This window comes from Pseudomonas sp. NFACC14 (assembly GCF_900106885.1).
Classification (GTDB): Bacteria; Pseudomonadota; Gammaproteobacteria; order Pseudomonadales; family Pseudomonadaceae; genus Aquipseudomonas; species Aquipseudomonas fluorescens_AA.
In genome coordinates this window covers 57672-106925 of record NZ_FNOA01000021.1, presented here as the reverse complement: position 1 = coordinate 106925, position 49254 = coordinate 57672, and the positions used below count along the sequence as shown (strand labels likewise).

The window sequence follows — 49254 nt, the reverse complement described above, 5'->3', positions numbered from 1 at the left end:
TGGCGTCCCCTAGGGGACTCGAACCCCTGTTACCGCCGTGAAAGGGCGGTGTCCTAGGCCACTAGACGAAGGGGACGCAAACCCTTCTATACAACTGATCAACGCTGAGTGTTGATCGCTTCAGAGCCGGTGTGGCCAGGCCTTGAAGTGTAAATTGGTGGAGCTAGACGGGATCGAACCGTCGACCTCTTGCATGCCATGCAAGCGCTCTCCCAGCTGAGCTATAGCCCCTCATCGCTGAGGACGGGGCGAATCTTAAGGGCGTATCGGAGGTCTGTCAAATTTATTTTCAACAAATTTGAAAATTTTTTGCCGGGATAACAATCACTTACCACCCTCCCCAGTAAAACTGGGACTTCGCCTGTTTCGTAGGAGCTGACGAGCGAAGCGAGGCTGCGATCTTTTGATCTTTCGCTTGAGATTCAATTAGCTGGGGAAAGATCGCAGCCTCGCTTCGCTCGTCAGCTCCTACAGGGCCATCAGGCGATCGCGCCCAACAGTTTTTCCCACTCCTTGTTCTCCTTCTTCGACACGCCACCGAGCAGATCGATAGCCTGGCGCAGGCGGAAACGGGTCAGGTCCGGCCCGAGAATCTCCATCGCATCGAGCACCGACACCGAGCTGGCCTGGCCGGTAATGGCGGCGAACATCAGCGGCATGGCATCGCGCAGTTTCAACTCCAAGGATTCGACCACGGCCTGGATGGTCGCGGTGATGCTGTCCTTCTCCCACTGACGCAGGCTTTCGAGCTTCCACAGGACCAGTTGCATCAACTGGCGTACCTGGTCGCCGGAGAGCTTCTTGGACTCGAACAGCTTCACGTCCGGCGTCACGCCACCGGCAAAGAAGAAGCCGGCCAGCGGGGCGATCTGGCTGAAGGTCTCTACCCTGCCCTGCACATGGGGCGCGATTTTCATCATGTACTCAGGGTTCAACGCCCATTTCTGCACACGCGCGGCGAACTCTTCCACCGGCAGGTCCCGCAGCCACTGGCCGTTGAGCCACGACAGTTTCTCGATGTCGAAGATCGGCCCGCCCAGGGAGACCCGCGACAGGTCGAAATGCTCGACCATTTCCTGCAGCGAGAACTTCTCGCGCTCGTCCGGCATCGACCAGCCCATGCGCCCCAGGTAGTTGAGCATCGCCTCGGGCATGAAGCCCATGCGCTCGTAGAACGTCACCGAGGTCGGGTTCTTGCGCTTGGACAGCTTGCTCTTGTCCGGGTTACGCAGCAGCGGCATGTAGCACAGCTGTGGTTGTTCCCAGCCGAAGTATTCATAGAGCAGGATCAGCTTCGGTGCCGACGGCAGCCACTCTTCACCGCGCAATACGTGGGTGATGCCCATCAGGTGATCATCGACCACGTTGGCCAGGAAGTACGTCGGCAGGCCGTCGGTCTTCATCAGCACTTGCATGTCCATGCGATCCCACGGGATCTCGACATCGCCACGCAGCATGTCCGGCACCACGCAGACGCCTTCGCTCGGCACTTTCATGCGGATCACATGGGGCTCGCCGGCTGCCAGGCGACGGGCGACTTCTTCCTTGGACAGCAGCAGCGCCCGACCGTCATAGCGCGGGGTTTCGCCGCGGGCCATTTGCTCGGCGCGCATCTGGTCCAGCTCTTCGGCGGTGCAGAAACACGGGAACGCATGCCCCATGTCCACCAACTGCTGGCAATACTGCTTGTAGATGTCGCCACGCTCGCTCTGGCGGTACGGACCGTGCGGGCCGCCGACATCCGGGCCTTCGCTCCAGTCGATCCCCAACCAGCGCAAGGCATCGAAGATCTGCTGCTCGGACTCGCGGGTCGAACGCAACTGGTCGGTGTCCTCGATCCGCAGGATGAACTCGCCGCCATGCTGCTTGGCAAAGCAATAGTTGAACAAAGCGATGTAGGCGGTGCCGACATGGGGATCGCCAGTGGGCGAAGGCGCGATGCGGGTGCGGACGGTGGTCATGGCATGTCTCGGAAAGAATATAAAAGCGAAGATCAAACAGGGGGCGAATGGTAACAGGCGATGGCGGGCGGGCTCCAGTGAGAGCGGGATTTGTGTGGCCAGCTGTCAAACCGAGTCGCGCCCATCGCGAGCAAGCTCGCTCCCACAGTTTGATCGAATCATCCAATGATCCCCTGTGGGAGCGAGCTTGCTCGCGATGAGGCCCTTAAGGTCGCCACACAACCTCAGACAGTTAGCAACCGCTCCCGCAACTTGCCAATCTCATCACGCAATTGCGCCGCCGCTTCGAACTCCAGGTCCCGGGCCAGCTGGTACATTTTCTCTTCCAGTTGCCGGATGCGCTTGGTGATTTCGCTCGGGGAGCGCAGTTCGGCCTCGTAGCGGGCGCTCTCTTCGGCCGCCTTGGCCATGCCCTTGCGTTTTTTACTGCGCGAGCCTGGCACGGTGGCGCCTTCCATGATGTCGGCGACGTCCTTGAACACGCCCTTGGGGGTAATGCCATTGGCCAGGTTGAAGGCGATCTGCTTGTCACGACGGCGCTCGGTCTCGCCGATGGCCCGCTCCATGGAGCCGGTGATGCGGTCAGCGTACAGAATCGCGCGGCCATTCAGGTTACGCGCCGCGCGACCGATGGTCTGGATCAACGAGCGTTCGGAGCGCAGGAAACCTTCCTTGTCGGCGTCGAGAATCGCCACCAGCGACACTTCCGGCATGTCCAGGCCTTCACGCAACAGGTTGATGCCCACCAGCACATCGAAGGTGCCCAGGCGCAGGTCGCGGATGATCTCGACCCGCTCGACCGTGTCGATGTCCGAGTGCAGGTAACGCACCCGCACGCCATGGTCGGCCAGGTAATCGGTGAGGTCTTCGGCCATGCGTTTGGTCAGCGTGGTGACCAGCACCCGCTCCTCCACCGCGACGCGCTTGCTGATTTCCGAGAGCAGGTCGTCCACCTGGGTCAGCGCCGGACGCACCTCGACTTGCGGGTCCACCAGCCCGGTCGGTCGCACCACCTGCTCGACCACCCGCCCGGCATGCTCGGCCTCGTAGTTGCCAGGGGTGGCCGAGACAAAAATCGTCTGCGGACTCACGCTTTCCCATTCGTCGAAGCGCATTGGCCGGTTATCCAGCGCCGAGGGCAGGCGGAAGCCGTATTCCACCAGGGTTTCCTTGCGCGAACGGTCGCCTTTGTACATGGCGCCGACCTGGGGCACGCTGACGTGGGATTCGTCGATCACCAGCAAGGCATCGGCCGGCAGATAGTCATACAAGGTCGGCGGCGGCGCACCCGCCGGACGGCCCGACAGGTAGCGCGAGTAGTTTTCGATGCCGTTGCAGTAGCCCAGCTCCAGGATCATCTCCAGGTCGAACCGGGTCCGTTGCTCCAGACGCTGGGCTTCCACCAGTTTGTTGTTCGAACGCAGGTACTCCAGGCGTTCCTGCAACTCGGCCTTGATCCCTTCGATGGCGTCCAGCAAAGTTTCCCGGGGCGTCACGTAGTGGCTCTTGGGGTAGAAGGTAAAGCGTGGCAACTTGCGGATCACTTCGCCGGTCAGCGGATCGAACGCCGAGAGACTCTCCACTTCATCGTCGAACAGCTCGATGCGGATCGCCTCCAGGTCCGATTCCGCCGGGTAGATGTCGATTACATCGCCCCGCACCCGGAACGTCGCCCGGGCAAAATCCATGTCGTTGCGGGTGTACTGCAAGTCCGCCAGGCGCCGCAGCAAGGCGCGCTGGTCGAGTTTGTCGCCACGATCCACGTGCAGCACCATTTTCAGGTAGGTTTCCGGGCTGCCCAAGCCATAGATGCACGAAACCGTGGTGACAATGATCGCGTCCTTGCGCTCGAGCAGCGCCTTGGTCGCCGACAGGCGCATCTGTTCGATGTGGTCGTTGATCGAGGCGTCTTTCTCGATGAAGGTGTCCGACGATGGCACGTAGGCCTCGGGCTGGTAGTAGTCGTAATAGGAAACGAAGTACTCCACGGCGTTGTTCGGGAAAAACGCCTTGAACTCACCGTACAACTGCGCCGCCAGGGTCTTGTTCGGCGCCAGGACCAGGGTCGGGCGCTGCACCTGGGCGATCACGTTGGCAATGCTGAAGGTCTTGCCCGAGCCGGTCACACCGAGCAACGTCTGGTGCGCCAGCCCGGCCTCGATGCCTTCGACCATCAGGCGGATGGCTTCCGGCTGATCGCCGGCGGGCTGGAAGCGGGTGACTAGCTGGAATTCAGACATGACATAACCTCTGGATTCACCCCTGTCGGCCAGCCGACAGGAACGAGAAAGACCGAAACGACGGGTGTCGCCCGAGGAAAAAGCTGGGATGCACACAATGTGGAGGTGAATGCCTTCGCTTTCAAGACGAACGTCCTACACGCCTTGAAGACTTTGACGCGGCCAGAAGACTAACGGTCGAAAAAAATCGAAAAAACTTAGCCTAAAAGCCGAATCGCCTGTCGCCGTGCCGGGTGATGGCCTCTATACTAGCTCCCCGTTTGTGCACCGCTCTAGTGCATTCGGCTGGAGCGTCACACGTCCCCTCATTCTCCATTCAGAGCCGCGCACTAATGAGCCTGTTTTCCGCTGTCGAATTGGCACCCCGCGACCCCATCCTGGGCCTCAACGAAGCTTTCAACGCCGACACCCGTACCAATAAGGTCAATCTGGGTGTGGGTGTTTACTGCAACGAGGAGGGGCGCATTCCACTCCTGCGCGCCGTGGTCGAGGCCGAGACGATTCGCGTGGCTCAGCACGTTTCCCGTGGCTACCTGCCAATCGACGGCATCGCCGCCTACGACCAGGCTGTGCAGACCCTGCTGTTCGGCAAGGATTCGCCGCTGATCGCCTCCGGTCGTGTCATCACCGCCCAGGCCGTGGGCGGCACTGGCGCACTGAAGATCGGTGCCGACTTCCTCAAGCAACTGCTGCCTGACGCGGTCGTGGCCATCAGCGACCCGAGCTGGGAGAACCACCGCGCCCTGTTCGAAACCGCCGGCTTCCCGGTGCAGAACTACCGCTACTACGATGCCGCCACCCACGACGTGAACCGCAGCGGCCTGCTGGAAGACCTCAACGCCCTGCCCGATCGCTCGATCGTTGTGCTGCACGCCTGCTGCCACAACCCGACCGGCGTGGACCTGACCCCGGAAGACTGGAAAAACGTGCTGGCCGTGGTCAAGGCCAAGAACCACGTACCGTTCCTGGACATGGCCTACCAAGGCTTTGGTGCCGGTATCGACGAAGATGCGGCGGCCGTGCGCCTGTTTGCCGAATCCGGGCTGACCTTCTTTGCCTCCAGCTCGTTCTCCAAGTCGTTCTCGCTGTACGGCGAGCGCGTCGGCGCCCTGTCGATCGTCAGCGAATCGAAAGAAGAAAGTGCCCGTGTGCTGTCCCAGGTCAAGCGCGTGATCCGCACCAACTACTCCAATCCGCCGACCCATGGCGCCAGCATCGTCGCCGCCGTGCTCAACAGCCCGGAGCTGCGGGCGCAGTGGGAAGCCGAACTGGCCGAAATGCGCCTGCGCATTCGCGGCATGCGCGACCAGATGGTCGACATGCTGGCCAAGGCCGCCCCGCAGCACGACTTCAGCTTCGTCGCCCGTCAGAGCGGGATGTTCTCCTACTCCGGCCTGACCGTTGAACAAGTGATGCGCCTGCGCAACGAGTTCGGCGTCTACGCGCTGGACACCGGCCGCATCTGCGTGGCCGCGCTGAACCAGAACAACATCGATGCGGTGACCAAGGCTATTGTCCAGGTGATCTGAAGGTCGTTGGGATGAAGAACGGGAAGCCATGGCTTCCCGTTTTTTTGAGTGCTCACACCGACCCGTGGCGAGGGAGCTTGCTCCCGCTGGGCTGCGAAGCAGCCCTAAAGCCCCTCACCTCGGTGTGTCAGATGGATGGGGGCTGACATTTTCCAGGGCCGCTGCGCTGCCCAGCGGGAGCAAGCTCCCTCGCCACAAAAGCACCAGATCGAAACTACAACTCCGTCGCCCGCAGGCTCGCCGCATCGTCATAGATGACATACAACGACTCGGCCACCTGGCTCTTGATGGCCTTGGTGCTTTCCAGCCCCAGGACAAACCCCTCGGCCTTGCCGCCGGCACGGTTCAATTCTTCGGCCGTGCTCGCCTGGGTGATGGCGTCGTACAGTTTCTCGGCGTGAGGCCCCACACCCTTGGGCAAACTGATCTGAGCGGTGCTCACAAGCACACCTCGGCGCAACGGGCTGTGTGAAGTGGTAACAGGTAGTTCATGGCGCGTACCTCAATGTCGGCGAATGGCCGGCAGCGCGTCCTGCCACTTCCGGACGACCATGGTAGCCCTCTCCCGTCCTTGCGGTAACTGCCAATCGCTGATTGACCGTCAATGGGCACCGGGAATGCGCCATCCGCCAATAGACACTTGACTTCTCTTTTCCAATCAGTAACATACGCGCCATTCCGCGATAGCTCAGTTGGTAGAGCAAGTGACTGTTAATCACTGGGTCCCTGGTTCGAGTCCAGGTCGTGGAGCCAGACAGCAACATCAAAAAGCCCCTGGATCGAAAGATCCAGGGGCTTTTTTTGTGGGCGAAAAACAGGTGGATGGCCATATAAGTCTGGCCGAGGTCGCTGTCGGAACAATAATCCGGCGCCAAAAAGGCAACATGGTCCGGATCCTGCTTTGTTTTTCCGACAACCCAAGCTGTCACGTGAGCGTCATGACAGGGCCGCAAACTGGCACTGTCCGCCAACAACAGCTTCAAAACAACAAGGACGAAGGTATGCCCACACAAAACCCCCATCGCATTGTCGGCCTGTGCACCTCCAGCAAGGTGTACAACGTACTGACCGAACTCAAGCAACTGGAAGGCCACCGCAGCGCCAAGTTTCTTTCCCTGCTGGCGGAAAACCTGGTCCGCAAGGGCCTGCTCAACGAGCAGGAAGTGGTGCACATGCTCGATCTGGTCGTCGATTGAGTGGCATCGATTCCTACTATTGAGCCAGTTGATTTTCCGTCCTTCCCCCTGAGCCGTAAGGTAACCCCATCGATTGATGGAGGTTTCCCATGCCCAAGGTTCAAATCATGTCTGTCATTGGCAGCGCCGTCCCCGCCCCACTGCGGGAACTCGGACTGCTGGCCTGCTGGTACCTGGTGCAGGACGGCGTGACCATCAGCGGCCCGCTGACTTCGCTGCCCGCCGCCCAGGCGCTGTCGCAACGCATCGGGCCCTACCTGCTGAGCGCCTAGGGCAACTGCACACGCGGCGTGCTTTCGACGAACAAGGCCCAACAGGACATGAACAGCGCGGCGATCAGCGGCCCGATCACGAAGCCGTTCAGCCCGAACACCGCCAGCCCACCCAGGGTCGAAACCAGCACCATGTAGTCGGGCATCTTCGTGTCCTTGCCCACCAGGATCGGCCGCAGGAAATTGTCCACCAGGCCAATCACGAACACCCCGAACAGCATCAATACCACGCCCTGCCAGATCGCCCCCGAGAGCAGGAAGTACACCGCCACCGGTGCCCAGACGAGGCCCGCCCCCACGGCCGGCAACAACGACAGGAATGCCATCAGCACCGCCCAGGGCAACACGGTCGGGATCCCCAGGATCCAGAAAATCAGCCCACCCAGCGCACCTTGGCTGATGGCGACCAGCAGGTTGCCTTTCACCGTGGCCCGTACCACCCGGTTGAACTTCAACTGCAGGCGGCGCTTTTGGTGTTCTGCCAAGGGAACGGCCATGCGCACCTTGCGCACCAGCTCCGCGCCATCGCGCAGAAAGAAGAACAGCAGATAGATCATCACGAAGAAGCTGACCAGGAACTGAAAGGTGCCCTGGCCAAAACTGAAGGCCTGGGTGGCGAAGAACTCGCTGCCCTGCATCGCGCTCTTGACGATCTTGTCGCGCAAACCGTTCAGATTGCCCAAGCCGAAGCGGTCCAGCAGGTGCTGGAAGTACGGTGGCAAGGCATCCTTGAAGCGGGCCAGGTAGTCGGCGATGTCCAGCTCGCCGCTTTCCAGGCTCTTGTACAGCGCCGCGCCTTCCTGGACCAACAACGTACTGATGATGATCACCGGCAAGATCGCGCAGACCACACAGACACTCAACGTGGCCAGCGAGGTGACATTGCGGTGCCAGCCGAACTTCACCTGCAGACGGCGCTGCATCGGCGCAAAGACGATACCCAGGATCACCGCCCAGAACACCGCGCCGTAAAACGGCAGCAGAATCCAGATGAAGGCGACCGTGACCAGCACCAGGAGCAACATCTGGGCTTTGTTTTGCAGCATCTTTCGATTCATCAGCTTTCCATGTCCAAAGGCGGGATACACATTAGTCCGCCAGGACTCGCCGGAGTGCCTTCACGTTTGCGCTGCGCATTGATCCAGATCAAAAAGACCCGGCCGGCCCTGGCGTACCCTCCCCGCTTTTTGCGACCTGACCCCACCATGACCTTCGCCGCCCCCGAACTGCTGGCGCCCGCCGGCACCCTGAAAAACATGCGCTATGCCTTCGCCTACGGTGCCGATGCGGTGTACGCCGGCCAGCCGCGCTACAGCCTGCGGGTGCGCAACAACGAATTCGACCACGCGAACCTGGCCTTGGGCATTGCCGAGGCCCAGGCCATGGGCAAGCGCTTCTACGTAGTGGTGAATATCGCGCCGCACAACGCCAAGCTGCGCACGTTCCTCAAGGACCTGGAGCCGGTGATCGCCATGGCGCCGGACGCGCTGATCATGTCCGACCCGGGGTTGATCATGCTGGTTCGCCGGCATTTTCCACAGATACCCATTCACCTGTCGGTACAGGCCAATACGGTGAACTGGGCGAGCGTCGAGTTCTGGCAGCAGCAGGGTTTGAGCCGGATCATCTTGTCCCGGGAATTGTCCCTGGAGGAAATCGCCGAGATCCGCGAGCAGGTGCCGGCCATGGAGCTGGAAGTGTTCGTCCACGGGGCGCTGTGCATGGCCTACTCCGGGCGCTGCCTGCTCTCGGGCTATATGAACAAGCGTGATGCCAACCAGGGCAGTTGCACCAATGCCTGTCGCTGGAAATACTCGGCGCAACCGGCGGTGGAAAACGCCGCGGGCGACATTGTGCAAAGCTATCAACCCGAACCGACCCTGGGCCTCGGCGCGCCCACCGACCAGGTGTTCCTGCTCCAGGAGGCGAACCGCCCCGAGGATTTGATGCCAGCCTTCGAGGACGAGCACGGCACCTACATCATGAATGCCAAGGACCTGCGGGCCGTGCAACACGTCGAGCGCCTGGCGCGCATGGGTGTGCATTCGTTGAAGATCGAAGGCCGGACCAAGTCGCACTTCTATTGCGCGCGCACCACCCAAGTGTATCGCCGGGCCATCGATGACGCGGTGGCCGGCCGGGAATTCGATCGCAGCCTGATGACCGACCTGGAGTCCCTGGCCCAGCGCGGCTACACCGAAGGTTTTCTGAGGCGCCACGTGCACGACGAGTACCAGAACTACCAGAACGGCAGCTCGGTGTCGGAGCGCCAGCAGTTCGTCGGCGAACTGACCGGCGAGCGGCGCGAACGCCTGGCCGAAGTACGGGTCAAGAACCGCTTCGGCCTGGGGGATCACATGGAACTGATGACCCCCAAGGGCAACTTTCACTTCGACCTGCATCAATTGCAGGACATCAACGGCAAAAGCATCGAGGTGGCACCGGGGGATGGACACGTGGTGTACCTGCCGATCCCGGACGCGGTGGACTTGCGGTTTGGGTTGTTGATGCGCGATGTGCGTGAGCCGTAGCACTGGCGCTGATCCAGGTACCGCAGAACAACTGTGGGAGCGAGCTTGCTCGCGATAGCGTCAGATCAGCCAATATTCATTTGACTGACACACCGCTATCGCGAGCAAGCTCGCTCCCACAGGGTTTTGTTGTGTTCGCGCCTGTTGATCCCGACAGGAACTGCCGAAGGCTGCGATCCTTCTTTCTCGATAAGACCCGGTTGCCCAGGTGAAAACATCTGGATCGAGAGCAAAAGATCGCAGCCTTCGGCAGCTCCTGCTGCGATGGGATCAGATCCGGAACTGCCCCACCAGTTTGCCCAGGCGCTGGCCCAGGTCAGCCAGGCTGCGGGAGGTCTGGGCGCCGAGCTGGGTTTCGTCGGCGACGCTGTCCACCGCCACGGCGATCTGATGCACGCTGCGGTTGATTTCCTCGGCCACGGCGGTCTGCTCTTCAGCCGCGCTGGCGATCTGCGCGTTCATCGAGTTGATGGTGCCGATTAACTGCGCCATGGTGTCCAGGGACGCCCCGGCTTCGTTGGCCTGCGCCGAGGTGCCGTCGCCCGCTTCGCTGGAGCGACGCATGGCCTCCACCGCGGCGTGGGTGCCCGATTGCAGGCGGTCGATCATGCCCTGGATTTCCTGGGTGCTCTGCTGGGTCCGGCTGGCCAGGGCCCGCACTTCATCGGCCACCACCGCGAACCCACGCCCTGCCTCGCCGGCACGCGCGGCCTCGATGGCGGCGTTGAGGGCCAGCAGGTTGGTCTGCTCGGCGATCGAACGAATCACCCCGAGCACACTGACGATCGAGGCCACGTCCTGCTGCAGGCTGTCCAGGGACACGCCGCTGCTGCGGATATCGTTCACCAACGCATGAATCTGCTGGATGCTACCGGCCACCACGCGCTTGGCGGACTGGCCTTCTTCATCGGTCTGCTGCGCCGCGACGGCGGCACCCTGGGCGCTGCGGGCGACTTCCTGGGCCGCCGAGGACATCTCGTTGATCGCCGTGGCGACCTGATCGGTTTCGTGGCGCTGGCGTTCCATGGCCTGCTCGGAGCGCTGGGCCTGCTCGGAGACTTGCGTCACCAGCCCGGTCAGTTGCGAGGTCATGTCGGTGATCTGCCGCACCAGGCCGTGGATCTTGTCGACGAAGCGGTTGAACGAACCGGCCAGTTGGCCGAGCTCGTCCTGGCTGGTGATGGTCAGCCGACGGGTCAGGTCGCCCTCGCCCGCGGCGATGTCATCGAGGTTGTCCTTCATCAGGTGCAGCGGCCGCAGGATCGCATTGGCCAGCAACAGGCCCACGACCGCGATCACCAGCAACACCACGGCGGCGATCCCGACAATGCTCAATATCACGCCTTGTACACGATCGTGGACCTTGGCTTCCACCAGGGCCACCTGGCCTTCGATGCCGTCCAGGTTGACCGAGCTGCCGACGGCCATGTCCCACTTGGACAGGTACTCGGTGTAGCCGAGCTTGGGCACCAGGTCCTGGCTGCCGGGCAGTGGCGAGCTGTATTCCAGATAATGCGTTCCGTCCTTGGCGACTTTCACCAGGTCGCGGTTGACGTAGACACCGTTCGGGTCGCGGTTGTCCTTGAAACTCTTGCCCACGCCATCGGGGCTGTTGGCCTTGAACAGACGAATGGTCTCGGAGTCGTAGCCGAAGAAATAGCCGTCCTTGCCGTAGCTGATATTCGACAGCAGCTTGATCGCCTGGGCGCGCGCTTCGTTATCGCCAGGCGCAGCGGCATCGTAGAGCGGCTTGATGGCGGTCAGGCCCACTGCCACATAGTTCTGCAGCGTGGCCTTGGCCTCGCTGAGCAGGCGTTCGCGGGTCTGCTGGACCTCTTTGCTAGCTTGCTCCTTCAAGATGAAGGCCGTGGTGAGGCTGATGATCACGGCGGACAGCAATACCGGCAGTATCGCAAGGGACAGGACTTTAGCCTTCAGGCTCAGGCGCATGCTGTTCACTCTTGTAGGTGTTATTGGCGTGGTTAGCTGTATTAACGGCACCGCACGGCAAAACTGTAGGACAAGGTGAGCGGTCCGTTGGCTGGGTCGCTGAACTCAAGGGCCTCATCGCGAGCAAGCTCGCTCCCACAGGGTTCGGCGGTGTCCACAATGCTTGTGTTCACACCGATCCACTGTGGGAGCGAGCCTGCTCGCGATTGAAGCGATTGGGTCTTGAGGCTACAACACCATCGCCGCCACCCAACCAAACGCCAGCAACGGCAGGTTGTAGTGGATGAAGGTCGGGACCACGGTGTCCCAGATGTGATGGTGCTGGCCGTCGATGTTCAGGCCGGAGGTCGGGCCCAGGGTCGAGTCCGAGGCTGGCGAGCCGGCATCGCCCAGGGCGCCGGCGGTGCCGACGATGCAGACGATCGCCAGCGGGCTGAAGCCCAGTTGCAGGCACAATGGCACGAAAATCGTCGCCAGGATCGGCACCGTGGAAAACGACGAGCCGATGCCCATGGTCACCAGCAATCCCACCAGCAGCATCAGCAGCGCGCCGACGCCCTTGTTGTGGCCGATCCAGGCTGCCGAGGTTTCCACCAGGCTCTGGACTTCACCGGTGGCTTTCATTACTTCGGCAAAGCCCGAGGCGGCGATCATGATGAAGCCGATCATCGCCATCATCTTCATGCCTTCGGTGAACAGGTCGTCAGTCTCACGCCAGCGCACCACACCCGATACCGAGAAAATCAGGAAGCCGACCAAGGCGCCAATGATCATCGAGTCGACCAGGAGCTGGATGGCGAACGCCGCGACAATCGCCAGTCCCGCTACCAGCAGGGTCATGGGGTTGTAGCGCACCGCCACTTGCTCGACCCGGGCGATCTTCTTCAGGTCGTAGACGCGTTTCTTGCGGTAGCTGAACAACGACAACAGCAGACCAAACACCATGCCCAACGCCGGAATGCCCATGGCATGGGTGACGTTGATACCACTGACATCTACGCCGCTGCGAGCGATGTTGGCCAGCAGGATTTCGTTGAGGAAGATATTGCCGAAGCCCACCGGCAGGAACATGTAGGGGGTGATCAGGCCGAAGGTCATGACGCAGGCGATCAAGCGGCGATCCAGTTGCAACTTGGTCAGCACATAGAGCAGCGGCGGCACCAGCAGCGGAATGAAAGCGATATGGATCGGCAGAATGTTCTGGGAGGCGACCGCGACCGTCCCCAGCAGGCCGATCAGCACCCATTTGACGCCCATGCCGCCAGCGGCGTCCTGGCGATCCACCAGGGCCAGGGCCTTGTCAGCCAGGGCGTGGGCCATGCCGGACTTGGCAATCGCCACGGCGAAAGCGCCGAGCAAGGCATAGGACAGCGCCACCGTCGCACCACCACCCAGGCCGGCATTGAACGCCTTGAGCGTCGCCTCGATCCCCAGGCCACCCGTCAGCCCCCCCACCAACGCGCCGATAATCAGCGCGATCACCACATGCACGCGGGACAGGCTGAGCACCAGCATGACGCCAACCGCGGCAATTACTGCATTTATCATCGTTACCTCAAAGCACAGCGATGGAAAGCCACCGGACAAAAAGGTCGCGACTTTGCAGCAAGCGGCGGCAAGCTGCAAGGGCCGTGGGGCGGGTTTTCAAGTCTCGCCATATTGACTACCACCACCGCCCCACCCTTGTGGGAGCGAGCTTGCTCGCGATAGCAATCTTTCGATAGCTATCCATGTGGCTGAACTGACGCCATCGCGAGCAAGCTCGCTCCCACAGGAGGGCGGCGCCATGCGATAGAGGTCAGCGCTTGGGCAGCTCGATCACGACCTTCAATCCACCCCACTCGCTGTCGTCCAACGCCAGCATCCCGCCCCAGGTGTCGACGATGTCCCGCACGATGCCCAGGCCCAGGCCGTGTCCATCGGTCTGTTCATCCAACCGCGTGCCGCGGCTGAACACCTGGTCGCGGCGATCCCTGGGGATGCCCGGGCCGTCGTCTTCCACGGCCAGACTGAATCCGTCGGCTGTCTCGGTCATGGTCAGGCGCACTTCGGCATCGGCCCATTTGCAGGCGTTGTCCAGCAGGTTGCCCAACAGTTCCAGCAAGTCTTCACGGTCCCAGGGCAGGTGCAGGCCTGGCGGGGCGACGTAGCTCAGATGCAGGTGTTCGCCGTGGATCATGTTCAGCGTGGCCAGCAACCCCGGCAGTTCGGCGTCGCAATCCAGGTGCGCGCCGGGCAAGGCATCGCCGGACAGGCGGGCGCGGTTGAGTTCGCGGTTCAGGCGCTGGCGGACCTGCTCCAGTTGATCGAGCAACAGTTTGCGCAGCTCGGGATACGGGTCGAGCTTCTCGTTCGACGCCAGGCTTTGCAGCACCGCCAGCGGGGTTTTCAAGGCGTGGCCGAGGTTGCCCAAGGCATTGCGCGAACGCTTGAGGCTGTCTTCGGTGTGGGCCAGCAGATGGTTGATCTGCGTCACCAGCGGTTCCAGTTCCCGTGGCACCTGTTCGTCGAGTTGCGAACGCTGCCCGCGCTGCAGCTGGGCAATCTGCTCCCTGGCGCGGTCCAGCGGACGCAAGGCTCGGCGCACGGTGATGCGTTGCAGCAACAGAATCAGCAACAGCCCCGCCAACCCGAGCCCGAGGCCGACCTGTTGCATCCGGCGGAAGCTGTCCCGCACGGGTGTGTAGTCCTGGGCCACGCTGATGGAAATCGCCTGGCCCAGCCTCCGATAATCGGTACGCAGCACCAGCAGCTTCTGGCCCTCTGGGCCCAGTTGCAGGTTGCTGTGCAGGCCGGGGTGGTCGAGCCGAGGCAATTCCTGGTCCCACAGGGAGCGGGAACGCCAGTGCACATCGGCAAAATCGATGCGGAAGTAATGCCCGGAAAACGGCCGCTGATAGGCCGGCGACAGGCGGCGTTCATCCAATTGCAAGCCCTGGGGGCCGCGCACCAGGGCCACCAGCAGGTTCTCGCTGTCGTTACGCAGCCCCGCTTCCAGGTAACGCTGCAGACCCAGTTCGAACAACCACAGGCTGGTTTGCGCCAGGACCAGGCCGACCACCACCATCACACCGATCAGGCCCAGGCTCAGGCGCCGCTGGATGGATCTCACTGCGCCTGCCCGCCGAACAGGTAACCCTGGCCGCGACGGGTTTCGATCACGCTACGTCCCAGCTTGCGCCGCAGGTGATTGACGTGGACTTCCAGCACATTGGAATCGCGCTCGGTCTCACCGTCGTACAGGTGTTCGGCGAGGTGGCTTTTGGAAAGGATCTGCTCGGGATGCAGCATGAAATAGCGCAACAGGCGAAATTCGGCGGCCGTGAGCTGGATGTCGGTGCCATCGCGCACCACGCATTGGCGACTCTCGTCCAGGTGCAATCCGGCAGCCTTGAGCGTCGGCTGGTTGACCTGGCCATGGGAGCGGCGCAGCAGCGCCTGGATCCGCAGATGCAGTTCTTCAGGATGAAAGGGTTTGGTCAGGTAATCGTCGGCCCCGGCCTTGAGACCCTCGATACGTTCGGCCCAGGACCCACGGGCGGTGAGGATCAGCACCGGCGTGGCCAGGCCGCCGGCGCGCCATTGGGCCAACACGTCGAGCCCCGGCACGCCCGGCAGGCCGAGGTCGAGGATGATCAGGTCGTAGGGCTCGCTGCTGCCCTGGTACACCGCGTCGCGACCATCGGCCAGCCAGTCGACGGCGTAACCCTGGCGTGCAAGCCCGGCCATCAGTTCATCGGCCAGGGGCACGTGATCTTCCACCAGAAGCAGGCGCATCAGTCTTCCTTATCTTTGAGTAAGCGGCCGGTTGTGGCCTCCAGGTCCAGTTCGCGCACAACGCCGTCGGTGTCCAGCAGCTCGACCTCATAAATATAGACGCCGTGTTTCTCCTCCAACTCGGCTTCCAGCAGTTTGGCGCCGGGGTGCAGGTCCAGCGCTTGTTGCAGCAGGTGCTCGAGCGGCAGGATCACGCCCTGCTGACGCAGTTGCAGGGCCTCGTCCTGATCCAGGTCCCGGGCCATGGCCAGCGAACAAAACGCCAGCAGCGCCAGCGCCCATCGACCATGAGCGCGTAGATTAAGCTTCATTACGTATCCTGATGATTCTTGAGTACCTCGCCATTGACGGCATCCAGTTCCAGGTCCCACTCGACGCCCTTGGCATCGCGCAGATCCACCTTGTAGAGGTACTTGCCGTACTCCTCCTCCAGCTCGGTGTCGGTTACGGTGGAACCGGGATGTTTGGCCAGGGCCTTGGCGTTGAGTTTTTCGAAGGACAGGATGGTACCAGCGTCTTGCAGTTTACGGGCTTCGTCCGCGTCCAGGTCTCGTGCGTGGACCAGGCTCGTACCAAGGGCCATGAGGGTCGCGATGAAAAAGGCAGTCAGGCGGTTCATGGGTTGTCTCCTTTTTTTATAATCTTTCACGGGGGCGACTGTATCGGGGTGAACTTAACTGAAACTGAATCGCCATCATGGAACCCACATCAATGTATGCAAATGCCTGTGGGAGCAAGCTCACTCCCACCGGGTTTTGTGTCGCTATAATCAGCCGCTTACCCGTATTCGAGACCGGTATGACCGCCATCCACATCAAGTTTCCCGCCCTCACCCTCAAGGCCGGCCCCCGTGCGTTCGGGCGAATTCGCCAGGCCGGCTTGAACGCCGCCGACGTCGGCATCCTGCCCGGCGCCGCCGGTGGCCCCAAGGCCCTGGGCATCCAAGGGCTGGACCTGGCGCTGTTCGGCGAATGGCTGCCCGCCGCGCCCCGGGAACGCTCGCTGATCGGGGCCTCGGTGGGTGCCTGGCGCTTCGCCAGCGCCTGCCTGCCGGACGCCGCCGAGGGGATCCGGCGCCTGGGTACCTTGTACAACGAACAAAGCTTCGCCAAAGGCGTGACCATGGCCGGTGTCAGCCAGAGCTCGCAGCGCATGCTCGATGACTTGCTCGACGGCCGCGACACCTCGATCCTCGATAACCCGCGGTACCGGCTCAATATCATGGTCGTCAAGAGCCACGGCCTGCTCGCCCAGGATCATCGCGGCCGGCTGGGCCTGGGGCTGTCGTCGGTGATCGCCGACAACCTGCGAGGCCGTGCCCGGCTGTCGCGGCATTTCGAACGGTTGATCATCCATGACCCGCGCCTGGCCCCGCCCCTGCACCCGTTGAATGACTTTCCGTCGCGTTTCGTTCCGTTGGCCGCCGGCAACCTGCGCCAGGCCCTGCTGGCGTCGGGCTCGATCCCGATGGTCATGGAGGGCGTGCGCGACCTGCCGGGCGCCGGTGCCGGCACCTACCGCGACGGCGGACTGCTGGACTACCACCTCGACCTGCCGTACAGCGGCGAGGACATCGTGCTCTACCCGCATTTCACCGACCGGGTCATTCCCGGCTGGTTCGACAAGGGCCTGCCGTGGCGTCGGGGCAACGTCGACCGTCTGCAGGACGTGCTGTTGCTGGCACCGTCCCGGGAATACCTGGCGCGCCTGCCCTACGGCAAACTGCCAGACCGCAACGACTTCAAGCGCTTCATGGGCGATGACCCGAGCCGCCGCAAATATTGGCGCACGGCGATGGACGAGAGTCGCCGGCTCGGTGACGAGTTCCTGGAGCTGACGGCCAACGGTGGCTTGGGCGAGCGTTTGCTGACCTTTTAGTCAGCACGGTCGCGCAACGCCGTTATCAAACTGATAAACTCCGCCGCCTGCCTCGCGACCGCTACCTTAAAGAGCCCGAACCTGTGGAAATCTTCAAAGAATTTACCTTCGAATCCGCCCACCGCCTGCCCCACGTGCCGGAGGGCCACAAGTGCGGCCGCCTTCATGGCCACTCGTTCAAGGTGGCGATCCACCTGAGCGGCGATATCGACCCGCACACCGGCTGGATTCGCGACTTCTCGGAGATCAAGGCGATCTTCAAGCCCCTCTACGAGCGCCTGGACCACAACTACCTCAACGACATCCCAGGTCTGGAAAACCCCACCAGCGAAGTGTTGGCCAAGTGGATCTGGAACGAGTTGAAGCCGTTGCTGCCTGAGCTCAGTGCCATCCGCATCCACGAGACCTGCACCAGCGGTTGCATCTACCACGGCGAATAAAAACCTGTGGGAGGCCACCTGTGGGAGCAAAGCTTGCTCGCGATGAAGATTACACAGTCTCTCTGGAACCGAGGCGCCTGCATCGCGGGCAAGCCTTGCTCCCACAAGACCTGGCTGCCCCACGGTGCTTTCCCTGACCTGCCTGCATTGGCCTATGATCCCCTGACCCCTTTCAGACAGAGGTTCGATCATGACCCACTGGCCATTGGATCAGCTATACGACTTCAACGGACACCCCATCCGCTACGCCATCCACGGCGATGGCCCGCCGTTGGTGTTTGTCCACGGCACGCCCTTTTCTTCCTACGTGTGGCACCGGATCGCCCCGCTGTTCTTCGCCACCCACCGGGTGCATTACTTCGACCTGCTGGGGTATGGCCAATCCGCGCAACCCGATGCCGACGTGTCCCTCGGCGTGCAGAACCTGCTGCTCGCACAATTGCTGGAGCATTGGCGCCTGGATTGCCCGGATGTGGTGGCCCATGACTTTGGCGGTGCCACGGCCCTGCGTACGCACCTGCTCAATGGCAAGGATTACCGCAGCCTGACCCTGATCGACCCCGTGGCGCTGTCGCCCTGGGGTTCGCCCTTTGTGCAGCATGTCCGCCAGCATGAAGCGGCCTTCAGCGGCCTGCCCGACTACATTCAGCGGGCCATCGTACCGACCTATGTCCGCGGCGCGGTCAAACGGGACATCCCGGACGCGGAACTGGCGCCCTACGTGCAGCCGTGGCTCGGCGAGCCGGGCCAGGCGGCGTTCTACCGGCAGATCGCGCAGATGGACGAGCGCTATACCCGCGAGGTCGAGGGCCTGTACCCAAGCGTGCGCTGCCCGACCCAGATCCTGTGGGGCGAGGATGACCAGTGGATCCCCATCGAGCGCGGCCGGGCCCTGCAACGGATGATCCCGGGGGCACAATTGCATCCCGTTCCGAACGCCGGGCACCTGGTCCAGGAAGACGCGCCGGAAGCCATCGTGGCGGCGGTGTTGCGGTTTCTGTCATTGTCCTCCTCGACCTGAAAAACACTGCACTCCCCCTGTGGGAGCGAGCTTGCTCGCGATGGCGGCAGCACATTCAACACTTAGGTGACAGACAGACCGCTATCGCGAGCAAGCTCGCTCCCACAGGGGATCTGCGTCGACAATGAAATCTGTGTTCCAACTTGAATCACTCGCGCACCGCTTTCGATCCTTGCGCCCACCCAATCCCCAGGATTGTCTATAAATAACCTCGCGATCACTCGTTTGGCACGGCCGCTGCACGCTTGCGACATCCCTCACCCGCAAGGACCGCCACATGACTCAGAACGATCCAGGCAATGACTATCCCCTGAGCGAAGTCCCGATGCATGCCCGCAAGGGCCTGGCCTCCACGGCCATGGTGCTGCTGGGCTTCACCTTTTTCACCGCCACGATGTTTGCCGGTGGCAAGCTGGGCGTGGCGTTCGGTTTTGCCGAGATGCTCACCGTGATTGTGATCGGCAACCTGCTGCTGGGCCTCTATGCCGCCGGCCTGGGTTACATCGCGTTCAAGAGCGGGCTCAATTCGGTGTTGATGGGGCGTTTCTGTTTCGGCGAGGTGGGCAGCAAGCTCAGTGACTTGATCCTCGGGTTCACCCAGATCGGCTGGTACGCCTGGGGCACGGCAACCGCCGCCGTGGTGCTGGGCAAGTATTTCGAATTGAGCGAGAGCACCGTGCTCGGGTTGATGGTGCTGTTCGGCCTGGGATTCTGCGCCACCGCCTACATCGGTTATCGCGGGCTGGAAATCCTTTCGTACATCGCCGTACCGGCCATGATGTTGCTGCTGATGCTGTCGATGTGGGTGGCGACGGTGAAGGTCGGCGGCTTCGAAGGCTTGCTGGCGGTGGTGCCTACGAGCAGCCTCGACTGGTCCACCGCTATCACGCTGGTGTTCGGCACCTTCGTCAGCGGCGCGACCCAGGCCACCAATTGGACGCGCTTCTCCCGCTCGGCGAAGGTCGCGGTGCTGGCGAGCCTGATCGGCTTCTTCCTGGGCAACGGCCTGATGGTGCTGATCGGCGCCTACGGGGCCATCGTCTATCAGCAACCGGACGTGGTCGAAGTGTTGCTGCTGCAGGGCTTCGCCATGGCGGCGATGGCGATGTTGCTGCTCAACATCTGGAGCACCCAGGACAACACCATCTACAACTTCGCCGTGGCCGGTTGCAACCTGCTGCGCACCCGCCGGCGCAAGACCGTGACCCTCTGCGGCGCGGTGATCGGCACGCTGCTGGCCCTGTTGGGTATGTACGATCTGCTGGTGCCGTACCTGATTCTGCTGGGCACCGTCATCCCACCGATTGGCGGGGTGATCATGGCCGATTTCTTCTTCCGCTGGCGCGGCCGCTATCCTCGCCTGGCCGAGGCGCAACTGCCGGCGTTCAACTGGCCCGGGCTGTTCGCTTATGGGCTCGGCACACTCGCCGCGTTCAATTCGCCATGGGTCGCGCCACTGGTAGGAATCGCCACCGGCGCGCTAACGTATGTGTTATTGATCGGCGTAATGGGTACTCGCACCGCTGACGCACCTCTACAAGACCTATAAAGGATTCGCCCGATGCACATCATCAACGCCCGCCTGCGCAACCACGAAGGCTTGCATGAACTGCACCTGGAAAACGGCCTGATCGCCAACATCGCCCGCCAGACCGAAGCCCCCAGCCTCGGCCCGGAAGACCTCGACGCTGGCGGCAACCTGGTGGTCCCGCCCTTCGTCGAACCGCACATCCACCTGGACGCCACCCTCACTGCCGGCGAACCGCGCTGGAACATGAGCGGCACGCTGTTCGAAGGCATCGAGTGCTGGGGCGAGCGCAAGGCCACCATCACCCAGGAAGACACCAGCACCCGCGCCAAGAAAACCATCCAGGCCCTCGCCGCCCATGGCATCCAGCATGTACGCACCCACGTCGACGTGACCGACCCCGAACTCACGGCCCTCAAGGCCATGCTGGAAGTGCGCGAGCAAAGCCGTCACCTGATCGACATGCAGATCGTCGCGTTTCCCCAGGAAGGCATCGAGTCCTACCGCAATGGCCGCGAGCTGATGGAAGAGGCGATCCGCATGGGTGCCGACGTGGTGGGCGGCATTCCCCACTTCGAGTACACCCGCGACCAGGGTGTCAGCTCGGTGAAATTCCTCATGGACCTGGCCGAACGCACCGGTTGCCTGGTGGATGTGCATTGCGACGAAACCGACGACCCGCACTCGCGCTTTCTCGAAGTGCTCGCCGAAGAAGCCCGCAGCCGCGACATGGGCGCCCGCGTCACCGCCAGCCACACCACGGCCATGGGCTCCTACGACAACGCCTACTGCGCCAAGCTGTTCCGTCTGCTCGGGCACTCGGGCATCAGCTTTGTCTCTTGCCCGACCGAAAGCATTCACCTGCAAGGCCGTTTCGACACCTTCCCCAAACGCCGTGGGGTCACTCGGGTCAATGAACTGCTCGAAGCCGGGATGAACGTGTGCTTCGGCCAGGACTCCATCGTCGACCCGTGGTATCCCCTGGGCAACGGCAACATCCTGCGTGTGCTGGAAGCCGGGCTGCATATCTGCCATATGCTCGGCTACCGCAACCTGCAAAGCGCCCTGGACCTGGTCACCGACAACAGCGCCAAGGCCATGGCCCTGGGCGAGCGCTACGGGCTGGAACCCGGCCGCCCGGCGAACCTGCTGATCCTGTCGGCGGACAGCGACTACGAAGTGATCCGCAGCCAGGGCTTGCCGCTCTACTCGATTCGCAATGGCGAAGTGCTAATGAAGCGGCAGATGCCGGTGGTGGAGTTTGCGCAGCAGCCAGGCTGATTTCCCTGTGGCGAACCTGCTCGCGACGGCAGTGGGTCAGTTGCATTGATGTTGGATGTACTGCCGCCATCGCGAGCAAGCTCGCTCCCACAGGGGCTCTGTGTCGGACACAACATTGGTGTCCACTGAAGATCCCTTGTGGGAGCGAGCTTGCTCGCGATAGCGGTATAAACCGCACCACAAAACCTCCAGAAAGCCCTACGGCACAAGCCGCGCCGTACCGAACAACCTGACTCGCACCAACTCGCCCGCCTCGTCTTCCAGCAAAATCGGCGCCGTGCCGCCGGGCATCACCACCCTTACCACACCCGCCTTCACCCAGCCCACCCGCCACGCAGCACTGGCCACGGCGCTGGCACTGGTGCCCGAGGACGCGGTAGGACCTTCGCCGCGCTCGAACACCCGCGCCGCGATTCGCCCTTCGGCCTGCAGACTGGCCCATTGCAGATTCACCCCGGCGGGACACGGCAGCCCGGCGCCAGCCGGGGCGGCATAGGCGATGCGAATCAGGCTTTGCGACAGCGCCGCCGCGCGCATCTGCGAATTGCTCGGCAACGCCTCGGCACCCTCCACCAGCGTCACGCAATGAGGGTTGCCTATGTTCACGAACTGGCTGTTGCCCCACGCCGGATTCAACCGTTCAAGCGCCGCCACACGGCTGACATCGCACTGGTTGAACATCACACGCTCGACATCCTGGGCACCGACGGCCCCGGGCCCGAACAGCGGTTTGCCCAGGTCCAGCCAGAAGCCTTGGGTGCCTTCGAATTCAGCAGCGCGAACCGAGGTTCGCAGCGGTGACAAACCGTCGGTTTTATCGTGATGGACCTGCAACAAGCAATCACCCGTCCCCGCCATCAAGCCCTGCTCCCGCAAGGCCTGGGAGAAAATCGTCAGGCCATTGCCGCTGCGCTCGGCCAGTGTCCCGTCGGTATTGACGATCAACAGATCAAAGGGCGGTTCACTCTGGAACGGGCCAATCAGCAACCCATCACTGCGATGGGCCTTGGCATCCGGCGGCGCCTCACCCGACGCCCAGGCGCAGAACACGTGCACGGCCGCCGCTGCCCAGGACTCGCGGGTCTGCGCGGCCTGGGCAGCCGATGGAGGCAGATCGATGCCATGGTCACGGGCCTGCTGCGGTGAAACGACTCCATAGATATTGCCGCGTGCGTCGTAGAACGGTGCCATGCATCGGGTCCGGAGGAAGCCAGGAGGGGCCGGTAGTTTAGGCGAAGCCTGTCAGGTTCGACAGGTGCGCAGCTGTCTGCTGAACCCGTCACCCACAATGTCCAAGGAGGGTGCTTCAGGGCTTCGGCACCTTGGGGTCGCGGTGCGGTCAGTGAATATGCAAGCATAGCCCCCCTGCCTGTACCACCGCACCACACCGCACGAAACCAAGGACGCTTCATGACTGCCATCACGCCCCCGCCCACCTTTGTCCCCGGACGCCTGGAACAGATGTCCACCCGCATCGCCTACCTCATCGCCGGCATCGGCATCGCCGCCTGGGCGCCGCTGGTGCCTTACGCCAAGGTGCGGGCGAACCTGGATGAAGGCACCCTCGGCCTGCTGCTGTTATGCCTGGGGGTCGGGTCGATCCTGGCGATGCCGATTTCCGGCGCGTTGGCGTCCCGGTTCGGTTGCCGTCGGGTGCTCAGCGGCGGCACGCTGCTGATCTGCCTGGCGTTGCCGTTGCTGGCGACCATGACTTCCCTGCCCTGGTTGGTGGCGGCGTTGTTCCTGTTTGGAGCCGGGCTCGGCACCGTGGACTCGACCGTGAACCTGCAAGCGGTGATCGTCGAGCGGGCCAGTGGCAAGACCATGATGTCGGGTTTCCACGGCATGTTCAGCCTCGGCGGGATCATTGGCGCGGCCGGTGTGAGCGCCCTGCTTGGCCTGGGGCTTTCGCCGCTGGGGGCGACGCTGGTGGTCAATGGCGTGCTGCTGGTGGCGTTGTTCAAGGCGGCGCCGCACCTGTTGCCCTACGGCAGTGAAAGCTCGGGACCGGCGTTCGCCATTCCCCATGGTGTGGTGCTGTTTATCGGCATCCTCTGCTTCATCGTGTTCCTGGCCGAAGGCGCGGTGCTGGACTGGAGCGCCGTGTTCCTGACCACCGAGCGCGCGGTGGATACCGCCTATGCCGGGCTGGGTTATGCCGCTTTCGCGCTGACCATGACCGTCGGCCGCCTGACCGGCGACTCGGTGGTGCATCGCCTGGGGGCCAAACGCGTGATCATTTATGGCGGGTCGATCGCCGCCGCGGGGTTCCTGCTGGCGACCCTCGCACCGATGTGGCAAGCGGCGCTGCTGGGGTATGCGCTGGTGGGTGCCGGGTGTTCGAACATCGTGCCGGTGCTGTACACCGCCGTCGGCAAACAGACCCTGATGCCGGAAGCGATCGCCGTACCGGCCATCACCACCATTGGCTATGCCGGCATCCTCGCCGGTCCGGCGCTGATCGGCTTCGTCGCCCATGGCAGCAGCCTGAGCTTTGCGTTTGGGTTGATTGCGGTGTCGCTGGTGATAGTGGCCGTCAGCGGAAAAGTGTTGAAGGTCTGATGCCTCAACACAACTCTTTGTGGGGAGGGGATTTATCTGTGGCGAGGGGATTTATCCCCTCGCCACAGGATTAGGTTCCAAGCCACAGAATCTTGCTTGACTCTCGATCAGAACCCCACACTCGCCTGCACAAAGAACGTACGCGGTGCGCCGACGTAAATGCCCGAGTTGTTGTCACTGGAGCGGGTGTAGTACTGATGATCGAACAGGTTTTTCACCCCGGCGCCGACTTTCAGGTTCGACAGCTGTGCACCGAAGTCATAGCCGGCGCGCACGTTCCAGAGCACGTAGCCGGGCATGTCGCCGTACTGCCCATCGGCGGTGCCGTCGGTGATGTAGTCGCCGCTGAAACTGCCGTCGGCATTCACATTGTTGCCCGGTGAGCGCTGCTTGGACTGGGCAAAAGCGTCGAGGTTATAGGTCCAGCGATTGACCTCGTAACGCAGGCCCATATTGGCCACCTGGCGGGAATAGAACGGCAGGTCACGGCCCTTGAAGCTCGGGATCTCGCCTTCGTAAGTCGCGCGGGTGTAGGTGAAACCGGCGTTGGCGGTGAGGCCTTCGAGGCGTGGGTCGAACGCGGCCATGTCGTAGTGCACCGAAGCCTCCAGCCCCTGGTGCTTGGTCGCGCCCATGTTGGTCCAACCCACGTCGTTGCTGATGTACTGCAACTCGTCGTCGAAGTCGATGTAGAACAGCGTCACTTCCCCGCCCCACACGTCATCGTTGTAACGCGTGCCGATCTCGTAGGTCTTGGCCTTTTCCGGGCTCAGGCCGTTGGCGGTGTTGTTGCCGTCGCCGCCCTGGCCGAGCTGGAAGTACTGCAGGCTGCCGAACGAGGTCTCATAGTTGGCGAACAGCTTCCAGGCATCGGACAGGTGATACATCACGCTCAGGGCCGGCAGCGGTTCGTTGCTGTCGATGCTGCGGCGTTTCTCCTGCACGGGGCGGCCGGCGGTGTCGAGCACCGGGCGGTCGTGCCATTCGGTGCTGATGCTTTCGAAGCGGATGCCCGGGGTGATGGTCCACTGGCCGACATCGATCTTGTCATCGATGTACACCGCATGGGCTTCAGTGCCGCCGGTACGGTCCTGGTAGACGTGGCCGTCGGCCCCCGGACGCACCACCGGTTCGTTGTTACGCAACGCCAGGCGGCTGGCCTCTTCGTGCATGCCTTCCTTGAGATAGCGATAACCGACACTGGCTTCCTGGGTGGTGGGGCCCAGGTCGAACACGTGGGACACCCGGGGTTCGATGCCGAAGGTGTAATAGGTGCGCGGGTAGGACACCAGGTTGCGCTGGTCCCGGGAGGCGATGGTGCTGCCCCGGTAGCTGTCGGAGTAATAGGTCAGCACTTCGGCCTGGGTGCGCTCATTGATCTGGCGGATCCACTTGAACGACACATCCTTGCGCCGGCCACTGAAGTTGTCCCAGTCGCGGTCGGACTGGTACGGGTCCGCGTCGTACTGGGCCTGGGTCAGGCCGCCGGGCATGTCGGCCTTGGCGTCGTAGTAGTGGAAATTCAGCGAGAAGTCGTCGACATCGGTCGGCGCCCAATGGGTCTTGAGAATCACGTCGTCGATGTCGTTGCCGTTGTTGCTCCGGCGATACCCGTTGCCGTTGACGCCCGAATACAACAGCGCCACGCCCAGGCCATTGTCAGCGGTGCCGCCGAGGAAGGCCGTGTCGGTGTGCTTCCAGCCGCCGCGCTGGGAGGTTTCCAGGGTGGTGCCGATTTCACCGGTGGCTTTCTCCGGAATGGCACGGGTCACGAAGTTGATCACCCCACCGACGTTCTGCGGTCCGTAGCGCACCGAGCCGGCGCCGCGCACCACGTCGACGCTGTCCAGGTTGCCCAGGGCAATCGGCGCCATGGACAGTTGCGGCTGGCCATAGGGCGCGAACGCCGCCGGTACGCCGTCGATCAACACCGTGGAGCGGGGCGACAAGCGCGAGGTCAGGCCACGTACGCCGACGTTCAGGGAAATATCGCTGCCGCCGGTGCCGTTGGCATCTTGCACCTGCACCCCCGGCACCCGTCGCAGCACGTCGCCGACGTTCATGGCGCCCTGCTCCACCATCGCTTGGCGGCGGATCACCGTACGCGCACCGGGGTGGTTCTGCACCACTTCGGCGTTGGCATCGCCGAGCCAGTCACCGACCACCTGGATTTCAGTCGCCCCCAGCTCCAGCGGGCCGGCGTTGGGCTCCGCAGGTGCTGGCAACACGGTCACCGAACCCTTATCGATCTGGTATTGCAGGCCGCTGCCCTGCAGCAATTGGCGCAAGGCCGCTTCCGGGGACAAGTTGCCGTCCACCGCCGGCGCTTGTTTGCCGGCCACCGATTCGGCGCTGAAGAACACCTGCAACGCAGTCTGCTGGGCGAGCTGGGACAAGGCTTGCCCCAACGGTTGCGCCTGGATGTGAATGGCGGTGGCGGCCTGATCGGCGAACGCCTGGGGCACAGCGGCGCTGACCGCCAGGGTCAGGGCCAGGGGCAGCCAGCGTACGTGGGTACGGTTGTTGTTTTTGGCGGTTGTTTTCACGTCGAACTTGTCCTGTTGATCGCAAGAATACGCGTCTGTTAATGCAAACCAGTTGCAGTTGGACAAGAAGACGAAGAACTCGGAAAAAACCTGAATCTATCGTGCGATTATTTCCTGGCTGCCGTCATCCAGGTTGCGCACGGTCACCGGCAGGATGTTCGGCAGCGCCTTGAGCAGCGCCTCGGGGTCGTCGGCGCGGAACACGCTGGTCAGGCGCAGGTTGCCCACCGCCGCGCTGCCGACCCGCAGGGGCTGGGTGCGATAACGAGAGACTTCTTCAGCCACTTCCTTGAGCGGCGCGTCGTTGAACACCAGCTTGCCATCGCGCCAGGCGGTGAGCGCCTCGGTGTTGACCGCGTAAGGCGTGGCGACGTTGCCCTGGGCATCGATCTGGGTACCGAGGCCCGCTGTCAGGCTGACCAACTGAGCCGGGGACGCGGCGCGGCCCTGGACCTGACCCTGGACCTTGACGCTGCCCTGCGCCACCGCCACCCGGGTCATGTCGGCATCGCGGCGCACATCGAAGCGCGTCCCGGTCACCGTCACCTGGCCGTTGCCCGCATCGACGGTGAATGGCCGGCCAGCATCGTGTTCGACGCTGAACAGGGCCTCGCCTTCGGCCAGTTCCACCCGGCGCTGACGGTGTGCGAATTGAATACGCACCCGGCTGCGGCTGTTGAGGTCGATCACCGAACCGTCCGGCAAGGCGATATGCCGACGCTCGCCAAGGGCGGTGGCGTATTCGCCGCTGTAGTCGGTGGAAGAACTCAAACCGCTGAACAGCCCCAACCCCAGCGCTACCGCGAACAGTCCGGCGGCGGCGACGTAGCGCAGCAGCGGCCGACGCCTGGGGCGTTCGGCGGGAGGTTCGCACAGCGCTCGCAGGCGTTCCTTGGGCAGCAGGTCCGTGGCGCTCCAGATACCCTGGAGCAACTGAATTTCGTCACGGTGGTTGGCATGTTCATCCAGCCAGGCTTCGAAACGCTGGCGCTCCTCGACACTCATGGCCGGCGCTTGCAAACGCACGAACCATTGCGCCGCCGCGTCGCGAACCCTGTCCTGCCCGCACGGGCATTCACGGCTATCCATCATGGAAGGTCCTGTGGCTCAGGTGGAAGAAGACGACGGATCATTGGCCTGGTCCGTCCAGGCGATCGCGCAGATGCCGCAGGGTGCGGATCATATACTTTTCCACCATGTTTTTTGACAGGCCCAGGCGCTCGGCGATTTCCGCCTGGGTCAGGCCTTCGATCTTCTGCCAGACGAACACCGTGCGGCAGTTGGCCGGCAGCTCGGCAAGCGCCCGCTCGATGGAGTCCGCCAGTTGGATCGCATGCATGAAGTGCTCCGGGTCGCCCGAAAACGACTGACCAGGGTCAATGACAGCCTCTTCCATGGCCCCCCGTCGATCTTCGCGCCGATAGCCATCCACTGCAATGTTGCGCGCCGTCTGATGCAAATAGGCCCGTGGCTGCTCGACCCCGCTCGAATCGGACTCAAGCACCCGCACGAAGGTGTCATGGGCCAGGTCCTCGGCCTGCTGGCGATTGCGCAGGCGACGGGTCCAGGTGCCGATCAACTCTTCGTAATGCTCGAAAAAGCCGGGTCTGCGGGGCAGCTTGGGGGTCATCGCGGCGCGCTGTGGAAACGGGGCGTGAATAGTAATGGTTACTATTCATGTGAAGCAAACCTATTACGGTGCCTGTCGTCCGAAGCTTTAAAACTGAGGCATAAACCTTTGTGGGAGCGAGCTTGCTCGCGATGGCGGTGTGTCAGTCAACCTCACTGTTGAAAGTCAGTCCGCTATCGCGAGCAAGCTCGCTCCCACAGTTTTTTTTCTTCGTCCGACTACGCCTCAGGCATCTTGCGAAAGCCAACGGCCAAGCGGTTCCAGCCATTGATGGCGTTGATCGCCACGGTCAGGTCGACCATTTCCTTGGGGCTGAAATGCTCGCTCAGCAGGACATAGTCGGCGTCCGGCGCGTGGGTGTCGCTCAGGCGGGTCAGGGCTTCGGTCCAGGCCAGTGCGGCGCGCTCGCGGCCGGTGAAGAACGGCGCTTCGCGCCAGGCGGTCACGGCGTACAGGCGACGTTCGGTCTCGCCGCCCTTGCGGGCGTCGGCGGTGTGCATGTCGATGCAGAAGGCGCAGCCGTTGATCTGCGAGGAGCGCAACTTGACCAGTTCCAGCAGCGACTTTTCCAGGCCCAGGTTCGAGGCGGCGTTTTCCAGGGCCAGCATGGCTTTGAAAGCGTCAGGGGACGCGGTGTAGAAATCGATACGCGGTTGCATGGTGGACTCCATAACAATTGGGTGTGGCGCTACGTTAGCCGTGCAGTGGCGCGGGACAAATAGCCAATTGTTGGGAAGTTCGGGTGGCCAATGGGGATTTATCCTGTAGGAGCTGGCGAAGCCTGCGATCTGTTGATCTTTCGCTCCAGACTCAATGAGCAGTGGAAAGATCGCAGCCTCGCTTCGCTCGGCAGCTCCTACAGACCCAGCGGGAGCAAGCTCCCTCGCCACGGGGGATAGGCTTCAGGCCCGGCTGCGCAGCCACTGCAGGAAGCGTTTCTTGGCGACGGGCTTGGGCTGGTCGCGGGTGAGGTTCTGGGCCAGGTGCATGCGCACGTCCAGCAGGTTTTTCATCGCGTCGTTGATGTCGCGACGGGCCTCGAGGCACGGCTTGAGGTAGCTGTTTTCGATGCGATACAGGGTGCAGAACGTCTTGGCGGAAAAAGTCGCCAGGGCCGCCTGATCCGCGACGATCCCGGCTTCGCCGATCACTTCCCCCGGCCCCATGCGTCCGCCCTCGAGCGGCTGGCCGTTGCGCATGAGGGTAACGCTGACCACCCCTGACTCGATGATGAACAGGTGATCGCTGACCTCCCCCGCCGCCAGGATCACATCGCCGGCGCGGAAGGTTTGCAGGGTCATGTTCTGGCTGAAGGTGTCTTTCTCATCCTGGCGCAGGGTGGAGAAAATGCTCGAGCTTTCCAGCAATGCCCGGGGCCGCGACACCGCCTGGGGCGTGGCGCTTTCACTGGTGGACAGCAGGCTCACGCCCGACGCTTGCAAATGCCGGAACGCCAGGTCGAACAACTGGTTGCGCACCGTGCGTTTCAGGGCCATGGAGGCGACGAACCCGCTGATTTCATATTCCGCCCCGCCGCTGCCGCTGCTCTTGAGGGCGACGCTGGGGGCCGGGGTGGCGAGCAGGGAACGACAGCCGATCATGGCTCGTTCCAACGCGTCGATCACGGTTTGTGGCCGCGCGTGGGGGCTGACCTGGATGCTGATGGACAGGCCATGGACATCGCTGGGGCGACTGAAGTTGATGACCTTGGCCTTGGCCGCCAACGAGTTGGGAATCACCGCCATGCTGCCCTGGGCGGTCTGCAAGCGCGTGGCCCGCCAGTCGATATCGGTGACCCGGCCTTCAGTGCCGTCGATGGAAATCCAATCATCGAGCTGATAGGGCTTGGTGGTATTGAGCACGATCCCGGAGAACACGTCGCTGAGGGTGCTCTGCAAGGCCAGGCCGACGATGATCGCCATCGCGCCGGACGTGGCCAGCACGCCCTTGACCGGCAAATCCAGCACGTAGGCCAGTGCCGCGATGACGGCGATCAGGAAAATCACCGCGCCGAGCAAATCCTGCAACAAACGCCCGGTGTGGCCGACCCGTTGCATCATCGCCACCACGATCATCACCGTCAGGGTTCGCGCGGCGAACAGCCACCAGGTGATCTGCAAACCGGTAGCGGCCAAGTGCCGCGGCACATCGTCGACCCACTGCGCAGGGACCATGGGGTTGAGGCCTTCGTTGAACAGCAGCGCACTGAACAACGAAAAAATCACCAGCCTTGCGCCGACTTTCCAGTAGATCCGATCCGCACTGACCAGATGCCACATCAGCAGGTCGAGCATCAGCAGCGCCAGGGCACAGAGCAGCGGGTGCTCGGAGATCAGAAACAGCATCGGGACAGCTCCAGGAGGGCGATTGGCGAAGATTGGCACAGATTGAACACGCTGTAGAGATCCCCCGCAGATCCCCCTGTGGGAGCGAGCTTGCTCGCGATGGCGGTGTGTCCGTCAATGATGCCTGGACGGTCAGACCGCTATCGCGAGCAAGCTCACTCCCACAGTGTACTGCGCGACTGTCGGTTTCGCGTTCAATCGTCCATCCGGCCAAAGCGCCCGGAGTGGAAATCATTGAAGGCCTGGTGGATTTCCTGTTCGCTGTTCATCACGAACGGACCATGGCCGACGATGGGCTCGTCGATCGGCTCGCCACTGAGCAGCAACAGCACCGCGTCGTTATTGGCTTGCAGGCTCAATTGATCGCCGGCCCGGTCGAACAGGGCCATCTGCCCGGCCTCGACCCGTTCGCGGCCATTGGCCTGGACCGAGCCCCGCAGCACCACCAACGCGGTGTTATGGCCTTCGTGCAGGTCAAGGGTGAGGTTTTTCCCGGCATTCAAGCGGATGTCCCAGACGTCGATGGGGGTGAAGGTCCGTGCCGGGCCTTGATGCCCTTCGAAGCGCCCGGCGATCAGGCGCAGGCTGCCGGCGTCGTCCTTCAGGGCAATGTTCGGAATGTCGCCCTTGAGGATCGTCTGGTAGCCGGCCGGGGCCATCTTGTCCTTGGCGGGCAGGTTGACCCACAGTTGGACCATTTCCATGAACCCGCCCTGGCGGGCAAACGCTTCGGAGTGGAACTCTTCGTGGATGATGCCGGAAGCGGCGGTCATCCATTGCACATCGCCGGGACCGATCTTGCCGCCGCTGCCGGTGGAGTCACGGTGTTCCAGTTCGCCCTGGTAGACGATGGTCACGGTTTCGAACCCACGATGGGGGTGCTGGCCGACGCCGCGGCGCTCGCTGGTCGGCGTGAATTCGGTGGGGGCGGCGTGGTCCAGTAGCAGGAACGGGCTGATGTGCTTGCCCAGGTTGTCGTAGGAAAACAGCGTGCGCACCTGGAAACCGTCACCGACCCAATGGGGCCGCGGGCTGGTGTAGAGGCCGATGATGTTTTTCATGCCATGTCTCCAAAATCAGGTACTGCGATTTGATGGACATAGCTTAAAACCGACACCCTTGGAGCACTAGTCGGCAAAAACCGGCCTTAGCGTTCCATTTGGAGAACGATTAAGAACCTGTGGGAACGAGCTTGCTCGCGATGACAGGGTATCAGCCGAAGATGCATCGACAGGCGGACCGCTATCGCGAGCAAGCTCGCTCCCACAGGTTTGGGTGTCACTCATTCAAAGGTGATTGCGCTTGGCAAACTCCGACAACCCCACCAAGGATTGCAGCCCCAGCTTTTCCAACAGACGGCTCTTGTAGGTGCTGACGGTTTTTGGACTCAGGAACAGGCTTTCAGCGATGTCCTTGCCGCGCATGCCCATGGCCAGCATGCGCAAGATGGACAGCTCGCGGGTGGAGAGGCTTTCCAGGGCTTGTTGTTCGCTGCGTTGCTGGAAATCCAGCCTGACGGACATCTGGGGGAAATAGGCATAACCGGACTTCAACGCCTGGATGGCCTTGGTCAGTTCCTTGAGGTCGCTTTTCTTGGTGACAAAGCCCCGGGCCCCGGCCGAGATGCAGCGGTTGCAAAAGTGCTGCGCATCCTGGGACGTGAACACCAGCACGCTGCACTCCGGAAACTGGGCCATGATCCAGACCAGCAGGTCCAGGCCATCGAAGCCGTTCATCACCAAATCCAGGATCACCAGGTCTGGCGCACTCTCCTTGATGATGCCCCGGGCATCGGCCGCGCCGCTGGCGTCCCGAATGTGGGTGAACGCCTCATTCTGGCAAATGAGCCGCAGCGCCCCTCTAATGACAGGGTGGTCATCCACGATCAACACGTCTTTCAAGGCAGCTCCCCAAAACAATACAAACTGCACCGGTGCCATGACCGCACCGGACTCTTGCACAAGTGCCAGACCCTGCCACCTGTCAAACCTGACAGTACGGACCAACGGTCTGGTTCAGTGTCCATGCCCCTGCCTGAGGGGGCGTACCCACGGTTGCAGCGGCTCGTGGACATGAGGATCGACCCGCTCCATCAGGTGTCGCAGTGACGCGAGATCAGGCAGTGGCGCCTGGCTCAGATGCACGCTCGATCGACGTGCCACAGGCACCGGCGACTGACTGGCCGGTTGCGCGTTGTAAATCATCCCGTGACGCACCTGCGGGTTGTAGATGACAAAATCGTACAGGTCCAACGCCCCGTCCGCCAACGCCCCGTTGACGACAATCAGGTCGAACGGCTCGCTGCCGTATTCCACCAGCGTGAGCAATTCCTGCAAATCGCTTACGGGGACAATCCGGTGGTAGCCCTGTTGGTTGAACAGACGTTCCAGTACGATTCGATGGGTCTGTTGTGGGTCGGCAATCAGGATACGGAGTGCTTTGTTCGGCATGGCAAGCTTTCCAATAGCAACGCGCCAGGTAGGCACCGGCTCAAGAACATTCAGGGCGCTCAGGCTAGAGGAAGCGTTTGAAGGGCGATGTAGGACTAATCCTAAAATAAGGACAGACACAGCCCCTATGGCGAGGGAATTTATCCTGCTCGGCGCTTTGCAGGCGCTGGCGAAGCCTGCGATCTTTTGATCTTTCGCTTGGGATTCAAGGGTCTTTGGAAAGATCGCAGCCTCGTTGCACTCGTCAGCTCCTACGGTTCATACGGTTCATACAGCTCCTATAGCGCCTATGCCTTCAGGTGGGTTTTCAGTCGTTCCGCCAGGTGCTCGATGGCTTGGCGAAGGTCTTCCACGGCTTCGGCGAGCAGCACCGTGTCGTTCCCACGACAAGCGCTTTCCAGCGCCTCGCAGGCGGCGCTCAGGCGTTGCGCCTGGATGATCCGCGCCCCGCCCTTGATCCGGTGCGCCAAGTCCGCCAGGCCCGGCAAGTCCTGTCGGGTGGCCAAGTCCAGCAGCCGCGCTTGATCTTCGGCATTGCTGCTGACCAGTTCCTCCAGCAACGCCCTGATGGCGTTCGTGTCGCCTCCGGTCAGTTGTTCCAGGCCGGCCAGGTCGAGGCCATCGCCGGACTGGGACGCCCGCGCATCCGGCATGACCGAAGCCAGGCACGCATTGAGTGCCTTGAGGCCGATGGGCTTGAACAGGCAATCGTCCATCCCGGCTTCGGCGCAGCGCTGCTTTTCCTCGGGCTGGGCGTTGGCGGTGAACCCCAGGATCACCACCGGCGACAGGCTACGATCGCGCTCCTCGACGCGAATGGTACGGGCTAGTTCGTAGCCGCTCATCAAGGGCATGTTGCAGTCGGTGATGACCACATCGAAGTGTTCGTTGCGCCAGGCCTGCAGAGCGTCGACACCGTTCTGCGCCTCCCGGACGCGATGGCCCAGGTAGCCCAATTGCTGGGACAGCAGCAAGCGGTTGGCCGGGTAGTCGTCGACCACCAGGATACTCAGCGCCGGGACCGGCAGCAGCGCCTCGACCTCGGCAGGCGCCGCCGGCAGCGCATCGAGCAAGGGCAGGTCCAGCAGAACCTCGACCTGCGTGCCCTCCCCCGGCACGCTATGCAACACCAGGGTGCCGCCCATCATTTCGCACAACGTCCGGCTGATGACCAACCCCAACCCGGAACCGCTGCGAGCCGACTGCGGGTGCTGGCCGGCCTGGGCAAAGGGGCTGAACAGGCGGCGCTGATCCTCGGAGGAAATACCGCAACCGGTGTCTTCCACCCGCAGGCAAAGACCCAGGCGTTCGTGCCCGGGAGCCGGCTCGCCGCGCACACTCAGGCGCACTTCGCCCTGGTCGGTGAACTTGATGGCGTTGCTCAACAGGTTCGAGACGATCTGCTTGAAACGCAATGGATCAATCAGCACGTCGCGGTCGAGCCCGGCCTCCAGCACCCAATACAAGCGCAGGTGTTTCTGCCAGGCCAGGCCCTCGAAAATCCGCGCCACCGACTCGATCAACGTATGCAGATTGGCCCGCTGCGGCACCAGCGACAGCTTGCCCGACTCGATGCGGGCGATGTCGAGGATGTCGCCGATCAGGTCCAGCATGCCATGGGCCGCACCCGACGCGACCTCGATGGCGAATCGGTCGACGATGCCCTGGTCGGCTTTTTTCAGGGCCAGCTCCAGCAGGCCGATCACCGCATTCATCGGCGTGCGGATCTCATGGCTCATGGTCGCCACGAAAGTGGTCTTGGCCCGATTGGCCTCGTCGGCGCTTTCCTTGGCCACGCGCAACTGTTCCAACAGCCGCCGCAGATAAATGCCCCAGCCCAAGGCCACCAGCAACAGCAGCGCAGCAACGGCGAACCCCTGGAGGATCGTGGTGCGATTGCGCAGCCAATAACTATCGTCGATCACCACCTCACTGCGCCAGCGGTTGGTCAGTTCGTCCATTTCTTCCGGGGAAATACTCAACAGCGCCTTGTCCAGGATCGAGTAAAGCTCCAATGCGCCCCGGTTCGTCGCCAGGGCGATGTGCGCGGGCAAGGTGCCCACGGTGCTGGTGACTTGCAGCGTGTCGCGGTACTGGCGGGAAATCATGTAGCGGGCGCTGATCAACGGGTTGATCGCAGCGTCTGCCGTGCCGGCGGCGACCATGGCCATGGCATCGGCGGCATTCTGCGCCGCCACCAACTGCACGCGGGGGAACTGCTCCAGCAGGAACTCGCGCAGCACGTTGCCACGCACCAGCGCCACGCGCTTGCCCGCCATCTGGTCCAAGGTCAGCGCCCTGGCCCTGACCGGCACCACCAACACGAACGGGTTCGTCAGGTACGGTCGGGTAAAACGCAACTCGTCCTCGAGTTCGGCGCTGGGTATGGCGGTTGCCAGGACGTCGGCCTTGCCGCTCTTGATCTGCCCGATCAAGTCGTCAACCGAGTCGCCCCGCTGCACATCGAACTTCAAACCGGTGCGCAAGCTGACCCGGGCCAGCACATCGGCACCGATGCCGCGCAAATGGCCTTGTTCATCGAAGAACGTCAGCGGCAGGAAGTTTTCATTGGCGGCGACTTTGATGCGGGGGTGGGCGTCCAGCCAACGCTGCTCGTTGACGCTGAAATGCAGCGCCTGCTGACCGGGCATGCTCGCCCCGCCGGCGCTCCAACGCCGCAGGATGATCATGCGTTCGCTGGCGGGAATCGCGTGCAGCGCGGCATTGACGATGCGCAACACGCGCCCGTTGTCGCGACTGACCGCAAAGGCGAACGGCTGCACTTCCATACGCGAGAAATCGGCCAGTTGCACATTGTTCAGGTAATTCTTGCTGATCAGGTAGTTGGAACTGATCGAATCCCCCAGGTAGACATCGGCCTGACCAAACGCCACGGCGCCGATGGCACTCAAGGTGGAGGGGAACAGTTGCAAGGAAGCCTCGGGATAAAAACCCTTGACCGTCTCCGGCGGCAAATAGTGATACAGCATGGCCACCCGCTTGCCCGCCAGGTCCGTGGGCAAGTCCTGGCTGTCGTCGATGCGGGCCACCAGGGTCGGCAGGTCATCGGCATAGGCCTGGGACATCGCCAGGTCCGGATCGGCGGCTTCGAAGCCGTTGGCGGTGCCAAGCAGATCGATCTCGCCACCGCGCAGGGCCTGGAGCGCTTCGGCGTGGGACGGATAGCGCCGGACCTGCACCGTGACGTGCAAGAGTTGCCCCAGCAATTGCGCATAGTCGGCAGTCAGGCCTTCGTAGTCGCGACCATTGCCGGTGATGCTGAAAGGCGCATAGTCCGGCGCCGAGGCGCCCAGCAGCAACGTGCCCTTCTGGCGCAGCCAGGCCCAGTCGGCAGCATCCAGGGACACCGAATAATCATCCACATTGGAGCGCCCGAGCACCTGCAACGACTCAGGGGTCGCGCCTACCGGTGGCGCCACGCTCAATGAGCCCAGCAACAGCGCCACCAGGCCTGTGCGTAAAAGCAGCATCATCTGGTCAGGGTGTTTCGCTTGGCGTAGTCGGCCCGGCGCACCTTAGACTGCACATTCAGTCAGGGTGGACCGGCTGAGGGGTTCAGACTGCCAATACGAGGGAACAGCGAACCAAGCCTTTCAAACAGCAGGAGGCTGTGAAGTGAGTGTAGGAAATTTCTGAAGAATTTCCTGCGAGTGACCAGAGAGCGGACCTATGACCTGTGGGAGCGAGCTTGCTCGCGAAGGCGTAGTATCAGTCACTTCAATATTGGCTGAACTGACGCCATCGCGAGCAAGCTCGCTCCCACAGGGGTTGCGTTGGCTGATGTGACCCGCTCCTACAGGGCCTATACAGCGGCCAACAGCATGTCGCGTACCGGACGAGCCTGTCCGCGATTGTTCCCGTGCTCATAGAGCGAGCCGGCAATCTCATCGGCACGCACCGGCAGGATCGACAGCAACGTATCACTCAGGCCATGGCTGGCCTGGCAGAAGCCCTGCATGTAGATCGCCGCCTTGCAGCGCTCGTCGGTAATCAGCTTGTAGTTGCGGTCCACCTCGAAATCCCCCAGGTACTGCGCCAGCGGCTCCAGCAGGGTGCGGTGCATCTGCCGCTCGTAACCGGTGGCCAGCACCACGGCGTCATAACGGCGTACCGTCAGCTCGCCGGTGGCGTTGTTGCGCACCGCCAGTTCCACGCCGGCGTCGGTGGCCGTGGCTTTCTCCACCGTGGTGAGGGTGCGGAATGCATGGCGGGCGACGCCAGAAACTTTCTGGCGATAGAAAATCCCGTAGATACGCTCGATCAGGTCGATGTCCACCACCGAATAGTTGGTGTTGTGGTACTCATTGACCAGGCGCTCGCGCTCGCTGTGGGGTTGCTGGAACACCAGGTCGGTGAACTCCGGCGAGAACACTTCGTTGACGAACGGGCTGTCGTCCGCCGGCTTGAGGGCCGAGCCGCGCAGGATCATGTCGACCTGTACCGAAGGGAAGCTGTCGTTGAGGTCGATGAAGGCCTCGGCCGCGCTCTGTCCACCGCCGATGATGGCGATCTTCATCGGCTGGCCCTTCACGCACGGCTGACCCGCCATGCGCTCCAGGTACCGGGAATGGTGGAACACCCGCGCGTCATCCTTGAACGCCTTGAACGCCTCGGGAATGCGCGCGGTGCCACCGGCGCTGACCACCAGCGAGCGGGTGGTGCGGACCAGCTCTTCGCCCTGGCCGTCACGGGAAATCACCCGCAGCGCCTCGACCTGCTGGTTGTGCAGCACCGGTTCGATGCGCAGCACTTCCTCGCCATAGCGGCTCTGTGCGCTGAAGTGCCCGGCCACCCAGCGCAGGTAGTCATTGAACTCCATGCGGCAGGGGTAGAAGGTGCCGAGGTTGATGAAGTCCACCAGGCGGCCATGGTGCTTGAGGTAATTGACGAACGAATACGGGCTGGTGGGGTTGCGCAGGGTCACCAGGTCCTTGAGGAAGGAAATCTGCAACTCGCTCTGGGTCACCAGGGTGTTGCCGTGCCAGCGGTAGTCGGCCTGCTTGTCGAGGAACAGCACGTCCAGTTCACCCTGGACCGGCCCCCGCTCCTGCAGCGCGATGGCCAGCGCCAGGTTCGAAGGGCCGAAGCCTATGCCGATCAAGTCGTGAACGATGGGCGATGCAATTGCCTGTGTCATGTCCAGTGTCCTCTGGAAAAGCCCCTCAACAGGGCACGAAAAGCCTGGGGAACCTGACCGGCACTGGAGGCGCCGGCAAGTCGTCTGTTGAGAGGAACGAGGACAGTGAAAAAAAATTTACCGCCGGGTGACCGGCGACGCTCGAATCAGGGCGCGTCCCACTGACGCACGCGAACGCGGCAGTGCTTCATGGCGTTGACGATGTGCTTTTCCACCAGTGCCCGGGAAATGCCCAGGCGCTCGGCGATTTGCGGGTGGGACAGGCCCTCGAGCTTGCGCAGCAGGAAACTCTCGCGGCACAGCGGCGACAGCTCGGCCAGGGCACGCTGCAGCATGTCCAGGCGCTGGCCATGGTCGAGACTGGTGTGGGGCGATGGCGTGAAGAAGCGCTCTTCGCTGTCGAGCACATCCAGGGATTCGACCTGGCGCAGGACGTTGCGTCGATGCCCGTCGATCACCAGGTTCAGCGCCGTGCGGTAGAGGAACGCCCGAGGCTGTTCGATGGGCGTGTCGCTGGCACGCTCCAGCACCCGCACATAGGCGTCATGCACCACATCCTCGGCCGCCTGGCGGTTGCCTAGCCTGGCGTTCAGGAAACACACCAGCTCGCGATAGTAGTTTTCCAACATGACTCCCGTGCGCAATGGCCGCGCCAGCTATCCCTGTGCCACCCGGCAAGCCTGAAAAGGGCATGGCACGATAATGGCAGCTTCGATCGCGTAATTTATAGTAATTCTCATATAGATTTAAAGCGTTGGTTTGTATTGGGGTTGATTCGTTCAGTTGACGAGGTGTCGGCCCCTGGCTTTTGTGGCGAGGGAGCAAGCTCGCGCTGAGCCTGTAGGAGCTGACGAGCGGAGCGAGGCTGCGATCTTCCCCAGACACTCGAGTCTCAAGCGAAAGATCAAAAGATCGCAGGCTTCGCCAGCTCCTACACAGCCCAGCGCGAGCTTGCTCCCTCGCCACAGGGTTCGGGGTCGCTTCGGCTGATTCGCCAACCTGCTACCAAGTGTTTCAAGCCAGTAAATTCCCGCCCAAAGCGCTCGTTTACCAGAACAGCCCCCCGTCCCTGCCCTTGCTGGGACGGGCCCGATATCACCGGCCGGAACCCTGCATGAAACGTCCCCGCCCTACCCGACGCGCCTGGCTTCTCACCTTCGCCCTGCTCCCGGCCGTGGCCTTCGCCGCGTGGCAAGCGGTGGTGCCCAGCCGTGCGCCCCTGGTCACCGCCCCCGTCACCCGTGGCGATATCGAAAACAGCGTCACCGCCCTGGGCACCTTGCAACCGCGGCGTTATGTCGACGTCGGCGCCCAGGCGTCCGGGCAGATCCAGAAGATTCACGTGGAGGCCGGCGATGAGGTGCGCGAAGGCCAACTGCTGGTGGAAATCGACCCGTCCACGCAAAAGGCCAGGCTCGACGCCGGGCGTTTTTCGATCGAGAACCTCAAGGCCCAGCTTCAGGAACAGCGTGCCCAGCACGACCTGGCGCAACAGAAATTCCGCCGCCAGCAGCAACTCAAGGCCGGCGGCGCCACCCGCGAGGAAGACGTGCAGACCGCCCAGGCCGAAGTGCGGGCGACCCAGGCGCGCATCGACATGTTCCAGGCCCAGATCCGCCAGGCCCAGGCCAGCCTGCGCAGCGACGAGGCCGAGCTGGGCTACACGCGCATCTATGCGCCAATGAGCGGCACCGTGGTCGCCGTCGGTGCCCGGGAAGGCCAGACCCTCAACGCCCAGCAGCAAACCCCGCTGATCCTGCGCATCGCCCGACTGTCGCCGATGACGGTCTGGGCCGAAGTCTCGGAAGCCGACATCGGCCACGTCAAGCCGGGCATGACCGCCTACTTCACCACCCTGGCCGGCGGCAGCCGTCGCTGGAGCAGCACCGTTCGCCAGATCCTCCCCGTGCCGCCGCGCCCGCTGGAGGCCAGCCAGGGCGGCAGCCCCACCGGAGGCCGCAGCGGCAGCGAGCGGGTGGTGCTCTACACCGTGTTGCTGGACGTCGACAACGCCGACCGCGCGCTGATGACCGACATGACCGCCCAGGTGTTTTTCGTCGCCGCCCAGGCCAAGGACGTGCTGACCGTGCCCATCGCCGCCCTGCGGGAATCCGGTCAGGTGCGGGTGCTGGCCGACAATGGCGACGTCCAGGCGCGCACCGTTCGCACCGGCGTCAGCGATCGGCTGCGCACGCAGATCCTCGACGGCCTGAGCGAAGGCGATCGGGTGCTGATCGGCCCGGCCAGTGGCAGCGGAGGCTGAATGAGCACGCCCCTGATCGAACTGCGGGACATTCGCAAGGCCTATGGCGGTGGCGACAGCCCTCGGGTGGAGGTGCTGCGCGGCATCGATTTGTCCATTCACGCCGGGGAATTCCTGGCGATTGTCGGGGCGTCCGGCTCCGGTAAATCCACCCTGATGAACATCCTCGGCTGCCTCGACCGCCCCACCAGCGGTGAGTACCGTTTCGCCGGCGAAGACGTCGCCGGCCTGGGCAGTGACGAGTTGGCCTGGCTGCGGCGCGAAGCGTTCGGCTTCGTGTTCCAGGGCTATCACCTGATTCCTTCCGGCACCGCCCAGGAAAACGTCGAGATGCCGGCCATCTATGCCGGTACCTCGGCCGCCGAGCGCCACGCCCGGGCCGGTGCCCTGCTCGACCGCCTGGGCCTGGCCAGCCGTACCGGCAACCGCCCCCATCAACTCTCCGGTGGTCAGCAGCAGCGGGTGTCGATTGCCCGGGCCTTGATGAACGGCGGCCACATCATCCTCGCCGACGAACCCACCGGCGCCCTCGACAGCCAGAGCGGCATCGAGGTCATGGCGTTGCTCGACGAACTGGCGAGCCAGGGCCACGTGGTGATCCTGATCACCCACGACCGCGAAGTGGCGGCCCGGGCCAAGCGCATCATCGAGATCCGCGATGGGCTGATCATCAGTGACAGCGCCCCCTCTTTGTCACACGAAGTGCACGCCAATCCCAAGGCCCTGCAAGCCGTGGACCTGCGCCAGCGCCTGAGCGCCGGCAGCGAACACAACGGCGCCTGGAAAGGCGAGCTGGTGGACGCGGTACAGGCGGCGTGGCGGGTGATGTGGATCAATCGCTTTCGCACCGCCCTGACCCTGCTCGGCATTGTCATCGGCGTGGCCTCGGTGGTGGTGATGCTGGCCGTGGGCGAAGGCAGCAAGCGCCAGGTCATGGCCCAGATGGGCGCGTTCGGCTCGAACATCATCTACCTCAACGGCAGCGCGCCCACGCCACGCGCCGCCAAGGGCATCATCAGCGAATACGACCTGGCCGCCCTCGCCGACCTGCCCGAAGTGCAGCGCATCATGCCGGTCAACGGTGCCGAAGCCAGCGTGCGTTTCGGCAACCTCGACCACACCAGCTACGTTGGCGGCAACGACACGAATTTCCCGGCCATCTTCAATTGGCCGGTGGCCGAAGGCAGTTACTTCAGCGACGCCGACGAACGCGGCGCGGCAGCGGTGGCGGTGATCGGCCACAAGGTCCGGCAGAAACTGCTCAAGGACGTCGCCGACCCCATCGGCCGCTACATCCTGATCGAGAACATGCCGTTCCAGGTGGTCGGCGTGCTGGCGGAAAAAGGCGCCAGCTCCGGGGATTCGGACGCCGACAATCGCATCGCCGTGCCCTACTCCGCCGCCAGCGTGCGGTTGTTCGGCACGCGCCATCCTGAATACGTGGTGATCGCCGCCCGGGACGCGGGCAAGGTCAAGGAGGCCGAACAGGCGGTCTCCCGCACCCTGTTGCGCCTGCACGACGGCAAGCCGGATTTCGAGCTGACCAACAACGCCGCGATGATCCAGGCCGAGGCCCGCACCCAGGGCACGCTGTCGCTGATGCTCGGGGCCATTGCGGCGATTTCCCTGTTGGTGGGCGGCATCGGCGTGATGAACATCATGCTCATGACCGTGCGCGAACGGACCCGGGAGATCGGTATCCGCATGGCCACGGGCGCCCGGCAGCGCGACATCCTGCGCCAGTTCCTCACCGAAGCGGTGATGCTCTCGGTGGTCGGCGGGCTCGCCGGTATCGGCCTGGCCCTGCTGGTGGGTGGCGCCTTATTGCTGGGCAAGATCGCCGTGGCCTTCGAATGGCTGGCGGTGTTCGGCGCCTTCGGCTGCGCCCTGGTCACCGGCGTCGTCTTCGGCTTCATGCCCGCCCGCAAGGCCGCCCGCCTCGACCCGGTCGCGGCCCTCACCAGTGAATGAACCCCACCCTATGAAAGCGCACCTGACCCTCCTGGCCGCCAGCCTGTTGCTGGCGGCCTGCGCCACCCCGGCGTCGGCACCGGACAGCGGCATCCAGCCGCCACCGGCCTGGCAGCACCTCGATACACCCAGCGTCCAAACGGATAACCAGCAATGGTGGACGCACTTCGGCAGCCCGCCATTGAACCGCTTGATCGAACAGGCGCGCCGGGACAGCCACGACCTGGCCGCCGCCATGGCCCGGGTGCGCCAGGCCCAGGCCAGCGCAGTGATCGCCGGGGCGCCGTTGCTGCCGGCGGTCACGGCCGGGCTCAACGGCAATCGCCAGGAATTGTTGCACGGCAAAGGCTACAGCCAACTGGACGTGGACCGGGACAACCGCACCATCGACTACTACGACGCCAACCTCAGCGCCACCTATGAGCTGGACTTCTGGGGTGGCAAGCGGGCGGCCCGGGACAGTGCGCTGAGCACGCTGTCGGCCAGCCAGTTCGACCGGGCGACCGTGGAGTTGACCCTGCTCAGCGGCGTCGCCAACAGCTACACCCAGGCGTTGTCCCTGCGCGAACAACAGCGCATCGCCGAACAGAACCTGGACAACGCCCAGCGCGTACTCGACCTGGTCCAGACCCGCTACGACGCCGGCAGCGCCACGGCCCTGGAACTGTCCCAGCAAAAAAGCCTGGTGGCGGCCCAGCAACGCCGCGTGCCCCAGGTACAGCAACAGACCCGGGAGGCCGTGATCACCCTGGCGACGCTGCTGGGGCAGCCGGTGCAATCGGTCAGGCTCGACGACGATAGCTTCGACCGCTTGCACTGGCCCGCCATCGACGCCGGCGTGCCCAGCGAACTGCTGCGCCGCCGCCCGGACATCGCCGCCGCCGAAGCGCGCCTCGCTGCCGCCCAGGCCGACATCACCGTGGCCCGCGCCGCCATGCTACCCACCGCGACCCTGGGCCTGAGCCTGGCCACCGGCGCCGACATCGCCGACCAGTTGCTGCGCAACAACGTCTACAACCTCACCGCCGGCCTGGCCGCACCGATCTTCAACAACGGCCGCCTGAGTGCCGAACGGGACAAAGCCACCGCCCGCCAGGAGGAACTGCTGGAGCTCTATCGTGCGGCCATCATCAACGGTTTCGCCGACGTCGAAAAAGCCCTCAACGGCATCCACGGTCTCGACCAGCAAAGGCAATGGCAAAGCGAAGAACTGCACCAGGCCCAGACCGCCTTCGACATCGCCCAGCGCCGCTACCAGGCCGGCGCCGAAGACCTGCTCACCGTGCTGGAAACCCAACGCACGCTGTACGCCGCCCAGGACATGAACGTGCAGTTAAGGCTGGCGCGGGTACAGGCGAGCGTGGCGTTGTACAAGGCGTTGGGTGGGGGTTGGCGGGTGATGTAGCCTCGACACCTATCCATCTGTGGCGAGGGAGCTTGCTCCCGCTGGGCCTGTAGGAGCTGACGAGCGGAGCGAGGCTGCGATCTTTCCCCAGACACTTGAGTCTCAAGCGAAAGATCAAAAGATCGCAGGCTTCGCCAGCTCCTACACAACAGCCCAGCGGGAGCAAGCTCCCTCGCCACAGGTAATTCCCGTTCCTACAAAGGGTGTTCGGCTTTGGTTCTGTTTATCCGGCCATGTAGGACTCCCGAGCGAGGCTACATCGCCTTGCGCCGTTACCTACAACTGCGCCAGAATCCGCCGGCTTGTGCGCCTGGCTCGTGGCTTTTACTGTTTCCGGGTCGCTGATTTCAGCGATCGGGTTTGGTAGCCCGCGAGTCAACTAGGCGCAAGCGCCACCTCCTGCAGACGCTCTCTCGGTGTCTGTTTCATGGTGGCCGTGCGCAGGGCGTCTTCGGGCGCGCCGGGTTCCTAGTGCTCCGGTCTACCAACCCGCGTACGGCCGCCACCCAATCGTTTGGTAGCGATGGTGTCGGCTCCTGAAAATGAATACTAGGAGTTACGCCATGTTCAAGATCACCCCCAATCCCCCCGAAGACGAGTCCAAAAAACTCAACGAAGCCGCCGACCGCGCCCTCGCCTTTTACCTCGACCCCAAACCCGAAAAACCCAACCCACCACCGGGCCAGTTGTTCACCGTGGCAGAAGGCGCGGACATGGAATGCCTGCTGGCCAACCTCAGCGAGACCCTCGCTTCGGTCAACGTCATGGCAAGCGAGCAGGCCTTTGAACTGGAAGGCTCGCGGCGCCATTTTGCGCTGGGCATCCAGCAAATGATCGAGCTGGCAGAACTGCTGGCAAACCGCGCCCTGGACATCGCCGCGCCGCGCTAAAAGCCCTTACAACACAACCCTCAAGCCAAGTGACATTGTGGTGAGGGGATTTATCCCCGCTGGGCTGCGAAGCGGCCCCAAAACCGGCTCCCTCAAAAACACCTGACACACCGAGGTGCCGGCTCTGGGGGCTGCTGCGCAGCCCAGCGGGGATAAATCCCCTCGCCACAACAGTGTTCATCCAATAGGAAAGGTTAAACGGATTTGCTCTTGAGATTACGCGCATACCACGGCCGTTGCGGCACCCGGCGGAACAGTTCGGAGAGCTTTTTGTCATCGCTGCCGAAGGTAATGCGCAGGGCCAGTTTCATGGTTTCCGGGTCCATCTCCACCGAGCGTCCGGCCTGCAGCCCTGGGGTGGTGCTGCAACCGTGGGTGTCCGGGCCCAGCCAGGGGTCGGCGATTTCGACCCAGCGGCCCGGGGCGAACCAGGGCACGCCGTTAACCTCCAACCGGCTCACTTCCCCCGGGTGGAAACGCTCGTGGGCGCGGAACCAGTCTTCGAGGCGGTCGTCGATCCAGCCGTGGAAAGCCCAGAACACCGGGCTCACGTGGGAAGAAAACGGATCGCCGAGAAAGTCGTTCTCCGGGGCGTACCAGCGCTGGGCGAAATCCGCCGGGTCGCGGGCGAACGGCACCGGGTGGCCGTTGGACGGGTCGCGCGGCACCGAGGCCCAGCGCATGTGCAGCCAGTCGTGCAGGCCCAGTTCCACTTCCGAACCAAACTGGCCCAGGGTCAGTTTCGACAGGTAGCGCGGGTCGCGGTAGCGAGATTCCCAGACCTGGAAATTGCTGTGGTAGGTCTCGGCGGTCTTGATGTCGCTGACCCACTGGGCGTACTGCTCGTCGCCGTCGGCCAACCAGGTCGGCGGCAAGGACGTGCCATCGTGGTTATCGAGGTAGCGGGCGAACCCCAGGCGATCGCGCTCCAGCTCCGGTTGCGGCAAGGGAAAGCGTGGCCACGACGGCAGCGCCTGGAACGATCGGGCGGTGCCGAGCATGTGCCGATGCATGAAAAAGAAGTCCACGCCCGAGCCATTGCGATCCTTGCGCGGCCCGCGGGCATCACGCTCCCGGTCCCGTGGGCCGGGCTGCCAGCCGATGCCGCGCAGGGCGTTGCGCTTGTCTTCGTCCAGGGTGTGCCATTTGTCCCGCGAGGCGTGCCAGAGCTGGTGGAACAACCGATGCTCGGGCGACACCAGCCACGCCAGCAGCGCCGGGCTCAGCGGCGTGCGCTCCCGCGCCTCGGGAAAGCGCTGCTTGACGGCGATGAAATGATTGTCCTGCTCAGGCAACGCCAAGGGACGGTCCAGGCGCAACACCCGGCCGCTGAGGGTGGCGCTGCCGGCATTGCCGAAACCGGCCCAGACCTCGTCCAGGGTCATGATGAACTCATAGTCCGGCGCGTCGTGCCGAGCGCCCATCAGCCGCCAGCTCAGTTGCTTCGGGTCGGTTCCGGCCAGGTCGCCCAACACCCGATAACGCGGCTCATCGGCACCGCGCAGACGTTCGGCGCTGTCGAGGTAACCCACCAGGCCACGGCCCCTCTGGCCGATATCGAGGAAGATCTGCAGATCGTCCCGCGGCAAGCCTTCGAGACCGGCGTCGCGGCCGGTGAAACGGATCGTCCAGATGCCCCGCAACGTATCGGCCCGGCGCTGGCCCGCCACGTCCGCCACGTCGAACGAGGCTTCGCCGGGGGTAATGGTCGGGTCCGGCCGGGTCAGTTCGCGATGCCCGTAATACACCGCAGGCACGGCGGCACCGGTCAGCGCCAGGCCTGCCATGAACCATCGTCGAGAAATCGTCATTGCCTTACCTGTGTCCAGCCCTGGAGCGGGCTTTATCCAAGCTAGAACGAGGGGTGGGCTGACAAATTTATAGGGAGGCAGTGGAGACCTCATCGCGAGCAAGCTCGCTCCCACAGGTGAGCGCATTCCAAATTGTGGGAGCGAGCTTGCTCGCGATGGCGGCCCCGAGAGCGCCTAAATTTCCCTGCCGACCACTCGTTCTCCCCAGATAGCAAAGGCCCCCGCGCCTGTCCTTCCAAGGCGAACCTGACTGAGATCGGCAATGACAACACCTCGTTCGAAAAAGGCTCTTTTCATCGGCCTGCCCCTGGCCCTGGCGTTGGCCGTCGGTGCGGGCGTAGCGGCTTGGGACCATTGGTGGCGGGACAACCCCGGCTACCCGGTCAAAGTGATGAAAGAGGCCAGGGAACTGCACGAGCGCCTGCTGTCCTTCGACAGCCACATCACCGTGCCACTGGATTTCGGCACCGCCGGCAATGAAGCCGACAAGGACGGCAGTGGCCAGTTCGATCTGGTCAAAGCCAACCGCGGCCACCTGTCCGGCGCGGCCCTCACGGTGTTCGGCTGGCCGGAGTTGTGGAACGGGCCCAACGCGCCGCACAAGCCCACCGCCGGTTTTGTCGAGGAAGCGCGCAACCAGCAGGAAGTGCGCTACAAGATCATCACCGGCCTGGTCCGGGACTTCCCCAACCATGTCGCCATCGCCTACACCCCGGATGATTTCCGCCGCCTGCACGGCGAAGGCAAATTCGCGATTTTCATCAGCATGCTCAACGCCTACCCCCTCGGCCATGACCTGAGCCTGCTGGACCTGTGGACGGCGCGGGGCATGCGCATGTTCGGCTTCAGCTACATCGGCAACAACGACTGGGCCGACTCCTCCCGCCCACTGCCGTTCTTCAACGACTCGCCCGATGCCCTGGGCGGCCTGTCGGACATCGGCAAGCAAGCGGTGACGCGCCTGAACGACCTGGGCGTGATCATCGACGTGTCGCAGATGTCGACCCTGGCCTTGGAGCAAGTCGCACAACTGAGTCGCACGCCGCTGGTGGCCTCTCATTCGGCACCTCGGGCGATGGTGGACATACCGCGCAACCTCAGCGACAAGGAAATGCAGCTGATCAAGGCCAGCGGCGGCGTGGTGCAGATCGTCGGTTTCTCCCAGTACCTGCGCCCGCTGACGCAAAAGACCCAGGACAGACTCAACGCCCTGCGCGAACGCTTCGACCTGCCGCCGCTGCCCAACCTGGCGATGGCGCTGATGCCCGGCGACCCGATCATCGCCGCCTGGCCGGAACAGAAATTCGGCGAATACGCCGGCCAGCTCTACGGCATCCTCGAAGAAGAACCCAAGGCCAGCCTCAAGGACCTGGGGGACGCCATCGACTACACCGTGCGCAAGATCGGCATCGACCATGTCGGCATCAGCTCGGACTTCAACGAAGGCGGCGGCGTGAAAGGCTGGGAGAACGTCGGCGACATCCGCAACGTCACCGCCGAACTGCTGACCCGCGGCTACTCCGAAGCCGACATCGCCAAACTGTGGGGCGGCAATTTCCTGCGGGTCTGGGATCAGGTGCAGAAAGCCGCCCGCCCCGCCATCGCCTCGACCCAGAAGGCGACCCAACCATGAATGAACGTCGCACCTTCCTGAAGCAGGCCGGGATCCTCGCCGCCGGCCTGCCCCTGGCCGCCAGCCTGCCCGCCACGGCCAGCACCGATCCACTGGCACCGCTGCCCAAGAACAAATGGGCGCAATTGCGCTCGCTGTTCAACCAGGACCCGGACTACCTGCACTTCTCCAACTTCCTCGTCACCACCCACCCGCGCCCGGTGCGCGAAGCCATCGACCGACACCGCGCCGCCCTGGATAAAAATCCGGGGCTGTTGATGGACTGGGACTTGGGCGTCACCGAAGATCGTGAGGAAAACGTCCGTATCTGGGCCGGCCGCTACCTGCAAGCGAGTCCTGCGCAAATCGCCCTCACCGGCAGCACCACCGAAGGCCTGTCGATCATCTACGGCGGCGTCCACGTGGCGGCCGACCAGGAAATCCTCACCACCGCCCACGAACACTACGCCACCCACACCATTCTCGACCTGCGCACCCAACGCAGCGGCACCCGGGTGCGCAAGATCAAGCTGTTCGACAACGCCCACGACGCCAGCCATGAACAGATCCTCACGGCCATCGACCGCAACATCCGCCCCGAAACCCGGGTGCTGGGCATGACCTGGGTGCACTCGGGCAGCGGCGTGAAGCTGCCCATCGACAAGATCGGCGCCCTGGTGGACAAGCACAACCAAGGCCGCAGCGATGAACAACGGATCATCTATGTGGTGGACGGCGTGCACGGTTTCGGCGTCGAAGACCTCGACTTCCCTGCCATGAATTGCGACTTTTTCATTGCCGGCACCCACAAGTGGATGTTCGGCCCACGCGGCACCGGCTTGGTGTGCAGCCGCAGTGAAGAACTCAAGTACGTCACGCCGATCATTCCGACCTTTTCCGAAGCCACGACGTTCTCCACCGTCATGACCCCGGGGGGCTATCACGCCTTCGAGCATCGCTGGGCCGCCGACGAAGCGTTCAAGCTGCACCTGCAACTGGGCAAGGCC

The 49254-nt window shown here is 63.2% G+C and carries 38 protein-coding genes, 3 tRNA genes and 2 pseudogenes (1 of these 43 cut by a window edge); 17 read left to right on the top strand and 26 right to left on the bottom strand.

The annotated features are described in order from the left end of the window. The 4 genes from BLU85_RS24370 to uvrB all read right to left on the bottom strand — a co-directional run bounded on the left by BLU85_RS24370 (position 1) and on the right by uvrB (position 4201). Positions 1-76, bottom strand: a tRNA-Glu gene (locus tag BLU85_RS24370). Between the two features lie 79 nt (positions 77-155). After that, positions 156-231, bottom strand: a tRNA-Ala gene (locus BLU85_RS24365). A gap of 248 nt (positions 232-479) precedes the next feature. Then, positions 480-1961, bottom strand: a complete 1482-nt coding sequence (gene gltX / locus BLU85_RS24360) for a glutamate--tRNA ligase (protein WP_092204165.1) — start codon at positions 1959-1961, stop codon at positions 480-482. A 224-nt stretch (positions 1962-2185) separates the two neighbouring features. Beyond that, positions 2186-4201 (bottom strand): excinuclease ABC subunit UvrB, encoded by a 2016-nt coding sequence (uvrB, locus tag BLU85_RS24355; protein WP_092204166.1) that lies wholly within the window; start codon positions 4199-4201, stop codon positions 2186-2188. Positions 4202-4533: 332 nt separating this feature from the next. Here uvrB and BLU85_RS24350 point away from each other — a divergent pair, with 332 nt between their 5' ends. Next, positions 4534-5730 (top strand): amino acid aminotransferase, encoded by a 1197-nt coding sequence (locus BLU85_RS24350; protein WP_092204167.1) that lies wholly within the window; start codon positions 4534-4536, stop codon positions 5728-5730. Between the two features lie 214 nt (positions 5731-5944). Here BLU85_RS24350 and BLU85_RS24345 read toward each other — a convergent pair whose 3' ends face one another. Beyond that, positions 5945-6172 (bottom strand): hypothetical protein, encoded by a 228-nt coding sequence (locus tag BLU85_RS24345; RefSeq protein ID WP_092204168.1) that lies wholly within the window; start codon positions 6170-6172, stop codon positions 5945-5947. Positions 6173-6407: 235 nt separating this feature from the next. Between BLU85_RS24345 and BLU85_RS24340 the strand changes: the two genes are divergently transcribed. From BLU85_RS24340 to BLU85_RS24330, 3 genes are all read left to right on the top strand, one after another. After that, positions 6408-6483 (top strand) — tRNA-Asn (locus BLU85_RS24340). Between the two features lie 248 nt (positions 6484-6731). Then, a complete protein-coding gene (locus BLU85_RS24335; RefSeq protein WP_003203896.1) occupies positions 6732-6926 on the top strand; it encodes a hypothetical protein in 195 nt (64 codons plus the stop codon). Between the two features lie 89 nt (positions 6927-7015). After that, positions 7016-7198 carry a hypothetical protein gene (locus tag BLU85_RS24330; RefSeq protein WP_003203898.1) on the top strand — a complete coding sequence of 61 codons (183 nt, stop codon included), beginning with the start codon at positions 7016-7018 and terminating at the stop codon, positions 7196-7198. Here BLU85_RS24330 and BLU85_RS24325 read toward each other — a convergent pair. After that, on the bottom strand, positions 7195-8256 hold the full coding sequence (locus BLU85_RS24325; protein ID WP_092204169.1) for an AI-2E family transporter: 1062 nt from the start codon (positions 8254-8256) through the stop codon (positions 7195-7197). The genes BLU85_RS24330 and BLU85_RS24325 overlap by 4 nt on opposite strands. Positions 8257-8403: 147 nt before the next feature. Between BLU85_RS24325 and yegQ the strand changes: the two genes are divergently transcribed. Further along, positions 8404-9729 (top strand): prephenate-dependent tRNA uridine(34) hydroxylase TrhP, encoded by a 1326-nt coding sequence (yegQ, locus tag BLU85_RS24320; protein ID WP_092204218.1) that lies wholly within the window; start codon positions 8404-8406, stop codon positions 9727-9729. Positions 9730-9999: 270 nt separating this feature from the next. Here the strand turns inward: yegQ and BLU85_RS31855 are convergent. The 7 genes and pseudogenes from BLU85_RS31855 to BLU85_RS24290 form a co-directional block, all read right to left on the bottom strand. Further along, positions 10000-10593: pseudogene (locus BLU85_RS31855) on the bottom strand (methyl-accepting chemotaxis protein); the annotation flags it as partial. 312 nt (positions 10594-10905) lie between these two features. After that, positions 10906-11679 (bottom strand): annotated as a pseudogene (locus BLU85_RS31850) (cache domain-containing protein); the annotation flags it as partial. Positions 11680-11907: 228 nt separating this feature from the next. Continuing rightward, positions 11908-13224 carry a Na+/H+ antiporter family protein gene (locus BLU85_RS24310; RefSeq protein WP_170847633.1) on the bottom strand — a complete coding sequence of 439 codons (1317 nt, stop codon included), beginning with the start codon at positions 13222-13224 and terminating at the stop codon, positions 11908-11910. 253 nt (positions 13225-13477) lie between these two features. After that, positions 13478-14791 (bottom strand): sensor histidine kinase, encoded by a 1314-nt coding sequence (locus BLU85_RS24305; RefSeq protein ID WP_092204172.1) that lies wholly within the window; start codon positions 14789-14791, stop codon positions 13478-13480. After that, a complete protein-coding gene (locus tag BLU85_RS24300; protein ID WP_053123507.1) occupies positions 14788-15456 on the bottom strand; it encodes a response regulator transcription factor in 669 nt (222 codons plus the stop codon). The genes BLU85_RS24305 and BLU85_RS24300 overlap by 4 nt, the downstream gene beginning before the upstream one ends. After that, on the bottom strand, positions 15456-15767 hold the full coding sequence (locus BLU85_RS24295) for a PepSY domain-containing protein (protein ID WP_060741424.1): 312 nt from the start codon (positions 15765-15767) through the stop codon (positions 15456-15458). Before BLU85_RS24295 ends, BLU85_RS24300 begins: the two co-directional genes overlap by 1 nt. Then, positions 15767-16075: a PepSY domain-containing protein gene (locus tag BLU85_RS24290; RefSeq protein ID WP_092204173.1), complete on the bottom strand. Its 309-nt coding sequence runs from the start codon at positions 16073-16075 to the stop codon at positions 15767-15769. The genes BLU85_RS24295 and BLU85_RS24290 overlap by 1 nt, the downstream gene beginning before the upstream one ends. A gap of 179 nt (positions 16076-16254) precedes the next feature. Between BLU85_RS24290 and BLU85_RS24285 the strand changes: the two genes are divergently transcribed. The 5 genes from BLU85_RS24285 to codA all read left to right on the top strand — a co-directional run bounded on the left by BLU85_RS24285 (position 16255) and on the right by codA (position 21604). Next, complete coding sequence (locus BLU85_RS24285; RefSeq protein WP_092204174.1) at positions 16255-17334, top strand: hypothetical protein; 1080 nt, start codon at positions 16255-16257, stop codon at positions 17332-17334. Between the two features lie 83 nt (positions 17335-17417). Continuing rightward, positions 17418-17774, top strand: coding sequence for a 6-carboxytetrahydropterin synthase QueD (queD, locus tag BLU85_RS24280; protein ID WP_025212792.1), 357 nt, complete (start codon positions 17418-17420; stop codon positions 17772-17774). A 190-nt stretch (positions 17775-17964) separates the two neighbouring features. After that, entirely contained in the window at positions 17965-18795 is an 831-nt protein-coding gene (locus BLU85_RS24275) for an alpha/beta fold hydrolase (RefSeq protein ID WP_092204175.1), read from the top strand. 277 nt (positions 18796-19072) lie between these two features. After that, the gene (gene codB, locus BLU85_RS24270) at positions 19073-20344 is read left to right on the top strand and encodes a cytosine permease (RefSeq protein WP_092204176.1); all 1272 of its coding nucleotides are present in this window, start codon (positions 19073-19075) and stop codon (positions 20342-20344) included. Between the two features lie 12 nt (positions 20345-20356). Continuing rightward, the gene (codA, locus tag BLU85_RS24265; protein ID WP_092204177.1) at positions 20357-21604 is read left to right on the top strand and encodes a cytosine deaminase; all 1248 of its coding nucleotides are present in this window, start codon (positions 20357-20359) and stop codon (positions 21602-21604) included. Positions 21605-21802: 198 nt separating this feature from the next. Here codA and BLU85_RS24260 read toward each other — a convergent pair whose 3' ends face one another. Beyond that, positions 21803-22795: a diaminopimelate epimerase gene (locus BLU85_RS24260; RefSeq protein WP_092204178.1), complete on the bottom strand. Its 993-nt coding sequence runs from the start codon at positions 22793-22795 to the stop codon at positions 21803-21805. A gap of 219 nt (positions 22796-23014) precedes the next feature. Here BLU85_RS24260 and BLU85_RS24255 point away from each other — a divergent pair, with 219 nt between their 5' ends. After that, positions 23015-24166 carry an MFS transporter gene (locus BLU85_RS24255; RefSeq protein ID WP_092204179.1) on the top strand — a complete coding sequence of 384 codons (1152 nt, stop codon included), beginning with the start codon at positions 23015-23017 and terminating at the stop codon, positions 24164-24166. A 107-nt stretch (positions 24167-24273) separates the two neighbouring features. Here the strand turns inward: BLU85_RS24255 and BLU85_RS24250 are convergent, their stop codons facing one another. The 11 genes from BLU85_RS24250 to BLU85_RS24200 form a co-directional block, all read right to left on the bottom strand. Further along, positions 24274-26712, bottom strand: coding sequence for a TonB-dependent siderophore receptor (locus tag BLU85_RS24250; RefSeq protein WP_092204180.1), 2439 nt, complete (start codon positions 26710-26712; stop codon positions 24274-24276). Positions 26713-26808: 96 nt separating this feature from the next. Further along, on the bottom strand, positions 26809-27804 hold the full coding sequence (locus BLU85_RS24245) for a FecR family protein (RefSeq protein ID WP_092204181.1): 996 nt from the start codon (positions 27802-27804) through the stop codon (positions 26809-26811). 37 nt (positions 27805-27841) lie between these two features. After that, positions 27842-28342: a sigma-70 family RNA polymerase sigma factor gene (locus BLU85_RS24240; protein WP_060741413.1), complete on the bottom strand. Its 501-nt coding sequence runs from the start codon at positions 28340-28342 to the stop codon at positions 27842-27844. A gap of 218 nt (positions 28343-28560) precedes the next feature. Then, complete coding sequence (locus BLU85_RS24235; RefSeq protein ID WP_092204182.1) at positions 28561-29001, bottom strand: carboxymuconolactone decarboxylase family protein; 441 nt, start codon at positions 28999-29001, stop codon at positions 28561-28563. 243 nt (positions 29002-29244) lie between these two features. Further along, on the bottom strand, positions 29245-30687 hold the full coding sequence (locus BLU85_RS24230) for a mechanosensitive ion channel family protein (RefSeq protein WP_092204183.1): 1443 nt from the start codon (positions 30685-30687) through the stop codon (positions 29245-29247). 194 nt (positions 30688-30881) lie between these two features. After that, positions 30882-31748, bottom strand: coding sequence for a pirin family protein (locus BLU85_RS24225; RefSeq protein ID WP_092204184.1), 867 nt, complete (start codon positions 31746-31748; stop codon positions 30882-30884). Positions 31749-31973: 225 nt separating this feature from the next. Further along, positions 31974-32588 (bottom strand): response regulator transcription factor, encoded by a 615-nt coding sequence (locus tag BLU85_RS24220; RefSeq protein ID WP_092204219.1) that lies wholly within the window; start codon positions 32586-32588, stop codon positions 31974-31976. 114 nt (positions 32589-32702) lie between these two features. Beyond that, entirely contained in the window at positions 32703-33137 is a 435-nt protein-coding gene (locus BLU85_RS24215) for a PleD family two-component system response regulator (RefSeq protein WP_092204185.1), read from the bottom strand. Between the two features lie 287 nt (positions 33138-33424). Next, entirely contained in the window at positions 33425-36631 is a 3207-nt protein-coding gene (locus tag BLU85_RS24210; protein WP_092204186.1) for an ATP-binding protein, read from the bottom strand. A gap of 329 nt (positions 36632-36960) precedes the next feature. Continuing rightward, the gene (locus tag BLU85_RS24205; protein ID WP_092204187.1) at positions 36961-38295 is read right to left on the bottom strand and encodes a lysine N(6)-hydroxylase/L-ornithine N(5)-oxygenase family protein; all 1335 of its coding nucleotides are present in this window, start codon (positions 38293-38295) and stop codon (positions 36961-36963) included. Between the two features lie 146 nt (positions 38296-38441). Continuing rightward, on the bottom strand, positions 38442-38924 hold the full coding sequence (locus tag BLU85_RS24200) for a sigma-70 family RNA polymerase sigma factor (RefSeq protein ID WP_092204188.1): 483 nt from the start codon (positions 38922-38924) through the stop codon (positions 38442-38444). Between the two features lie 485 nt (positions 38925-39409). On the opposite strand from BLU85_RS24200, the gene BLU85_RS24195 reads away from it, so the two are divergent. From BLU85_RS24195 to BLU85_RS24180, 4 genes are all read left to right on the top strand, one after another. Next, positions 39410-40558, top strand: coding sequence for an efflux RND transporter periplasmic adaptor subunit (locus tag BLU85_RS24195; RefSeq protein WP_092204189.1), 1149 nt, complete (start codon positions 39410-39412; stop codon positions 40556-40558). Then, positions 40559-42529 (top strand): MacB family efflux pump subunit, encoded by a 1971-nt coding sequence (locus BLU85_RS24190; protein ID WP_092204190.1) that lies wholly within the window; start codon positions 40559-40561, stop codon positions 42527-42529. Positions 42530-42539: 10 nt separating this feature from the next. Next, entirely contained in the window at positions 42540-43934 is a 1395-nt protein-coding gene (locus BLU85_RS24185; RefSeq protein WP_092204191.1) for an efflux transporter outer membrane subunit, read from the top strand. Positions 43935-44497: 563 nt separating this feature from the next. Beyond that, positions 44498-44824: a DUF6124 family protein gene (locus BLU85_RS24180; protein ID WP_092204192.1), complete on the top strand. Its 327-nt coding sequence runs from the start codon at positions 44498-44500 to the stop codon at positions 44822-44824. Positions 44825-45018: 194 nt separating this feature from the next. Here BLU85_RS24180 and BLU85_RS24175 read toward each other — a convergent pair whose 3' ends face one another. Next, complete coding sequence (locus tag BLU85_RS24175) at positions 45019-46635, bottom strand: pyoverdine maturation tyrosinase PvdP (RefSeq protein WP_092204193.1); 1617 nt, start codon at positions 46633-46635, stop codon at positions 45019-45021. Positions 46636-46897: 262 nt separating this feature from the next. Between BLU85_RS24175 and pvdM the strand changes: the two genes are divergently transcribed. Together pvdM and BLU85_RS24165 are read left to right on the top strand one after the other, a co-directional pair. Then, positions 46898-48268 carry a pyoverdine-tailoring dipeptidase-like protein PvdM gene (gene pvdM / locus BLU85_RS24170; RefSeq protein ID WP_092204194.1) on the top strand — a complete coding sequence of 457 codons (1371 nt, stop codon included), beginning with the start codon at positions 46898-46900 and terminating at the stop codon, positions 48266-48268. After that, positions 48265-49254 carry the 5' portion of a pyoverdine-tailoring periplasmic protein PvdN gene (locus BLU85_RS24165; protein WP_092204195.1) on the top strand. 291 nt of this gene lie beyond the right edge of the window, so only the first 990 of its 1281 coding nucleotides appear in the window; the start codon lies at positions 48265-48267; its stop codon lies off the right edge, out of view. The genes pvdM and BLU85_RS24165 overlap by 4 nt, the downstream gene beginning before the upstream one ends.

Excerpts from the sequence above, each read along its gene's own strand:
- BLU85_RS24260 (WP_092204178.1), bottom strand. The coding sequence starts at position 22,795 with ATGGCACCGTTCTACGACGCACGCGGCAATATCTATGGAGTCGTTTCA.
- BLU85_RS24350 (WP_092204167.1), top strand. The coding sequence starts at position 4,534 with ATGAGCCTGTTTTCCGCTGTCGAATTGGCACCCCGCGACCCCATCCTG.
- BLU85_RS24300 (WP_053123507.1), bottom strand. The coding sequence starts at position 15,456 with ATGCGCCTGCTTCTGGTGGAAGATCACGTGCCCCTGGCCGATGAACTG.
- gltX (WP_092204165.1), bottom strand. The coding sequence starts at position 1,961 with ATGACCACCGTCCGCACCCGCATCGCGCCTTCGCCCACTGGCGATCCC.
- BLU85_RS24180 (WP_092204192.1), top strand. The coding sequence starts at position 44,498 with ATGTTCAAGATCACCCCCAATCCCCCCGAAGACGAGTCCAAAAAACTC.
- BLU85_RS24330 (WP_003203898.1), top strand. The coding sequence starts at position 7,016 with ATGCCCAAGGTTCAAATCATGTCTGTCATTGGCAGCGCCGTCCCCGCC.
- BLU85_RS24185 (WP_092204191.1), top strand. The coding sequence starts at position 42,540 with ATGAAAGCGCACCTGACCCTCCTGGCCGCCAGCCTGTTGCTGGCGGCC.
- codA (WP_092204177.1), top strand. The coding sequence starts at position 20,357 with ATGCACATCATCAACGCCCGCCTGCGCAACCACGAAGGCTTGCATGAA.
- BLU85_RS24230 (WP_092204183.1), bottom strand. The coding sequence starts at position 30,687 with ATGCTGTTTCTGATCTCCGAGCACCCGCTGCTCTGTGCCCTGGCGCTG.
- codB (WP_092204176.1), top strand. The coding sequence starts at position 19,073 with ATGACTCAGAACGATCCAGGCAATGACTATCCCCTGAGCGAAGTCCCG.
- BLU85_RS24325 (WP_092204169.1), bottom strand. The coding sequence starts at position 8,256 with ATGAATCGAAAGATGCTGCAAAACAAAGCCCAGATGTTGCTCCTGGTG.
- pvdM (WP_092204194.1), top strand. The coding sequence starts at position 46,898 with ATGACAACACCTCGTTCGAAAAAGGCTCTTTTCATCGGCCTGCCCCTG.
- BLU85_RS24240 (WP_060741413.1), bottom strand. The coding sequence starts at position 28,342 with ATGACCCCCAAGCTGCCCCGCAGACCCGGCTTTTTCGAGCATTACGAA.
- BLU85_RS24285 (WP_092204174.1), top strand. The coding sequence starts at position 16,255 with ATGACCGCCATCCACATCAAGTTTCCCGCCCTCACCCTCAAGGCCGGC.
- yegQ (WP_092204218.1), top strand. The coding sequence starts at position 8,404 with ATGACCTTCGCCGCCCCCGAACTGCTGGCGCCCGCCGGCACCCTGAAA.
- BLU85_RS24195 (WP_092204189.1), top strand. The coding sequence starts at position 39,410 with ATGAAACGTCCCCGCCCTACCCGACGCGCCTGGCTTCTCACCTTCGCC.
- BLU85_RS24175 (WP_092204193.1), bottom strand. The coding sequence starts at position 46,635 with ATGACGATTTCTCGACGATGGTTCATGGCAGGCCTGGCGCTGACCGGT.
- BLU85_RS24215 (WP_092204185.1), bottom strand. The coding sequence starts at position 33,137 with ATGCCGAACAAAGCACTCCGTATCCTGATTGCCGACCCACAACAGACC.
- uvrB (WP_092204166.1), bottom strand. The coding sequence starts at position 4,201 with ATGTCTGAATTCCAGCTAGTCACCCGCTTCCAGCCCGCCGGCGATCAG.
- BLU85_RS24200 (WP_092204188.1), bottom strand. The coding sequence starts at position 38,924 with ATGTTGGAAAACTACTATCGCGAGCTGGTGTGTTTCCTGAACGCCAGG.
- BLU85_RS24210 (WP_092204186.1), bottom strand. The coding sequence starts at position 36,631 with ATGATGCTGCTTTTACGCACAGGCCTGGTGGCGCTGTTGCTGGGCTCA.
- BLU85_RS24205 (WP_092204187.1), bottom strand. The coding sequence starts at position 38,295 with ATGACACAGGCAATTGCATCGCCCATCGTTCACGACTTGATCGGCATA.
- BLU85_RS24290 (WP_092204173.1), bottom strand. The coding sequence starts at position 16,075 with ATGAACCGCCTGACTGCCTTTTTCATCGCGACCCTCATGGCCCTTGGT.
- BLU85_RS24235 (WP_092204182.1), bottom strand. The coding sequence starts at position 29,001 with ATGCAACCGCGTATCGATTTCTACACCGCGTCCCCTGACGCTTTCAAA.
- BLU85_RS24245 (WP_092204181.1), bottom strand. The coding sequence starts at position 27,804 with ATGATGGATAGCCGTGAATGCCCGTGCGGGCAGGACAGGGTTCGCGAC.
- BLU85_RS24190 (WP_092204190.1), top strand. The coding sequence starts at position 40,559 with ATGAGCACGCCCCTGATCGAACTGCGGGACATTCGCAAGGCCTATGGC.
- BLU85_RS24335 (WP_003203896.1), top strand. The coding sequence starts at position 6,732 with ATGCCCACACAAAACCCCCATCGCATTGTCGGCCTGTGCACCTCCAGC.
- BLU85_RS24255 (WP_092204179.1), top strand. The coding sequence starts at position 23,015 with ATGACTGCCATCACGCCCCCGCCCACCTTTGTCCCCGGACGCCTGGAA.
- BLU85_RS24275 (WP_092204175.1), top strand. The coding sequence starts at position 17,965 with ATGACCCACTGGCCATTGGATCAGCTATACGACTTCAACGGACACCCC.
- BLU85_RS24295 (WP_060741424.1), bottom strand. The coding sequence starts at position 15,767 with ATGAAGCTTAATCTACGCGCTCATGGTCGATGGGCGCTGGCGCTGCTG.
- BLU85_RS24225 (WP_092204184.1), bottom strand. The coding sequence starts at position 31,748 with ATGAAAAACATCATCGGCCTCTACACCAGCCCGCGGCCCCATTGGGTC.